Here is a 57671-nt window from a genome sequence, read left to right as displayed (position 1 = left end):
GAGCAGGACGAGGCCGAAGAGCTTCTCCTTGCCGCGGAAGTCGTAGACGTGGAAGGCGTATCCGGCGGCGACGCTGATCAGCGCGCAGGCGGCGGCGCCGACGCCGGCGTAGAGCAGGCTGTTGAGGTACCAGCGGAAGTAGAGGCCGTCGTGGTACTCGGCGAGCCGGGCGAGGTTGCCGCCGAGGTCGAAGCCCTCGAAGGAGAAGGCGTTCCCGGCGAGCAGGCCGCCGGCGTCCTTGGTGGCGGCGGTGACCAGCCAGACCAGCGGGAAGAGCATGTAGCAGGTGGCGAGGAGGAGGACGCCGTTGACGGCGCCCTTCGACAGCCAGCGGGAGCGGGCGGGGCGGGTGTTCACGCGGCCTTCTCCTTCCGGCGCCCGGTGAGGCGGGTGACGGCGAAGGACAGCAGCGCGGCCGTCAGGGCCAGCAGGATCGAGGCGGCCGCGGCCAGTCCGTAGTCGTTGCGGTCGAAGGCGGCGGAGTACGCGTACATGTTCGGCGTCCAGGTGGAGGTGACGGCGGAGCCCGTGCCCCTGCTGAGGATCAGCGGCTCGGTGAAGAGCTGGAGGGAGCCGATGACGGTGAAGAGGCCGACCATCGCCAGGGAGCCGCGCAGCAGCGGGATCTTGACGGAGAAGGCGGTGCGCCAGGCGCCGGCGCCGTCGACGGTGGCGGCTTCGAGGACGGAGCGGTCGATGGCCTGGAGGGCGGCGTAGAAGATGATCAGGTTGTAGCCGAGCCACTCCCACAGGGCGATGTTGACCACGGACGGCAGGGCGCCCTCGGGGGAGAAGAAGTCGAAGCCGATCCCGCCGGCCTCCATCGCCTTCACGACCGGACTGAGCTGGGGCGTGTAGAGGTAGACCCAGATCAGGGCGGCGATGATGCCGGGCACGGCGTGCGGCAGGAAGAGCGCGAGCTGGAAGAAGCGGCGGGCGCGGGCGAGGGCGGAGTCGAGCAGCAGGGCGAGGCCGAGGGCGCCGCCGAGCAGCAGCGGCAGGTAGAGCAGGCAGTAGCCGAGCAGCACGCCGAAGCCCTCGCGGAAGGCCCGGTCACCCAGTGCCGCGGTGTAGTTGCCGAGGCCGGTGAAGACGGTCTCGGAGCCGCCGAAGCCCAGTCCGGACTGCTTCTCGGTGAAAAGGCTCAGCCAGACCGCGTAGCCGATCGGCACCACCAGCACCGCGGTGAAGAGCAGGAAGAACGGGGTCAGCAGGAGTGCCGCGGCACGGGTGCGGGCCTTCACGTGCTCAGCCCTCGACCTTCAGGCCGCGCTTGGTGAGCTCGGCGACGGTGGCGTCGTGACCGGCCTTCACCGCGTCGGCGAGGGTGGGGCCGCCGGGGGCGACGGCGCCGAAGCGGTCCTTGATGGCGGTGTTGGTGGTGCCGGTGGTGGGTCCCCAGGACCACTGCGGGCGGATGGAGGCGCCGGCCGCCTCGAAGAGGGCGTAGATGTCCTGGCCGCCGTAGAAGCCCGCGTCGAAGGCCTTCTTGGCGGCGGGGCGCAGGGCGGCCGCGGCGGGGAAGGCGCTGGAGGTGCCGGAGGCGATGCGGGCCTTCACGCCCTCCTCGGTGGTGGCCATCCACTTCGCGAACTCGACGGCGGCCGCCTTCTTCGTGCTGTTCTTCGGCACGGCGAAGGTGGAGCCGCCGAGCATGCCGGAGGCGGGCTCGCCGTCCCAGCTGGGCATGGGGGCGACGGCCCACTTGCCGGCCTGCTCCGGGAGGGTGCCCTTGAGGACGCCGGCGCCCCAGGAGGCGCCGAGGTAGCCGAGGGTGGTGCCGTTCTTGAGGGAGCCGGTCCACTCGGGGCTGAAGGAGGCGTTCTTGTGGACGAGCCCGTCGTCGAGGAGGCCCTGCCAGTAGGCGGTGACCTTGGTGGTGGCCGCGTCGGTGGTGTCGATCTTCCAGGTGTCGTTCTCGGCCTTGAACCACTGGGCGCCGGCCTGCCAGGCCATGGCCTCGAAGGTGGTGGGATCGTCGGGGAAGAAGGTGGCGATCCGGGCCTCGGGGTCGGCCTTCCTGACCTGTTCGGCGGCCTTCCTGAAGGTGTCCCAGGTGGTGGGGACCTGGATCCTGTGCTTCTCGAAGAGGTCCTTGCGGTAGTAGAAGGCCTGCGGGGCGGCGTCGAAGGGGACGGCCCAGGACCTGCCGCCGAGGGTGGTGAGTTCGACGGCCTGGGGGAGCAGCTTCGCGCGGTCGGCCTCGGTGAAGGCGTCGCCGATGTCCTGGAGGGCGCCGGAGGAGACGAACTCGGGGAGCGAGGGGTATTCGAGGGAGACGAGGTCGGGGGCGTTCCCGGCCTTCACGGCGTTGGAGATCTTGGCGTAGCCGCCGGCGTTGCCGGAGGGGATCTCCTCGAAGGTCACCTTGATGTCGGTGTGGGAGGCGTTGAAGGCGTCGACGACGTCCTTGGTGCCCTTGGCCCAGCCCCAGAAGGTGATCGTGACGGGCTCGCCGCCGGCGGAATCGGTCTCGTCACCGCCCCCGCCGCAGGCCGTGAGGACGGCGAGGGCGGTGGCGGTGCCGGCTATGACGCGGGACGTTCTGCTCCAACTGAGGCTCACGGCACGGCTCCTGATCGGCGGCGCGGACGGGGTTGGCCGTGATCCTGGGACCGTTCGTGAACGAAGTCAAGAGCGAAAGATTGAATGATCGAAAAAAGATCAGATCGATCAGCGATGGCGGTGGCGGTGGCGGCGGTGCCGACAGTGCCGGCGGTGGCGGCAGTGTCAGCGGTGGCGGCCTTCCCGGCGGTGCCGGGCCGCCGTCGGGAAGGCCGGCGGCCCGGGGCGCCCGGCGGCCCGGGCCGCCCGGCGGTCAGGAGGCCCCGCAGGACGCCCGTACCCGCAGCCGCGGCAGCAGGCTCACGTGCCGGCCCGCCGCCTCCTCGTCCGCGCCGCCGGTCAGCCGCTCCACCAGCAGCTCCGTGGCGTGCCGGCCCACCTCCCGCTTCGGCGGGGCCACCGCCGTCAGCGGGGTGTCGGCCAGCGCGGCGACCTCGTCGTCGTACGCGATGAGGGCGAGGTCCTGCGGGACCCGCACGCCGAGCGGGGCGAGCCGCTGCACGATCTCGATCGCGTCCACGTCGTTGTGGACGAGCGCCGCGCTCGCCAGGCCCGAGCGGACCGCGTCGTGCAGCGCCCGCACCGCCCGCTCGAAGCCCTCCGGATCCGCCTCGGCCGGTACGGAGTCGATGACCGGCCGGGGCCGCTCCAGGCCCAGCACGGCCAGCGCCTCCGCGTACCCGGCCCGCACCGCGAGCGCGGTCGGCGAGTCCCCGCGGGCCACGAGCAGCGGGGTCGCGTGGCCGAGCCCGAGCAGGTGGCGCAGGGCGAGCAGCACCCCGTGGGCGTGGTCGGAGGCGACCCGGTCGAGCCCGTCGAGCGGGCTGCCGGGCTCGGCGCGCCGCTCCAGGAGCACGGCCGGCACGGGCAGCCCGGCCAGCCAGTCCCCGTACGCGAGCCGGTCCTCGGGCCCGCGCCAGCCCGGCGCCACCAGCACCCCCTCGGCGCCGGCCGCGAGCAGCCCCTCGACGCGGGCCCGGTCCTCCTCCGGGCGGTAGTCCGAGACCCGCAGCACCAGCCGGGCGCCGGCCCGCGCCGCCGCCTCGTGCGCGCCCCGGATGACCTCGGCGAAGTAGTACGTGGCGGAGGGCGCGAGCAGGCCGAGGACCAGGCCCTCGGCCGCCCCCGGCCCGGCCGGCCCGGCGCCCGGCGCGGCGCGCGGCCAGGAGACCTGGCCGTGCACCCGGTCGAGCAGGCCCCGCGAGGCCAGCGCCTCCGCGTCGCGGCGGGCGGTGACGGGGGAGACCCCCAGCAGACCGGCCAGTTCGGCGACGCGGACCGTGCCGCGCTCGCGCACCAGGTCCAGCAGTCGGGCGTGTCGTTCGGCGGCACTCTCGCGCACGTGCGGTTCCCCCTCGCGGTGGTGGTCGTCTCCCGACCTCGGATACCCGGACCCTAGACGAGATGATCGAACGATGGGAATTTCGATCATTCGCTCCACATCCCTTGACGTGTCGATCGGGACCCGCCGAGGATTCCGGCGACCGACGACCGGAACCCGCCGGGGCTCCGGCGCCGCGGCCGTCACCCCCACGGATCCCAGGGAGCATCATGCCCACGCCACCGGAGGACCGTGAGCTCAGTCCGTACACCGGCTGGACCCGCGCCCACTGGGAGGACGCCGCCGACCGGCTCCTCCTCGCCGTCCGCCCGTACGCCTCCCCGCGCGGCGGCCGGATCGACCTCCCCGGCCCCCGCCCCAGCTGGTCCGGCGCCCGCTCCGACGGCCTGGAGGGCTTCGCCCGGACCTTCCTGCTCGCCGCCCTCCGCGTCGCCGGCGCCCGCGGCGAGGACCCGCACGGCCACCTCGACCGGTACGCCGCCGGGCTCGCCGCCGGCACCGGCGACGCGGACCGGGAGTCCTGGCCCCCGACGACCGGCACCCGCCAGGCGGTCGTCGAGTCCGCCTCGATCGCCCTCGCCCTGCGCCTCACCCGCCCCTGGCTCTGGGACCGCCTCGACGCCCGGACGCGCGAACGCCTCGCGGAGTGGCTGCTGCCCGCCCTCGGCCCGTCCCCCGTCGACAACAACTGGTGGCTCTTCGGCCTCACCGTCGCCGGCTTCCTCCGCGACGCCGGCGTCGAGACCGACCGCGCCGCCGCCACGATCGACCGCTCCCTCGCCCGGATCGAGGACTGGTACCTCGGCGCCGGCTGGTACAGCGACGGCGACAACCGCGCCTTCGACCACTACAACTCCTGGGCCCTGCACCTCTATCCGGTGCTCCACGCCCACCTCGCCGGCGACCGCGAGCTCCTCGGCCGGTACGGCCCCCGGCTCCGCGCCCACCTCGACGACCACGTCCACCTCTTCGACGCGAACGGCGCCCCCGTCCCGTACGGGCGCTCCCTGATCTACCGCTTCGCCGCGGCCGCCGCCCCCTGGCTCGGCACGCTCACCGGCCACACCCCGCTCACCCCCGGCGCCACCCGCCGCCTCGCCTCCGGCACCCTGCGGTACTTCCTCGACCGCGGCGCCACCGACGACCGCGGCCTGCTCACCCTCGGCTGGCACGGCCCCCACCCGCCGCTCGTCCAGCCGTACTCCGGACCGGGCTCCCCCTACTGGGCGGCCAAGGGCTTCCTCGGCCTGCTGCTCCCCCCGGACCACCCCGCCTGGACCGACCCGGAGGAAGCGCTGCCCGCCGAACGCGCCGACACCGCGCGCCCCTTCGGCCCCACCGGCCTCCTCGTCCAGACCACCGCCGCCGACGGACTCGTCCGCCTCCACAACCACGGCAGCAACCACGTCCCGATCGGCGGCCCCGACGGCGACGACCCCGGCTACGCCCGCTTCGCCTACGCCACCCGCACGGGCCCCACCACCGCCCCCGACCCGGCCGACAACCACTTCGCGCTGCTCCGCCCCGACGGCGCCGCCACCCACCGCGGCCCCGCCGAACCGCTCGCCACCGGCCCCGACCGGGCCGTCTCCGCGCACACCCCGCTCCCCGTCGTCCGGGTCGTCTCCACCACCCTCGTCCACGGCCGCGCCGAACTCCGCGTCCACCTCGTCCTGGACGCCCCGGAGGGGACCCCCGTACGGCAGACCGGCTGGGCCACCGGACCCGGCGGGCCCGTCTCCCAGCTCCACCCGGTCCACGGCTACGGCCCCGAGGTCGCCGAACTCCCCGCCGGGCCCACCCTCCAGGGCCCGGACCCGACCCGCGTCCCGGCCGTCCACGGCACCACCCGCGGGCCCGTCGCGCTCTTCGCGGCGCTCGCCTCGCTCACCGGCGAGCCCGACCCGGCCCCGGCCGCCGCCCTCGCGGAGGTCCGGATCACCGGCGGGACGAAGCTGCGCGTCAGGTGGTGGGACGGTGCCTCGGCGTGCGTCGACGCGGCCCCCGGCGGTCCGATCCCGCGGTGACCAGCGCCTGGACGGCCGCGGTCGCGGCGAGGGACCCGGCCCCGACCATGAAGGTGCCGATCAGGTAGAGGCCGCTGCCGTCGTCCGACCAGTCGACGAAGGCGGCGAGGGCGAGTCCGGCGGAGGTGCCGACCGCGCCGGCCGGGCCGTGGCCCCGCAGTGCCGTCCGGACCAACGGCAGGAGCAGGGTCAGCGCGAGCCCCACGACCTGCCACGTCTCGTACGGCCCCGTCTCCGAGCCGTCCGGGTGCACGTCGCGCCGCTGGTCCCAGCCCAGCCAGACGGCCCAGGCCGCGAGCGCGAGCAGGGCCGTCGGCACGCCGGCCGCGGAGGGGGAGAACTTGCGGAGAAGAATGTGGTCCATGCCCCGAGGATCGGGTGGCCGGCCGTGCCCGCACAGGGGCGGAGGTACTCGGTCCTCCCTGAGTACCCGCGCTACTGGGGTCCGTACTTCCGCCCCGCCTTCGACGACACCCCGCCGAGCAGCGCGCGCGGCGCCAGCTTCACCACGCCCATCAGGGCCTTGTAGCGCGGGTCCGGGACCGACAGGGTCTTCCCCCGCGCCAGGTCCGACAGGGCGGCCGCCACCAGCTTGTCCGCGTCCAGCCACATCCAGCCGGGGATGTTGTCCGTGCCCATCCCGGCCCGCTCGTGGAACTCGGTGCGCACGAAGCCGGGGCAGAGCGCCATCAGCCGCACCCCGCTGCCCGCGAGGTCCTTGGCCGCGCCCTGGGTGAACTGCACGACCCACGCCTTGGAGGCGCCGTACGTGCCGCGCGGCACGAAGGCCGCCACCGAGGCCACGTTCACCACCCCGCCCCGGCCGCGCTCCTTCATCGCGGCGGCCGCGGCCGAGGTCAGCCGGAGCACCGCCTCGCAGTGCACCGTCAGCATCCTCAGCTCGTCGGCCATGGAGACGTCGAGGAAGCGGCCCTTGTTGCCGAAGCCCGCGTTGTTCACCAGCAGGTCGACCGGGCGGCGCCGGTCGGAGAGCCGGGCCTCGACCGCGGCGATCCCCTCCTCCTCGGAGAGGTCCGCGGCGAGGACCTCGGCCTCCACGCCGTGCCGGTCGTGCAGCTCGGTGGCCTGCTCCCGAAGGCGCTTCAGGTCCCGTGCCACGAGGACGACGTCGTGCCCGTCGGCCGCCAGCCGGCGCGCGAAGGCGGCGCCGATGCCGGCGGTGGCTCCCGTGATCAGTGCAGTGGTCATACCGGAACCGTAGTGCCCGGTCCGCGCCCGGCCCGCGCGCCCGGGCCCGATGTTCAGCCGCCGTACGCCGGGGCGTACGGCGCCGTGTCAGGTACGGCGCCCCCGGCGCCGGGCGCGGCCTCCTCGGCGTACGGCTCCGGCGCCGGGTGCCGTCGTGTCCGGCGTACGGCTCCGGCCTCAGGCGCCGTGCTTGTCCACGTGGTTGCGGGCGAGGGCGAGCAGGCCGGACTCCATCCACTCCGCGGCCACCAGCGTCTCCGGCAGCAGCGCGCGCTCGGTGGTCGCCGCCCGGTGCAGGAAGGAGACGGTGATGCCGTGGTCGGGCCGGTGCACGACGGTGACCGGGTCGCCGGCCCGCACCTCGCCCGGCGTGATCACCCGCAGCAGCGCGCCCGGCCCGGCCTGCGCCCGGGTGAACCGCTTCACCCACCCCTTGGCGTCGACGCCCCGCTCCTCCAGGTGGCCCTGGAAGGTGCGGCAGGGGATCCGGCCCCCGGTCACCTCCAGGACCACGTCCTCGCCGATCCGCCACCGCTCGCCGATCAGCGCCCCGTTCACGTCCAGGCCGCTCGTCGTCAGGTTCTCCCCGAAGGAGCCGTTCGCCAGCTCCCGGCCCAGCTCCCGCTCCCACCGGTCCAGGTCCTCGCGGGCGAAGGCGTACACCGCCCGGTCGGCGCCGCCGTGGAAGCGCAGGTCGCAGACGTCGTCCCCGGCGACGCCGCTCGCCCCGACGCCGTCGGGGCCGGGGGACTCGATCCGTACGGGCCCGTCGACGGGGCGCTTGTCGATGCCCGTCTTCCCGGAGGCGGCGTCGGTGTAGCCGACGCTCTTCGCCCGGCCCGCGTTCACACTCAGCAAGGTCATGGGGGGAGCGTAAGCGGGCCGAGGAGCCCCCTCAAAGATTTGATCGAAGATTCGCGTCCGAACCCAAGAGTCGCTTATGCTCGAACCATGATCGAGGCACGCCACCTCCGCGTCCTGCGCGCCGTCGCCGCCACCGGCTCCTTCTCCGCCGCCGCGCGCGAACTCGGCTGCACCCAGCCCGCCGTCAGCCAGCAGATGAAGGCCCTGGAGTCCTCGGCCGGCACTCCGCTGCTGATCCGGACCGGCCGCGAGATGCGCCTCACCCAGGCCGGCGAGGCCCTCGTCCGGCACGCCGCCGGCATCCTCGCGGGACTCACCGCCGCCGAGGAGGAGGTCGCCGCCATCGCCGGCCTGCGGGCCGGCCGCGTCCGCCTGGTCTCCTTCCCCAGCGGCAGCTCCACCCTCGTCCCCACCGCGCTCGCCGCCCTGCGCGCCGCCCACCCCGGCACCCGGGTCTCCCTCGTCGAGGCCGAACCGCCGCGCTCCGTCGAGATGCTCCGCGAGGGCGACTGCGACATCGCCCTCGCCTTCCGGTACGGATCGGGCCAGGCCGCCTCCGAGTGGGACGACCTGGTGGTCCGCCCGCTCCTCACCGACCGGCTCGTCGGCCTGGTGCCCGAGGGGCACCCGCTGGCCGGCGCCGGCTCGGTGGGCATCGCCGAACTGGCCGGGGACTCCTGGATCGCGGGCTGCCCGCGCTGCCGCCGCCAGCTCGTCGACGTCTGCGAGAAGGCCGGCTTCGCCCCGCGCATCGACTTCGCCACCGACGACTACCCGGCCGTGGTGGGACTGGTCGGCGCGGGGCTCGGCGTGGCCGTCCTGCCGGAGCTGGCCATCGAGTCCGTACGGCCCAAGGGGGCGCGGACCGTGGCCGTCGAGCCCGCCGTGGAGCGGGAGATCGTGGCGCTGACCCTGCCGGACCTGGCCCACGTGCCGGCCGTCGCGGCCACCCTCGACGAGCTGGCCCGCGCTGCCACGCGCGCGTAGGCCGGGCCCGGCGCCACGCGCGCGCCCGGGAGAAGTGCGGATCGGGTCGCGTCAGGTCATGTCGGGTCGCTTCGGATCGCGTGGGACCGCTTCAGATCGCGCCAGGCTCGGGGAAACGTTCCTTCAGGCGTGCCCCATGACCGACCGGCCGGCCGCCGGGGCCGGCGCCGCCGTGATCAGGCGGTTGCGCGCGCGTCCCATGAGTTCTTCGCGTTCGTCCTCGGTGAGGCCGCCCCAGACGCCGTAGGGCTCCCGCACGGCGAGTGCGTGTGCCGCGCACTCCGCGCGGACCGGGCACCGCATGCAGACCTCTTTCGCCGAGTTCTCACGCGCACTCCGTGCCGCGCCGCGCTCTCCCTCAGGGTGGAAGAACAGGGAGCTGTCCACTCCGCGGCAGGCCGCGAGGAGTTGCCAGTCCCACAGATCGGCGTTGGGTCCGGGAAGGCGGGAGAAATCTGCCATTGCGCTAGTCCCCTTGAAACCGTGTCGAAACGGGTGGGTGGGCGGGTGGTGGCTGTCGCCCCGGGGCTCCTCGTTCCCCGGTGGTCCGGATCTATCCGAACTACTGTCGATGTAGATGTAAATATGACTCATTGCGAATCTAGCCACAGACACTGCGAAAAGGGAAGAAAACCCGCTAAATGGGGCATAGCTTCTGCTGTGTGGACGCAACGACCTGCGACGCTCTTCTCCGTGCACGGCCCCTCACAAGGAGTGCCGAAGGTCTCGTCCGACCCGTAACTCTTTCGAGTGACCATCGTTGAGAGTGCGAGGCGGTTGAATGAACAAGCGATCGGGCAGGTGTCCGGGAGCGTCAACCGCACAGGTGACGATACGTACCAGCCCTGGAGGCTCAAGGTGACGCGCATCAGCTGCGAGAGCCGCGGAGGTCAGTCATGACGTCCGTCCTCGTCTGCGACGACTCCCCGCTTGCCCGAGAGGCGCTTCGCCGCGCGGTCGCGACCGTGCCCGGCGTGGAGCGCGTGACCACCGCGGCCAACGGCGAGGAAGTCCTCCGCCGCTGGGGCGCGGACCGCTCGGACCTCATCCTGATGGACGTGCGCATGCCCGGCCTCGGCGGTGTGGAAACCGTCCGCCGACTGCTCTCCGCCGACCCCGGCGCCCGGATCATCATGCTCACGGTCGCCGAGGACCTCGACGGCGTCGCGCTCGCGGTCGCCGCGGGTGCCCGTGGCTACCTGCACAAGGACGCCTCGCGCGCCGAGCTGCGGGCCACCGTCACCCAGGCGCTCGCCGACCCGACCTGGCGGCTCGCCCCGCGCCGGCTCCGTTCGGCCGAGATGGGCGCCGCCCCCACCCTCACCGCCCGCGAGATCCAGGTCCTCGAAGGCATGAGCCACGGCCGGTCCAACGCGGAGATCGGGCGCGAGCTCTTCCTCTCCGAGGACACGGTCAAGACGCACGCCCGACGCCTCTTCAAGAAGCTCGGCGCCTCGGACCGGGCGCACGCCGTCGCGCTCGGATTCCGCTGGGGCCTGGTCCGCTGAATCGCCGGTCACCGGCCGTCTCCCCGTCCGTACCCCCGTCCGCCGAGGGGCGGACGGGGCGGGCCTGTGTCACTTCCCCGGCCGATGCCGCATCCTTGAGGTGTGGAGTTCCTCGGGGACGAGTCGATCGAGCGGAAGGGGAGGGCGCCAGAGATGAATCCCGGCGCACCTGCTCATAACGCTTCGGTGCACAACTACGGACACGGTGCCACGGACGAGCGGGCCTCAAGGCACCATGGAGCGATGCGCGACGACGAGACCATGGGTTCCCCCATGCCTGCCGGGCAGGGGGAGATCGGTGCGCTCGTCCACCGCGCCGTCGAAGGGGACGCGCAGGCCACCCATGACCTGCTCGCGCGCGTCCACCCCCTCGCGCTGCGCTACTGCCGCACCCGGCTCAGCCGGCTGCCCGGCGACGCCCGCCACTTCGTCGAGGACCTCGCGCAGGAGGTCTGCGTCGCCGTCCTGATGGCCCTGCCCCGCTACAAGGACACCGGCCGCCCCTTCGAGGCGTTCGTCTTCGCCATCGCCGGGCACAAGGTCGCCGACCTCCAGCGGGCCGCCATGCGCCACCCCGGCTCCACCGCCGTGCCCTCCGACGAGATGCCCGAGCGGCCCGACGACTCCCTCGGCCCCGAGGAGCGCGCCCTCCTCAGCGACGACGCCGAATGGGCCAAGAAGCTCCTCGCCAACCTCCCGGAGAACCAGCGCGAGCTCCTCGTGCTCCGGGTCGCCGTCGGGCTGACCGCCGAGGAGACCGGCCAGATGCTCGGCATGTCCCCGGGCGCCGTCCGCGTCGCCCAGCACCGCGCCCTCAGCCGGCTCCGCGCCCTGGCCGAGCAGTAAGCCTCACCGGGCCTCGTCGTCCCTTTCGTCCACGTACGAAGGTCCAAAGCTTCCCGCTGATCTTGCTCGTGGAATGAGACACCGCTCCGGCCCGTTAGCATGGACATCCCGCACCGATCAAGGCCATTTGGGAAGGTGTCATGACTGCCAACGTCGACGGAGTGCCCGAAAAATTCGCGACACTCGGGCTGACCTACGACGACGTGCTGCTGCTGCCGGGAGCCTCCGAGGTACTCCCCAACGCGGTCGACACCTCGTCCCGCATCTCTCGCAACGTCCGGGTCAACATCCCGCTGCTCTCCGCGGCGATGGACAAGGTGACCGAGTCCCGCATGGCGATCGCCATGGCCCGCCTGGGCGGCGTCGGCGTCCTCCACCGGAACCTCTCCGTCGAGGACCAGGTCAACCAGGTGGACCTCGTCAAGCGGTCCGAGTCCGGCATGGTCACCGACCCGATCACGGTCCACCCGGAGGCGACCCTCGCCGAGGCCGACGCCCTCTGCGCCAAGTTCCGCATCAGCGGCGTCCCCGTCACCGCCCCGGACGGCAAGCTCCTCGGCATCGTGACCAACCGCGACATGGCCTTCGAGACCGACCGCAGCCGTCAGGTCCGCGAGGTCATGACGCCGATGCCGCTGGTCACCGGCAAGGTCGGCATCTCCGGCGTCGACGCCATGGAGCTGCTGCGCCGCCACAAGATCGAGAAGCTGCCGCTCGTCGACGACGAGGGCGTCCTTAAGGGCCTCATCACCGTCAAGGACTTCGTCAAGGCGGAGAAGTACCCGAACGCCGCCAAGGACGCCGAGGGCCGGCTGCTCGTCGGCGCGGCCGTCGGCGCCAGCCCCGAGGCCCTGGAGCGCGCCCAGGCGCTCGCCGCCGTCGGCGTCGACTTCCTCATCGTCGACACCTCGCACGGCCACAACAGCAACGCCCTCAGCTGGATGGCGAAGATCAAGTCCAGCGTGAACGTCGACGTGATCGGCGGCAACGTCGCCACCCGCGACGGCGCGCAGGCGATGATCGACGCCGGTGTCGACGGCATCAAGGTCGGCGTCGGCCCCGGCTCCATCTGCACCACCCGCGTGGTCGCCGGCATCGGCGTCCCGCAGGTCACCGCGATCTACGAGGCGTCCCTCGCGGCCCGCGCCGCCGGCGTCCCGCTGATCGGCGACGGCGGCCTGCAGTACTCCGGCGACATCGGCAAGGCGCTCGCCGCCGGCGCCGACACCGTGATGCTCGGCAGCCTCCTCGCCGGCTGCGAGGAGTCGCCCGGCGAGCTGCTCTTCATCAACGGCAAGCAGTTCAAGTCGTACCGCGGCATGGGCTCGCTCGGCGCCATGCAGTCCCGCGGCCAGGGCCGGTCCTACTCGAAGGACCGCTACTTCCAGGCCGACGTCACCTCCGACGACAAGCTCGTGCCCGAGGGCATCGAGGGCCAGGTGCCGTACCGCGGCCCGCTCTCCTCCGTCGTCCACCAGCTCGTCGGCGGCCTGCGCCAGACGATGGGCTACGTGGGCGCCGCCACCATCGAGGAGATGGAGTCGAAGGGCCGCTTCGTCCGGATCACCTCGGCGGGCCTCAAGGAGAGCCACCCGCACGACATCCAGATGACGGTCGAGGCGCCGAACTACAGCAGGAAGTAACAGCGCGCGACGACGGGGGCGGTTCCGGCATGTGGCCGGAGCCGCCCCTCGCGCGTGTGTCGGGGATACTGGTAGGCGCAGACATAGAGGGAAAGGCCACACATCGTGACTGAGATCGAGATCGGGCGCGGCAAGCGCGGCCGCAGGGCGTACGCGTTCGACGACATCGCCGTCGTACCGAGCCGGCGCACCCGGGACCCGAAGGAGGTCTCGATCGCCTGGCAGATCGACGCCTACCGCTTCGAGCTGCCCTTCCTGGCCGCCCCGATGGACTCGGTCGTCTCCCCGCAGACCGCCATCCGCATCGGCGAGCTCGGTGGCCTCGGCGTCCTGAACCTCGAAGGGCTCTGGACCCGGTACGAGGACCCGCAGCCGCTGCTCGACGAGATCGCCGAGCTGGACGAGGCCGCCGCCACCCGCCGTCTGCAGGAGATCTACGCCGCTCCGATCAAGGAGGAGCTGATCGGGCAGCGCATCAAGGAGGTGCGCGACTCCGGCGTCGTCACCGCCGCCGCGCTCTCCCCGCAGCGCACCGCGCAGTTCTCCAAGGCCGTCGTCGACGCGGGCGTGGACATCTTCGTCATCCGCGGCACCACGGTCTCCGCCGAGCACGTCTCCGGCGCCGCCGAGCCGCTCAACCTCAAGCAGTTCATCTACGAGCTGGACGTCCCGGTCATCGTCGGCGGCTGCGCCACGTACACCGCCGCCCTGCACCTGATGCGGACCGGCGCCGCGGGCGTCCTGGTCGGCTTCGGCGGCGGCGCCGCGCACACCACCCGCAACGTGCTGGGCATCCAGGTCCCGATGGCGACCGCCGTCGCCGACGTGGCCGCGGCCCGCCGCGACTACATGGACGAGTCCGGCGGCCGGTACGTGCACGTCATCGCCGACGGCGGCGTGGGCTGGTCCGGCGACCTGCCGAAGGCGATCGCCTGCGGCGCGGACGCCGTGATGATCGGCTCCCCGCTGGCCCGCGCCACGGACGCGCCCGGCAAGGGCCACCACTGGGGCATGGAGGCCGTCCACGAGGACGTGCCGCGCGGCAAGCTGGTCGACCTGGGCATCGTCGGCACCACCGAGGAGATCCTCACCGGCCCGTCGCACACCCCGGACGGCTCGATGAACTTCTTCGGCGCCCTGCGCCGCGCGATGGCCACCACCGGCTACAGCGAGCTCAAGGAGTTCCAGCGCGTCGAGGTCACCGTCGCGGACGCGCAGCACAAGCGCTGACGCTCCTTGTACGTGCGCGAGGGGCCCCGCACCGGCCGGTGCGGGGCCCCTCGCGCACGCGCGCGTGCTCCGGGTCAGTCGGAGGCGCCGGCCTTCCTGGCGCCCGAGAAGGCGGCGACGGGGCCGAGCGCGAGGAAGAGGAAGGTCATCGGCTCCTTGGTCTCGTTCCACGCGTCGGTCAGCATGCCGAAGTGCTGGAAGAAGAGCTCGGTGAAGGAGAAGCCGTACTCCTTGGTGGCGAAGACCGCGATGCCGACGAGCTGGCCGAGGTAGACGGCGCCGAGGGAGAGGATCGCGCTGACGACCGGCAGCACGGGGTTGCCGCCGCCGACCTTGCCGGCGGCGAAGCCGACCGCGAAGCCGACGCCGACGGCGGCCCAGCCGATCTCGACCTCGACGCCGCCCATGATGGCGCCGTAGACGCCGGCGGTGACCAGCGCGGCGACGACGGCGGCGAGGATGCCGAGGCCCACGTTGTTCCGGCGGGGCGCGGGGGCGGGCGCCGGCGGGTAGGCGCCGAACGGGTTCTGCCCGGCGGGGGCCTGGCCGTACGGGTTCTGCCCGGCGGGGTTCTGCGCGTACGGGTTCTCTCCGGCGGGCTGCTGGGGCGCGCCCTGGGAGTACGGGTTGCCGGGCGGCGGAACGGGCTGGCTCAAGGTGGTCCCCCTGGGTGGACGGCGCACGGGTGTGCGATCGAGAGGGCCGGACACTAGCAGCCCGTTCCGACAGTGGCCCACCCGTTACCTCCGGCTCAGAGGCGGTGCGCCGTGCCCGCCGGGGTGGCGCCGCGGGTGTCGAGGAGGAGCTGGGCCTTCACCGCGAGGCCCTGGAGGTCGTAGACGCGGTGGTGCTGGAGCAGGATCGTCAGGTCGGCGTGGGCGGCGGCCTCGTAGAGGGAGTCCGCGCGGGGGACGGGCAGGTCCCGCACCCGCCAGTCGGGGACGTGCGGGTCGTGGAAGCTGACCGCCGCGCCGAGGTCCATGAGGCGGCCGGCGATCTCGTCGGCGGGGGAGCCCGCGCGGTCGGCGAGGTCGGGCTTGTACGTGATGCCGAGGAGCAGGATCCGGGCGCCGCGGGCGGACTTGCCGTGCTCGTTGAGGAGCGCGGCGGCGCGCTGGACGACGTACCGCGGCATCCGCTGGTTGACCTGGCCGGCGAGTTCGACGAGGCGGAGCGGGCGGTGGGCGCCCAGGTGCTCGACGGGGACGCCGTGGCCGCCGACGCCGGGGCCGGGGCGGAAGGCCTGGAAGCCGAAGGGCTTGGTCTCGGCGCAGCGGATGACGTCCCAGAGGTCGACGCCGAGTTCGTGGCAGAGCACCGCCATCTCGTTGACGAGGGCGATGTTGACGTGCCGGAAGTTGGTCTCCAGGAGCTTGACCGTCTCGGCCTCGCGGGGGCCACGCGCGCGTACCACCTTGTCGGTGAAGCGGCCGTAGAAGGCGGCGGCGGACTCGGTGCACGCGGACGTGAGGCCGCCGATGACCTGGGGGGTGCCGGCGAGGCCGGGCAGCCGGTTCCCGGGGTCGAGGCGGCCGGGGGAGTACGCGAGGTGGAAGTCGCGGCCGGCCCGCAGCCCCGAACCGGCCTCCAGGAGCTCCCGGAGCGGGCCCTCGGTGGTGCCCGGCGGGACCGGGGACTCCAGGAGCACCGTGGTGTGCGGGCGCAGCCGGGTGGCCAGCGCGCGGGCGGCGTCGGTGACGGCGGTGAGGTCGAGGGCGCCGTCGGGGCCGAGGGGGGTGGGGGCGCAGAGGACGGCGGTGCGCACCCGGCCGAGCTCGGCCGGGCTGGTGGTGGCGCGGAAGCCGCCGGAGAGCATCCGGCGGATCTCGGAGGCGGTGAGGGAACCGTCGACCGGGGGGCGGCCGGCGGCGAGTTCGGCGACCGGGCGGGGGTCGGTGTCGAAGCCGACGGTGGCGATGCCCGCGGCGGTCGCGGCCTGGGCGAGGGGGAGTCCGTGGTGGCCGAGGCCGATGACGGCGAGATCTGCGGGCATGGGGGTGTGCCGTCCTTCCCGGTAGCCGTGGTGTGTCGCGCACGCAGCACATACGCAATGTCAGACTAGGAGTAAATATGACCGATATGCGGCATTGCGTGATCGAAGGTCGCCGAGTGTTATCCACAGGTCCGCGCGGGGGCGGTGGCCGAAGCCGTCGGACCGGTCCAGAATCGGGACTGTGAGCCGGACCACACCGCGGTCCGGCTCGGCGCGCCCGCACCCGTGAGGGACGGGCGCGTGGGGACGGCCACGGGACGGACGACGGGAGGCGGCAGCCGTGAGGACAGCGACACTGGGACCCGCCGAGCGCGCCGGGGCGCTCGCGGCCATGGCCGGCCGCGAGCTGGACGTGCTCGTCGTCGGCGGCGGGGTGGTCGGCGCCGGCACCGCCCTCGACGCGGTCACGCGCGGGCTCTCCACCGGCATCGTCGAGGCCCGCGACTGGGCCTCCGGCACCTCCAGCCGCTCCAGCAAGCTCATCCACGGCGGACTGCGCTACCTGGAGATGCTCGACTTCGCCCTGGTCCGCGAGGCGCTCAAGGAGCGCGGCCTCCTCCTCGAACGGCTCGCCCCCCACCTGGTGAAACCCGTCCCGTTCCTCTACCCCCTCCAGCACCGGGGCTGGGAGCGGGTCTACGCGGGCTCCGGCGTCGCCCTGTACGACGCCATGTCCGTCTCCTCCGGCCACGGCCGCGGCCTCCCCGTCCACCGCCACCTCAGCCGCAGGGGCGCCCTCCGCGTCGCCCCCTGCCTGCGCAAGGACGCCCTCACCGGCGCCCTCCAGTACTACGACGCCCAGATGGACGACGCCCGCTTCGTCCTCACCCTCGTCCGCACCGCCGCCTCCTACGGCGCCCACACCGCGAGCCGGGCCCGCGTCACCGGCTTCCTCCGCGAGGGCGAGCGGGTCGTCGGCGCCCGCGTCCAGGACGTCGAGACCGGCGGCGAGTACGTCGTCCGGGCCAAGCAGATCGTCAACGCCACCGGGGTGTGGACGGACGACACCCAGGCCCTCATCGGCGAGCGCGGCCAGTTCCACGTCCGCGCCTCCAAGGGCATCCACCTCGTCGTCCCCAAGGACCGGATCCACTCCACCACCGGCCTCATCCTGCGCACCGAGAAGTCCGTCCTCTTCGTCATCCCCTGGGGGCGGCACTGGATCATCGGCACCACCGACACCGACTGGGACCTCGACAAGGCCCACCCCGCCGCCTCCAGCGCCGACATCGACTACCTCCTCGAACACGTCAACACGGTGCTCGCCACCCCGCTCACCCGCGACGACGTCCAGGGGGTCTACGCGGGCCTGCGGCCCCTGCTCGCCGGCGAGTCCGACGCCACCAGCAAGCTCTCCCGCGAGCACACCGTCGCCCACCCGGTGCCCGGTCTGGTCGTCGTCGCCGGCGGCAAGTACACGACCTACCGGGTGATGGCGAAGGACGCCGTCGACGAGGCCGTGCACGGCCTCGACCAGAGGGTCGCCCCCTGCGTCACCGAGGACACCCCGCTGATCGGCGCCGAGGGCTACCGGGCGCTGTGGAACGCGCGGGCCGGGACCGCCGCCCGCACCGGCCTCCACGTCGCCCGGGTGGAGCACCTGCTCGACCGGTACGGCTCCCTGGCGGAGGAAGTCCTCGCGCTCGTCGCCGAGGACCCCTCGCTCGGCGAACCGCTCGCGGCGGCCGACGACCACCTGCGCGCCGAGGTCGTCTACGCCGCCTCCCACGAGGGCGCCCGCCACCTCGACGACGTCCTCACCCGCCGGACCCGGATCTCCATCGAGACCTTCGACCGCGGCACCCGCAGCGCCCGCGAGTGCGCCGAGCTGATGGCCCCGGTCCTCGGCTGGGACGCGCGCCAGATCGAGAAGGAGGTCGCGCACTACGAGAAGCGGGTCGAGGCGGAGCGCGAGTCGCAGCGGCAGCCCGACGACCTGACGGCGGACGCCGCCCGGCTCGGTGCGCCCGACATCGTCCCGATCTGACGGGGGCTCCGCCTGACGGTACGTCCGGGACGGGAGGGAACCCGGGGGCCGCGGTGGCGCGTCGTCCATCCGGAGTACGGACCCGGGGGCGCCGCCCGCCGCGCGGTGAGGGACAATGGCGTCTCTTCCAGGGCGGGTTGCCGCAGCGTGCGGAGTGCGGCGGGCGCGGCGGAGATCAGGGATCGCAGAGGGGACGCATGTCGGAGTCGGAGCAGTCGCGGGACACGGCGAAGGACCCCCGGCGGGACGCCGCCGCGGGGGCCGCGACCGACGGCGGGCGGGGGACGGTTCCGGCCGCGCGCGAGGCGGCACGGGACGGGGCGGCACAGGACGCGGAGACCGCGGACGGGGGGACGGCGGCCGGGAGCGGCGCGCCCGAGCCCACCGGGCCGCAGGACGCGGGCCCTCGGGACGCGAAGCCCGACGCCGGGCCGCAGGACGCGAAGCCGGCGGCCGCTCGGCGGGTGCCGGGGACCGAGCCGTCCACCGGACGGGCCGGTTTCGGTGCCGGGGACGGCGACGGGCAGCGGCCCGCGGCCGACCGGCTCCGCAAGGGCGCCGCCTCCACCACCGCCGAGACCGAGGGCCGGCTGCTCGCCGGCCGCTACCGGCTCGGCGCCCTTCTCGGCCGCGGCGGCATGGGCACCGTCTGGCGCGCCGTCGACGAGACCCTCGGCCGCACCGTCGCCGTCAAGGAACTCCGCTTCCCCAACAGCATCGACGACGACGAGAAGCGCCGCCTCATCACCCGGACCCTGCGCGAGGCCAAGGCCATCGCCCGGATCCGCAACAACGGCGCCGTGACCGTCTACGACGTCGTCGACGAGGACGACCGTCCCTGGATCGTCATGGAGCTCATCGAGGGCAAGTCGCTCGCCGACGCCGTGCGCGAGGACGGCGTCCTCACCCCGCGCCGCGCCGCCGAGGTCGGCCTCGCCATCCTCGACGTGCTGCGCTCCGCGCACCGCGAGGGCATCCTCCACCGCGACGTGAAGCCGTCCAACGTCCTCATCGCCGACGACGGCCGCGTCGTCCTCACCGACTTCGGCATCGCCCAGGTCGAGGGCGACCCCTCCATCACCTCCACCGGCATGCTCGTCGGCGCCCCCTCGTACATCTCGCCCGAGCGCGCCCGCGGCCACAAGCCCGGCCCCGCCGCCGACCTGTGGTCGCTGGGCGGCCTGCTGTACGCGGCGGTCGAGGGCAGCCCGCCGTACGACAAGGGTTCCGCGATCGCGACCCTCACCGCCGTCATGACCGAGCCCGTCGACCCGCCGAAGAACGCGGGCCCGGAGCTGGAGCAGGTCATCTACGGCCTGCTCGCCAAGGACCCGGCGCAGCGGCTCGACGACGCCCGCGCCCGGGTGCTGCTGCGCGCCGTGCTCGACGCCCCCGAGGCCGCCCCGGAGCCGTCGCCCGAGGTGACCAGGATCGTCCCGCTGCCGACCAGCCCCGAGCGGGAACCGGCGGCCGCGACCGTCGCCCGCGAGAAGGCCCCGGAGCCCGCCGCCGACCGGGTGAGGGGCGCCCTCGCCTCCGTACGGAACGCGGCCGCGGCGGCCAAGGCCGAGGCGAAGGCGAAGGACCGCGCCAAGGAGAAGGGCAAGGAGCAGGCCCGTCCCGTGCCGCCGCAGGGCGGCCCCCGGACGGCGCCGGTCCGCGCCCCGCTCACCGACGTCGTCCCCCGGCGCACCCTGGTGATCATCGCCGCGGTCGCCGTCCTCGCCGTCCTCGGCACCATCCTCGCCGTCTCCCTGAGCGGCGACGACAAGGGCGCCGAGGGCAAGGGCGGCGACACCACCGTCTCGGCCGGGACCACCGCCGGCGGCGACGGCGGCTCCGGTGCCGAGGGCAACTCGGGCGGCTCGTCGGGCGACCCCACCGAGCAGGGCGGCGCCCAGCCCGGCGCCGACGGCTCCACGGGCGACAACGGCACCGACGGGGCCGGCGGCGCGGCCGCGAACGGCTCCACGGACGGCTCCACCGGCCAGACCGGCACCACGCCCACCGCCAAGCCCAGCGGCGGCACCGGCCCCGCGCTCCCCGCCGGCTACAAGACGGTCACCAACGACCGCTTCCACTTCTCCATGGCCATGCCCTCCGGCTTCACCATGCGGCCCATAGACGGCTACAGCGGCGGCGCCATATGGAGCGAGAACGGCGGCTTCCCGCGCGTCCAGGTCGACTTCAACGCCAGCCCCAAGGACGACGCCAAGGCCGCCTGGCTCGCCGCCGTGGGCAGCGTCCGCCTGACCAGCACCGCCTACAAGCACATCCGCGTCGACGCCGTCTCGTACAAGGGCTACCCGACCGTCGCGGACTGGGAGTTCGAGCGGACTCAGAAGGGCATGCGGGTCCACGTCCTCAACCGCGGTTTCAAGGTGGACGCGAAGCGCGGCTACTCGATCATGGTCAGCTGCAAGGCCGAGGAGTGGAACGGAGCGGAGTGCAGGACGCTGCGCGAGACGGCGTTCGCCACGTTCAGCCCCAAGGACTGACCGACGCCCGTATCGTGAGGGGCGGGGGACGACCGAAGCGCGGGGGGAGGCGCAATGGACGAGTACGCGGGAAGGGTGCTCGCCGAGCGCTACCGCCTGCCGGTCCCGCCCGGCGGCGCCGACGCCCTCGTCGAACTCGTCGAGACCCGCGCGTTCGACACCTACAGCGGCCAGGAGGTGCGGGTCCGTCAGGTCCCGCTCCCCGAGATCGTCGACGCCGAGGTCCTCGGCGAGGGCCCCGCGCCCGCCGGCCCGTACGCGGGCGGGGGCGGGGCCACCCGCAGACCGGCCGAGCCGGTCGTGCGCCGGGCCGTCGAGGCGGCCCAGGCCGCCGCCCAGATCCCCGACCACCCCTTGCTCGACCAGGTCTTCGACGTCTTCGCGGAGGCCGGCTCGCTGTGGATCGTCAGCGAGCACGTGGCCGCCCGCCCCCTCTCCGCGCTCCTCGCCGAGGGCCCACTCAACCCGTTCCGCGCCGCCGAGATCGCCGCGGACGTCCTCACCGCCCTGCGCGCCCTCCACGCCCACGGCTGGGTCCACCGCAACATCACCGCCCGCACGGTCCTCGTCTGCGACGACGGCCGCGTCCTCCTCACCGGCCTCGCCGCCGGCGCCGCCGAGGAGGCCCTCTGCGGCTACGCCCCCGTCCCGGACCCCGAGGACCCGGCCTTCCGCCCGCCGACGCCGGACCACGAGGCGTACGGGACCTATGAGGCGGACGAGACGTACGAGGAGCCGGAGGGGGACGGGGCGTACGAGGAAGCCGTCGAGGCGTACGAGCCCGAGACGTACGAGCCCGAGACGTACGAGCCCGGGGCGGCCTACGACGCCGGTGAGCTCTACGAGACCGGCGTGTACGCGGCTCCCGAGCCGGAGCCAGAGCCGTCGCCGGAGCCCCTTCCGTACGGCGCCGACCCCTACGGCCGGGCGACGCCGGTCCCGCGCCCCGCGGCCCCGTCCGAGGCCCCGGCGGTGCCGCCCGGCGCCGATCTGCGGGCGGCCCGGGCGGGGGCCATCGCCGCCTACCGCGCGGCCACCCGCGCCGCCGCCGCGCGGCTCGGCGACACCGGCCCGCTGCCGGAGCAGCGCCCGGCCGAGCCCCGGCCCCGGCCCGAACTCACGCACCAGTCCGACCCCGAGCCCGCCCCCGACCCCGCTCCCGAGTCCCCGACCGCGCCGTCCGGGCTCCCGGAGGCCACCCGGCCCGGGCCCGCCCCGCAGTGGTGGGCGCGCGCGGCGGACGACGAGGACGACGACGAGGGCGAGGACGAGGAGGACGAGCGGCCTTACGGCGGTCCGCGTCCGCCCCGGCTGATGCTCAAGGGCACCTGGAGCGACGGCCCGCACGCCTCCCGGGACGGCTCGCCGCCGGTCCCGGCCGGCGGCGGTCCCGTGCTGCCCGGCTCCGGCCGGCCCGCGCTGCCCGCCGGCTACACGGCCGCGACCCCGGAGCCCGCCCGGCCGGGCCCGCCGCCCGCCGGGGCCGCCGTCCCCGCGCAGCCCGGCCCGGCGGGGGAGCGGTACCGGGGCCCGGCCACCCGGCTCGCCGCCGAGCGGGCCCGGCAGACCCGGATCGCGGTCGTCGGCGCCGTCACCGAGCGCTGGGCGCCCGAACAGGCCGGGCCCGTGCACGAGAACTGGCGGCTCGCCCCGCCCATCGGCCCCGCCACCGACCTGTGGGCGCTCGGCGCCCTGCTCTACCGGGCCGTCCAGGGCCACGCCCCCTACCCCGAGGACAACGCGGCCGAACTGGTCCAGCTGGTCTGCGCCGAACCGCCCGCCTTCGCCGAGGAGTGCGGCCCGCTGCGTCCGGTGGTCGAGTCCCTGCTGCGCCAGGACCCCACCGAGCGGCCCGACTTCGAGGAGCTGCGCGGCTGGCTGCGCTCGCTGGTCCGCTCCGCGCCCGAGCCGGAGGCGGACCTCGCGGCCGCGCCCCCGTCGCCGTTCGACGCGAAGCGGCTGCCGATCCTGCGCCGCCGGGGCGAACTGGTCCGCCGCCGGCGCGCGGCCGCCGGTTCCGGGCGCCACCGGCACCGCCGCGCCAAGGACGCCCGGGGGAACCGGCCGCCCGCGCCCGCCCCCGTACCCGAGGAACAGCCGCCCACCGAGCGGTTCCAGGCGCACGAACAGCCGTACGAGCCCCACCGGGCCCACGACGGCCACGACTCCTACGGCCACGACTCCTACGACCACGTCTCCTACGACCACGCCCGCGAGGACGTCGGGCCCGAGCCCCCGCGCGCCCCGCGCTCCCTCGGCCGGCGTCTGCTGCTCCTCGTCCTGCTGCTGCTCGGCGGTGCCCTGACGTACGTCGCCGTCGCCCTGCCCGGCGCGGGGGAGGAGCCCTCCGGCGCCCGCCCGACCGGCACCGGGACCACGGCGCCGGCCACCGCCCCGGCCACCCGGGCACCGGACACCGCCCCGCCCCCCGCCACGACCGCCCCCGCCGCCCCGCCCACCGGGTCGGCCCCGCCGTCCGCCACCCCCTCCGCGCCCGGCTCCTCCGGGCCCGCCCTCGCCGCCGGTTACGCGCTGCGGGAGGACCCGGAGGGCTTCCGGATCGGGGTGCCGCGCGACTGGCGCCGCAGCCCCATCAACGACGCGGGACAAGTCCGCTACACCGGCGGCGACTTCACGATGATCGTCGTCCCGGGCCGGGACAGCGTCCGGGACCACGGCTCCGACCCGCTGGAGTACCAGAACTCCAAGGAGCGCGAGCTGGAGCCCTACCGGCAGTCCAGCTGGTCGCAGTTGGTGAAGGCCCGGCGGGTGGACATCGGCCGCACGCCGACCGCCGAGGGGCACTACACCTGGCTCGACAGCACGGGCCGCGAGGTCTTCGTCCGCAACCTCGCCCTGATCGACGACGGCCGCTACTACGTCGTCCAAGTCATCGGACCGGAGAGCGAGCGGGACAAGGTCTCGGAGGTCTACGACGAGGCCGTGAAGGGCTTCCGCCCGGGCCGCTGACCCCGTACGCGCCCCGCCGCGCCCCCTTCGCGCCCCCGCCACCACCCCTCCGTCACCCCCCGCCGGTCACGGTGGTGTTCCTTTGCGGGCCCCGAGGTTCCGTCCTCCGTCCCCTCCTCCGTAACCTGGCATCCGAAGCTACGGGGCGGGGGCAAGTGGAACACTCTCAGGGCACAGGTGCGGGTCTGCTGCTCGCCGGGCGGTACCGGCTCGGCGAGTCCATCGGGCGCGGCGGCATGGGCAAGGTCTGGCGCGCGCACGACGAGGTGCTGCACCGCGTGGTGGCGGTGAAGGAACTGACGGCGGGTCGGTTCGTCGCCGAGGCCGACCGGCTGGTGCTGCACGCCCGTACCCAGAAGGAGGCGCGGGCCGCCGCCCGGATCTCCCACCCCGGCGTGGTGACCGTCCACGACGTCCTCGAACACGACGACCGGCCCTGGATCGTCATGCAGTACGTCGACGGCCCCTCGCTCGCCGACGCGGTCAAGGAGGCCGGGACGATCGCGCCGCGCGAGGCGGCCCGGGTCGGACTGCACGTCGTCGGCGCGCTGCGCGCCGCGCACGCGGCCGGGGTGCTCCACCGGGACGTGAAGCCCGGCAACGTCCTGCTCGCCCGTGACGGACGGGTCCTCATCACCGACTTCGGCATCGCGGCGATCGAGGGCGACTCGACCATCACCCGGACCGGTGAACTCGTCGGTTCCATCGACTACCTGGCGCCCGAGCGGGTACGGGGCGGCGACCCCGGCCCGGCCTCCGACCTCTGGTCGCTCGGCGCCACCCTGTACACGGCGGTCGAGGGCACCTCGCCGTTCCGCCGCACGTCCCCGATCAGCACCATGCAGGCCGTCGTCGGCGAGGAGCCGCCCCACCCGGCGAACGCGGGGCCGCTCGCCTCCGTCATCGTGGCCCTGCTGCGCAAGGACCCGGACCAGCGGCCGCGCGCGGACGAGGCCGAGCGGATGCTGCTCGACGCCATGGAGGGGCGCAGCCCGGAGACGGCCCAGGCGTACGTGCCGACGCAGCGGATGTCCCGGGAGACGGCCGCCGCCCCGGAGGACGCACCGGCGCCGTCCCCGGCCCCCGCGACGGCCGTGTGGCCGAACCCGGCCCAGGCGTCCGCCGGCCGGCGCCCGCCCCAGGCCCCGCCCGCCTCCCCGCCCACCGCCGTCCCCGCCGCGCCCTTCCCCGCGCCCGGCTCCGGCGGCGGGAAGGGCCGCTGGCGCTCCGCCGTCCTCACCGCGGTGCTCGCCGCCGCCGTCGCGGGCGGCGCCGTCTTCGCCGTGATGCAGTACGGGGGCGGCGGCTCCGGCCCCGGCCCCCGGCCGACCACCGGCGTCAGCACCGGCCCCGCCCCCACCGCCGACCGCAAGGGGATCGCGGCGGACGACGTCCCGGCCGGCTGGCGCAGGGTCGACGACCCGGAGGGCTTCAGCCTGGTCGTCCCGGACGGCTGGAAGCGGCAGAAGGACGGCGCGAACATCGACTACACCCCGGACGGCGGCCGCCACCGCATCCGGATCAGCATCGACGGGAGCCCCGACTTCGAGAACCCGTACCTGCACGTCCTGGACCTGGAGAAGACGCTCCGGAAGCGGATGGACTACCAGCGGGTGTGGCTGAACCAGAACACCTACCGCGATCAGGTCAAGTCCGCGCTGTGGGAGTTCACCTGGACCGAGCGGCAGAACTTCCCCGGTCCCCGGCACGCGATCGACCAGGTGTACTACGCCGACGACGGCACCGAGTACGCGATCTACATGTCCTCGCCGGAGTCGAGCTGGGAGACGACCCGACAGCAGTTCGACGTCGTCCTCCAGCACTGGCGGGCGCCCGGCGAGTGACCGCCGAAAAATCTTCGCGACGGCCTTCCCGGGCCGTAAGCCCCTGATCAGGGCTTATCCGCCAGTGATCACTGGCATGATGTGCGCGGCTGGTGAAAACGCGTTACCGGCGGGTACCCAAAGACCGGAACGCCGCTTACGCTCGGCGTCATGACGGACTCGCAGGCCCCCGCCGCCCTCACGGTTCCCGCCGACGACGACGCCGCGCCGGCGGCCCGCCCCGCCGCCCCGGCGGGCGCGACCAACCCGGTCGCCCCCGCCCCGGCCGGCGCCCGTACCGCCGCCGACGTGGTGACGCCCGACCTGGTCGCCCGGCTCACCCGCGGCGTCATCGGCTCCGGCCGCACCGCCAACCACACCCCGTTCACCGGGAAGAAGCTGGCGGACCTGCCGGAGGCCACCCCCGAGGACGTCGCCGAGGCGTTCGAGCGCGCCCGCGCCGCGCAGGCCGCCTGGGCCGCCACCCCCGTCCGGACCCGCGCCGCCGTGCTGCTCCGCTTCCACGACCTGGTCCTCGCCCGCCAGTCCGAGGTCCTCGACCTCATCCAGCTGGAGACCGGCAAGGCCCGGCTGCACGCCCACGAGGAGGTCCTCGCGGTCGCCGTCGCCGCCCGCCACTACGGCCGCAAGGCGTCCTCGTACCTCCGTCCCAAGCGGCACACCGGCGTCGTCCCGACCCTCACCAAGGTGACCGAACTGCGCCAGCCGCGCGGGGTCGTCGGCCAGATCGCCCCCTGGAACTACCCCCTCGAACTCTCCGTCGGCGACGCCCTGCCCGCCTTCGTGGCCGGCAACGCCCTCGTGATGAAGCCCGACACCGAGACCGCGCTCACCGCGCTCTGGGCCCGCGACCTGCTCGTCGAGGCCGGCCTCCCGGCCGAGGTCTTCCAGGTCGTGCTCGGCGAGGGCCCGGTCGTCGGCCCCGAGGTCGTCCGCCACGCCGACTACGTCTCCTTCACCGGCTCCACCCGCACCGGCCGCGAGGTCGCCCAGGGCGCCGCCGCCCGCCTCGTCGGCGTCTCCCTCGAACTCGGCGGCAAGAACGCCATGCTGGTCCTGGAGGACGCCGACGTCGAGAAGGCCGCCGCCGGCGCCGTCCGCGCCTGCTTCTCCTCCGCCGGCCAGCTCTGCATCTCCATCGAGCGCCTCTACGTCCACGAGTCGATCGCCGACGCCTTCGTCGAGCGCTTCGCCGCCCGCACCCGGGCCATGCGGCTCGGCACCTCCCTCGCGTACGGCGCCGACATGGGCTCCCTCGTCGGCGAGCGGCAGCTGGAGACCGTCAGCCGGCACGTCGAGGAGGCCGTCGCCAAGGGCGCCACGCTGGTCGCCGGCGGCGTCGCCCGCCCCGACATCGGCCCGCTCTTCTACGAGCCGACCATCCTCGACGGCGTCGAGGCCCCGATGTCCGTCTGCGCCGAGGAGACCTTCGGCCCGGTCGTCTCGATCTACCGCTTCCGCGACGAGGACGAGGTGATCGCGCGCGCCAACGCCACCCCGTACGGCCTCAACTCCTCCGTCTGGACCACCGACTCCCGCCGCGGCCACGCCGTCGCCGCCCGCCTGCGCACCGGCACCGTCAACATCAACGAGGGGTACGCGCCCGCGTACGGCAGCGTCCGCGCCCCGATGGGCGGCATGAAGGACTCCGGCCTCGGCCGCCGCCACGGCTCCGAGGGCATCCTCAAGTACACCGAGGCCCAGACCGTCGCCCAGCAGCGCCTGATGCCGCTCGCGCCCTCCTTCGGGATGGACGACGAGAAGTACGCGGCGGTGATGAGCCTCTCCCTGAAGGCGCTGAAGGCCCTCCGGCTGAGCTGACGCCCCTCCCGCACCCCTGCCCGTTCCGCCCTTTTCCTCACGAGGAGAGCCATGTCCGCGGTACCCCCTGCCCGAAATCACGACGAGGACGACGCGTACGACTACGACGTCCTCGTGGTCGGCTCCGGCTTCGGCGGTTCGGTCACCGCCCTGCGGCTCACCGAGAAGGGGTACCGGGTCGGCGTCCTGGAGGCCGGCCGTCGCTTCACCCGGGAGACCCTGCCGAAGAACTCCTGGGACCTGAAGAACTTCCTGTGGGCGCCGGCGCTCGGCCTCTACGGCATCCAGCGCATCCACCTGCTCGGCAACGTGATGGTCCTCGCCGGCGCGGGCGTCGGCGGCGGCTCCCTCAACTACGCGAACACGCTGTACGAGCCGCTCGCGCCGTTCTTCGACGACCCGCAGTGGAAGGACATCACCGACTGGCGGTCCGAACTCGCCCCGTACTACGACCAGGCGAAGCGGATGCTGGGCGTCCGGCTCAACCCGACGATGACCCCCTCCGACGTGCACCTCAAGGCCGCCGCCCAGGCCATGGGGATCGGCGACACCTTCCACATGGCGCCGGTCGGCGTCTTCTTCGGGGACGGGCGGGACGCCGACGGGACGGCGAGGGCGAAGCCGGGCGGCGAGGTCGCCGACCCCTTCTTCGGCGGCGTCGGCCCCTCGCGCAAGGCGTGCACCGAGTGCGGCGAGTGCATGACCGGCTGCCGCCACGGCGCCAAGAACACCCTCAACGAGAACTACCTCCACCTCGCGGAGAAGGCGGGCGCGGTCGTCCACCCGATGACCTCGGTCGTCGCCGTCACCGAGGACTCGCGCGGCGGCTACGCCGTGAAGACCCTCCCCACCGACGACCGGAGGAAGGGCCGGGGCCGCACCTTCACCGCCCGCCGGGTGGTGATCGCCGCCGGCACGTACGGGACCCAGACCCTGCTGCACCGGATGAAGGACACCGGCCTGCTGCCCCGGATCTCCGCCCGGCTCGGCGAGCTGACCCGCACCAACTCCGAGGGCCTGGTCGGCGCCCAGACCACCGACCGCCGCTACCGGCGCAAGCACGGCAAGGCCAAGGTCGACTTCACCCGCGGCGTCGCCATCACCTCGTCCGTCCACCCCGACGAGAACACCCACATCGAGCCGGTCCGCTACGGCAGGGGCTCCAACTCGATGGGCGGCCTCACCGTCCTCCAGGTCCCCTACGGCGCCCACCGGGTGCGCGGCTGGGCCCTCAACATGGCCCGGCACCCCCTCCTCGCGCTCCGCTCGCTCTCCAACCGGCGCTGGTCCGAGAAGACGATCATCGGTCTGGTCATGCAGTCCCTCGACAACTCGCTGACCACCTACCGCAAGCCCGGCGGCATCGGGAAGGGCCTGCTCACCGCCCGCCAGGGGCACGGGGCGCCGAACCCGACGCAGATCGAGGCGGCGACCCGGGCCGCCACCCTGATCTCCGAGGAGATCAACGGCTTCGCCGGGTCGAACATCGGCGAGCTGATGGGCACCCCGCTGACCGCCCACTTCCTCGGCGGCTGCCCGATCGGCGCCGACGCGGAATCCGGCGTCATCGACCCGTACCACCGGCTCTACGGCCACCCCGGCATCTCGGTCGTGGACGGCTCGGCGGTCTCCGCCAACCTCGGCGTGAACCCGTCCCTGACGATCACCGCCCAGGCGGAGCGGGCCATGTCCTTCTGGCCGAACAAGGGCGAGGAGGACCCGCGCCCCCGGCAGGGCGAGGGGTACGTGCGGCTGGCGCCGGTCGAGCCGAAGTCGCCGGCGGTGCCGGCCGAGGCGTTCGGCGCCCTGCGGCTGCCCTTCCTCGGCATCCCGGCGGTCCCGCCGAAGAAGGAGTCCTGACGGCCGGAGCCGGAGAGACGGAAAGGGCGCTGCACCCCCCTCCGAGTGCAGCGCCCTTCCGGCTTTTCGGTGTTGCTGCATAGATGACCTCCGGCCCCCGCCTTTGGTTGTAGGCGTTGCCCAGGATCTTCGTGTGACGCGCGTCACATGATGGGGGAGGGGTGTGAAAAGGGGCCCGCACCGCGATTCCGGTCGCGGTACGGGCCCGGGGCCGGCACCGGTGTCAGGGCAGCGGCGGCGCCGGGCGGAGCGGCGCCGGGGGCGCCGCGTCGGGGGAGGGGGGTCGAGGGGACGGTCGAGGGGGACGGTCGTACGGTTCGGGTACTGGTGCCGGGCCGCGGGGACCGCGACCGGTGAGCCGGGTGCGGCCGGCCCCGGGCGTCCCCGGGACCGACCGCCCTTTCTGGGTGACCGGGCTGCTGTCCCCTGCCGTCCGGTCACGCGCGCTGGAGCGAGGTCCCACGACGTACGAGAAGCACGTCACACGCTCCAGCGAAGCCACGCGTGGTTTCTACGGGCCCGCCCCTGGCTGGCACGGACACCCCGCTCAACGAAGCCCGGCGGGCGCCGGTCACGCGCCGTACGGGTGAGACCGGCCCCGAACGCGGGTGCGGGCACCCACTCAGACGCGTCCCGCCCGCACCCCCGGCCCCGGCCGCGTCCCCCGGCCCCGGCCGCACCCCGGCCGCACCCCCGGCCCCGGCCGCCCCTCAGACGCGGCCGCGGCACAGCTCCAGCATCGTCATCGCCAGCGCCGTGCCCGGCTTGCCCAGCGCGTCCCGGTAGCGGGCCAGGACCTCCATCTCGCGGGCCAGGTTCACCCGCCGGCCGCCGGAGGAGATCCGCGCCTCCTGGATCACCGCCGAGACCGCCATCCGTTCCTGGATGAGGCCGATGATCCGGTCGTCGAGCGCGTCGATCCGCTCGCGGGCGTCGCCGATCAGCGAGGCCGCCTCGTCGGTGCGGGCGCCGGTCTGCTCGGTGAGGGTCTTCGTGGTCATCTGGGGCTCCTGGTGGTGAGGGGGCCCCGGATCGGCACGGCCCGGGAAACGCAGGACGCCCCGGGCCTTGTCGGCCCGGGGCGCCTGGGAAGTCGCTTGTCAGTTGCTCAAACAGCACGACCATGGCAGCCGGTGGGCCGGTTGCCATAGGTAAACAGGAAGGTCGAGTGCTCGCGCATGGCGCCCAGTATGGACCCCGCGCTCCGGGCCGGGGCAAGTCGGGCCCGGATGGTGAGACGAAGGACACCCGCGTTCGGATGGTGAGACGAAATGAGCCATCCGCACGCCGGTAGAATCGACAAATAGCCCCCCTGTCGGGGGAACCGCTCCTACCGCCGGAAGGCCGCCGTAGTGTCCTCAGCGCCCCCCGCTGCCGCGCCCGACGTCTCCAACCCGGACGTAGTCCTCGTTGTCGACTTCGGCGCCCAGTACGCCCAGCTCATCGCCCGTCGCGTCCGTGAGGCGCGGGTCTACAGCGAGATCGTCCCTTCCACCATGCCGGTGGCCGAGATGCTGGCCAAGAACCCCAAGGCGATCATCCTCTCCGGCGGCCCGTCCTCCGTGTACGCGGAGGGCGCCCCGCGCCTCGACCGCGAGATCTTCGAGGCCGGCGTCCCCGTCTTCGGCATGTGCTACGGCTTCCAGCTGATGGCGACGACCCTCGGCGGCACCGTCGACAACACCGGCGCCCGCGAGTACGGCCGGACCCCGCTGCACGTCTCCAAGGCCGGCTCCACCCTCTTCGAGGGCACCCCGGTCGAGCAGTCCGTGTGGATGTCGCACGGCGACGCCTGCTCCGCCGCCCCCGAGGGCTTCACCGTCACCGCCTCCACCGACGTGGTCCCGGTCGCCGCCTTCGAGAACGACGAGAAGAAGCTCTACGGCGTCCAGTACCACCCCGAGGTGCTGCACTCCACGCACGGCCAGCAGATCCTGGAGCACTTCCTCTACCGCGGCGCCGGCATCGAGCCCAGCTGGACCACCGGCAACGTGATCGAGGAGCAGGTCGCCGCGATCCGCGCCCAGGTCGGCACCAAGCGCGCCATCTGCGGCCTCTCCGGCGGCGTCGACTCCGCCGTGGCCGCGGCCCTCGTCCAGAAGGCCATCGGCTCCCAGCTCACCTGCGTCTACGTCGACCACGGCCTGATGCGCAAGGGCGAGACCGAGCAGGTCGAGAAGGACTTCGTGGCCGCCACCGGCGTCCAGCTGAAGGTCGTCGACGCGCAGGAGCGCTTCCTCACCGCCCTCGCCGGCGTCTCCGACCCGGAGACCAAGCGCAAGATCATCGGCCGTGAGTTCATCCGCGTCTTCGAGCAGGCGCAGGCCGAGATCATCGCCGAGGGCGCCGCCGACGGCGAAGAGGTCGCCTTCCTCGTCCAGGGCACCCTCTACCCGGACATCGTCGAGTCCGGCGGCGGCACCGGCACCGCCAACATCAAGTCCCACCACAACGTGGGCGGCCTCCCCGAGGACCTGGAGTTCCAGCTCGTCGAGCCGCTGCGGCAGCTCTTCAAGGACGAGGTCCGCATGGTCGGCCAGGAGCTCGGCCTGCCCGAGGAGATCGTCCAGCGCCAGCCCTTCCCCGGCCCCGGCCTCGGCATCCGCATCGTCGGCGAGGTCACCAAGGAGCGCCTGGACCTGCTCCGCGAGGCCGACGCCATCGCCCGCGAGGAGCTGACCGCCGCCGGTCTCGACCGCGAGATCTGGCAGTGCCCGGTCGTCCTGCTCGCCGACGTCCGCTCCGTGGGCGTCCAGGGCGACGGCCGCACCTACGGCCACCCGATCGTGCTGCGCCCGGTCTCCTCCGAGGACGCCATGACGGCCGACTGGTCGCGCCTGCCGTACGAGGTCCTCGCCAAGATCTCCACCCGCATCACCAACGAGGTCGCCGACGTCAACCGCGTCGTCCTCGACGTCACCAGCAAGCCCCCGGGCACCATCGAGTGGGAGTGACCCCTCCCGCTCCCTGAGCCCGGCCGAAGCCGCCGCCCCCGCGAAGGGCGGCGGCTTCGTCGTGTTCACGTCCGGCCTCTGGTGACTTGACCGGCCGGGCGTTACCTTCCCGCGCATGAGCGAGATACCGGCCCCCGTCCCCGTCGACCGGCTCCACTTCGCCATGCCGCCCGTCCACGCGACGGCCGAGGAGGAACGCGCCCACCGCAAGCAGCGGCTCGCCGGCGCGCTCCGCCTCTTCGGACGGCTCGGGTACGAGGAGGGCGTCTCCGGCCACGTCACCGTCCGCGACCCCGAGTACGACGACTGCTACTGGGTGAACCCCTTCGGCGCCCCCTTCGGCGACCTCACCGCGAGCGACCTCGTCCTCGCCAACGGCGAGGGCCAGGTCGTCCTCGGCGACCAGCACGTCAACCAGGCCGCCTTCACCGTCCACGCCGCCGTCCACCGGGCCCGCCCGGACGCCGTCGCCGTCGCCCACACCCACTCCACCCACGGCCGCGCCCTGGCCGCCCTCGGCGAACTCCTCGACCCCCTCACCCAGGAGGCCTGCGCCTTCTATCAGGACCACGCCCTCTACGACGCCTACACCGGCGTCACCGTCGACGCAGAGGAGGCCCGCCGCATCGCCCTCGCCCTCGGCCCGTTCAAGGGCATCGTGCTGCGCAACCACGGCCTGCTCACCGTCGGCTCCTCCGTCGACGCCGCCGCCTGGTGGTTCATCGCCATGGACCGCTGCGCCCGCATCCAGCTCGCCGCCCGCGCCGCCGGCAAACCCGTCCTCATCGACCACAAGGACGCCGTCGCCACCCGCGAACAGCTCGGCAGCGACCTCGTCGCCTGGATCAACTACCAGCCCCTCTGGCGCAGGATCAGCCGAGCGGAGCCCGAACTCCTGTCGTAACACCATCGCTTCACCCTTCTGTACGTCAATGGGATGGCGCGGCAATCACTCCTGAGCGGGGCGCACGCGGCCCTCCCGAGCCCCCTTGGTGCGGCACAATTCCGAGGAATCAGCGGCACGTTGGGCTCGGGAACTCGGGAAGTGGCGGCACCGTGGCGGTTCAAGAGGCGAGACAGTACGGCGGGCGCCACGGCGCCGCCGACCACCCGACGGCCTGCGCCGGCTGCGCCCACTGCGGCGAGACCGGCCACCGCCGCGCCGTCGCCGCCTTCCTCGCCCGCCGCGAGGAACTCGCCGCCGGCCACGGCGTCCCCGCCGCCGTCGCCCACTCCCCGGTCGCCGCCCGCCAGTGGGTCTCCGACGAGCTCGCCCAGTCGGCCCGCGCCGTCACCGCCCACGGCCGGGAGGCCGGACTCGCCTGGCTCGCCCGCGTCCGCACCGGCAGCATCGCCGCCGTCTGGGCCGCCGTCCTCGCCCTCCTCCTCGGCCAGGCCCTCACCGCCCTCGGCACCGGCTGGACCGCCACCCGCACCGCCGGCCTCTGCGCCGCCCTCCTCCTCGCCGTCCCGCTCACCGCCGCCGCTCGCGCCCACCGCGCCCGCGGCGGCCTCCTCGCCCCGCTCACCGGCGAGGACAACCGGCTCTCCACCACCCGCGCCGTCGCCGCCGCCTGGCTCCTCTTCCTCTGCTACGCCCTCCTCTTCCTCGCCTTCCGGCCGCCCGCCGCCACCCCCTTCGGCCTCTCCGGCGCCGCGCCCTTCCTCACCGTCCTCGCCCTCGTCTCCGCCGTCGCCGTCACCGCCCGGCTCGTCGTCTCCACCCGGATCGCCGCCCTGCGGCTCCAGAAGGTCCGCGCCGACCGGCCCCGCGCCGCCGACCTGCTCTGCGACGACAACGGCCGCGCCGACCTCGCCGACGTCCAGTACGTCCTCGTCTCCGGCGCCGTCCTCGTCCACTCCGCCGTCCGGCTCGCCGCCGACCCCGTCCGCCTCCCCGAACCGCCCTGGTCCCTCGCCCTCCTCGTCGCCGTCTCCGCCGCCTGGCACCTCGCCGCCAAGTGCACCGAGGGCGGCCGGCCCGCCGTCCACGCCGTGGTCCGCGCCCGCGAGGCCGGCGACCTCGACGCCCCCATCCGCACCGGCGACGACATCGAGATCCGCGGCCACGGCTTCGTCCCGCCCGGCGCAGCCGCCCCCGACCCGCTCACCCGGCTCGTCGTCCGCATCGGCCCGGTCCACGCCCACGTCCCCCTGGTCCCGGTCCCCGGCGGCTTCGCCAACCCCACCGACACCGTCCTCACCGTCCCCCTCCCCGCCGACGTCGAGCCCGGCCGCGTCGAGGTCTCCGTCGTCACCGCCGCCGGATTCGAGACCAACCGGGTCACGATCGACGTCGTCGACTGAGCATCCGGCCCCTCCCCGTATCCCCGCACAGGACAACCGGAGACAATCGTTCCGCGAACAGTCGTCCGGGGTGTGGAGAGGTGACCGAAGATGAGCGAGTACACGGACCGCCCCGGCGGAACATCCCGGAGGAACCGCGCGGACGCCTGGAAGGCCACCGCCTCCCGCTACGCCCTCCTCCCGCTCCGGATCTTCCTCGGCGTCACCTTCGTCTACGCCGGCCTCGACAAGCTCACCGACCCGGCCTTCCTCGCCGACACCGGCACCGGCTCCATCGGCGAGACCATGCGCGGCGTCCGCGACTCCGCCGCGATCCCCGCCCTCGTCGACCTCGCCCTCCACAGCCCCACCGGCTTCGGCTACGCCATCGCCCTCGGCGAGATCGCCGTCGGCCTCGGCACCCTCCTCGGCCTCTTCGCCCGGGTCGCCGCCCTCGGCGGCGCCCTGATCTCGCTGAGCCTCTGGCTCACCGTGAGCTGGCAGGTCCAGCCCTACTACCTCGGCAACGACCTCGCCTATCTCATGGCCTGGCTGCCGCTGCTGCTCGCCGGGGCCCCGGTGCTCTCCGCCGACCGGCTCCTCGCCGAACGCCGCCGGACGCCGTAGGCCACCCAGGTCACCAGACCGGCCACCCACAGCGCGCACCACATCACCGGGAGCGCCAGCCACCACGGGGCCGACCAGGCGCCGGCCAGCTCCCCGCCGTACGCCCCGGCCAGGCCGAGCGCGGCCACGCCGACGACCAGCCGGCCCGGACGGAACTCATGAAGCAGCACGGGTGACCTCCACCTGTCCGAGCCCGACCTCCAGCGAGAGGTCCAGCGTCCCCGCCGGGTCCGTCCCGGCGGGCGGGTTCAGCGTCCGCGTCTCGTCGCGGTCGGGGGCGACGTCGATGTCGTTCGGCGCCTGCCCCGGCAATTGCAGGTCACCGAGGCCCACCTGGGCGCGGAGCTCCACCACCACGTCCTGCGCCACGATCACCTCCAGCTTTCCCGCGCCGACGTCCACCGCCGTCGACACCGTCCTGCCCTCGGGCACCGACAGGCGGGACAGGTCCAGCGTCCCCACCCCCGCGCCCAGGTCGTACTGCGGCCGCACGGCGGCCACCGTGGCCGGCGTCCACGTCTCGCGCGTCCAGTCCGTGGTGATCTTGTCCGGCAGGGCGACCGCGCCGGCGAGGAGCGCCGCCGTCACCACCGTCTGGAAGATCGTCCCGAAGCCGGTGCGCCCCAGGAAACTGCTGATGACCAGACCCAGGCCGAGCACCGCGAGCGCGGCCGCGAGTCCCGTCGCCAGGCTGGTGCCCAGCGGCTGCGACTCCCACGTCAGGGCCGTGCCCGTGATCGCGGCGGCGATCGAGAGCAGATCGACGAGACCGGCGATCGAGTACGGGCTGCGCCGCACCGAGGGCTCCGGCCGCCCTCCGGCGGCAGGACCCCACTGGCGGCCGGGCTTCGGCACCTCGCCGCCGACTCGGCCCTCCTCGTCGACGATGCCGTGCGGGCCCCACAGGTAGCCGATGGCCACCTTGCCCGTCGACCCGTCCTTCACGATCGGGTCCCGCCACCACGAGCTCATCTCCCTCTCGAGGAACGTCAGCGGTGGGGCCTTCGCCTCCGGCGGCACCGGGACCCGGCCGTGCGGGGCCGCGGGCTTCGCCGCCGGATCGCCCTCGGCCTCCCCGACGACCCCGCGCCGCTGCGACCAGTACGCGGCACCGGCCGTCACCAGCGTCAGCGTCACCGCGAAGCCCATCAGCGAGCCCGTCCGCAGCATCGACAGGAAGATGCCGCAGCCCACCAGCGCCATGAGTATCGCCGCGAGCGAGGCACCCGACACCCGGCCGGTCAGCAGCCGCCGGCCCTCGCTCTCCTCCTCGCCCGCGAGCGGGATCAGCAGCCACGCGAAGCCGTAGAAGACGAGGCCTATGCCGCCCGTCACCGCCAGCACCGCCAGCACGACCCGGAAGATCACCGGATCCATGTCGAACTGCCGGCCGAGACCGCCGCAGACCCCGCCGACCACTCGGCTCGTGCGCGAGCGGCGCAGGGGAGCGGCCGGCACGGTGCCGGCCGCGGGCGGGGCCTCGTGCTGCGTGTGCTGCGAAGGCGTCGAACTCGTCATGCGTCCATGGTGACCGCCCGTGACCCCGGGACGGCACCGGGAACGACCCTGGCGCGACCCTGATATTCGACGACGGTGCCACCCCGAGACGAACCCGGGGCCGATCTCAGGGCGGACCCTGATGCCCCGGACCGGCCGAGCGTGTGACGATCGGTGCATGTCCGCAACCGCTCGTGTCACCGACACCGACGAACCGCCCGTGCGCAGGCTCTACCGGAGCGCCGACGGGCGGTGGCTCGGCGGTGTCGCGCGGGGACTCGCCGGACACCTCGGTCTGCCCGTCGCGTGGGTGCGCGCCGTCTTCGCGGTGCTCGTCCTCACCGAGGGCCTCGGGCTGCTGCTCTACGCGGTCTTCTGGATCGTCGTCCCGCTCGGCGTCGGCGGCAAGGCCGAGTCCCGTCCCCTCTTCGAGGTCTCCGAGGACGGCAGACGGCGGCTCCGCAAGCCCGACAGCGGCCAGATCCTCGCCCTCGTCGCCCTGGCGATCGGCGCGTCCGTCTTCATCGCGAACCTGCGGATCGACGGCGAGACCGGACGGTACGTGTGGCCGACGCTGCTCATAGGCGTCGGCGTCGTCCTGGTCTGGCGCCAGGCGGACAACGCCCGCGCGGAGGTCTGGACCGGCCGGGGGACCACGCGCGGGCGCGGCTTCCACCTCGTGCGGGGGCTCGTCGGCGTGGCCCTGGTCGGCACCGGCCTCGCCGTCTTCGTGGTCGTGCGCGGCTCCGTCGCCCAGATCGGCACCGCGCTGACCGCCGCCGTCGCCGTCCTCACCGGCATAGCGCTGCTCGCCGGCCCCTGGCTGGTCCGCATGTCGCAGGACCTCAGCGCCGAGCGGACCCTGCGCATCCGGGCCCAGGAGCGGGCCGAGGTCGCCGCCCACGTCCACGACTCCGTGCTGCACACCCTCACCCTGATCCAGCGCAACGCCGACGACGCCGGCGAGGTCCGCCGGCTCGCCCGCGCCCAGGAGCGGGAGCTGCGGAACTGGCTGTACAAGCCGGAGGGCACCGGCAGGGACGAGGAGCCGGAGACCCTCGCGGAGGCGGTGAAGCGGGCCGCCGCCGAGGTCGAGGACAAGCACGGCGTGCCGCTGGAGGTGGTCGTCGTCGGCGACTGCCCGCTCGACGAGAAACTGGCCGCGCAGATGCAGGCCGCGCGCGAGGCGATGGTCAACGCCGCCAAGTACGGTGGCGAGGGCGGGGCGGTACAGGTGTACGCCGAGGTGGAGGGCCGTACGGTGTTCGTCTCGGTCCGCGACCGGGGGCCGGGGTTCGACCTGGACGAGGTCCCCGAGGACAGAATGGGCGTACGGGAATCGATCATCGGCCGGATGCAGCGCAACGGCGGCACGGCCCGGCTGCGGGCCGTGCCGGGCGGGGGCACGGAGGTCGAGCTGGAGATGGAGAGGGCGGACGGATGAGCGACGAGACCGGGGCGACGACCGGGACCGACGGGGAGACGGGACCGGGCACGGGGGGCGGCGCCGGGCGCCGGGTGCGGGTCGTCCTCGTCGACGACCACCGCATGTTCCGCACCGGCGTGCAGGCCGAGATCGGGCGGACCGACGTCACCGGCGTCGAGGTCGTGGGCGAGGCCGCCGACGTCGACCAGGCCGTCACCGTGATCACCGCGACCAGGCCGGAGGTCGTGCTCCTCGACGTCCACCTGCCCGGCGGCGGCGGGGTCGAGGTGCTGCGCCGCTGCGCCGGGCTGATGGCGGCCGCCGAGGACCCGGTGCGCTTCCTCGCGCTCTCCGTCTCGGACGCGGCGGAGGACGTGATCGGCGTGATCCGGGGCGGTGCCCGCGGCTACGTCACCAAGACGATCACCGGCGACGACCTGGTGGACTCGATCTTCCGGGTCCAGGAGGGCGACGCCGTTTTCTCCCCGCGGCTCGCCGGCTTCGTCCTGGACGCCTTCGCCTCCACCGACGCGCCCCCGGTCGACGAGGACCTGGACCGGCTGACCCAGCGGGAGCGGGAGGTGCTGCGGCTGATCGCCCGCGGCTACGCGTACAAGGAGGTCGCCAAGCAGCTCTACATCTCGGTGAAGACCGTCGAGTCGCACGTCTCCGCGGTGCTCCGCAAGCTCCAGCTCTCCAACCGGCACGAGCTGACCCGCTGGGCCACCGCCCGCCGTCTGGTCTGAGCCCGGGCCCGCCGCCGGGCCCTCAGGCGACGCGGGTGGCGCCGGCGAAGGGCATCTCGTCGATCGGCGCGATCCGGATCGGGGCGCCCGGCCGGGGCGCGTGGATCATCTGGCCGCCGCCGATGTAGAGGCCCACGTGGCTGATCCCGGAGTAGAAGAAGACCAGGTCGCCCGGGGCCAGCTCGGAGCGGGAGACCCGGCGGCCGGCGTTGATCTGGGTGTAGGTGGTGCGCGGCAGGGAGACCCCGGCGGCGCGCCAGGCGGCCTGGGTGAGGCCCGAGCAGTCGTACCCCGAGGGGCCGGTGGCGCCCCAGATGTACGGCTTGCCGAGCTGGGCGCGGGCGAAGGAGATGGCGGCGGAGGCGCGGCCGGTGGGGGCGGCCACCGGGGCCCGGTCGCCGGAGGAGCGGTCCGCCCGGGCCGCGGTGCCGTTCGTCGCGGTGCCGCCTGCTGTGGTGTCGCCTGCCGTGGTGCCGTGCGCGGTGGTGCCGGGGCGGGTGGTGGTGCCGGGCGCGGGGGGTGCGACGGAGCGGGCGGCGACGGCGGCCTCGTAGCGGGCCCGCTCCTCGGCGGTGAGCCGGGCGAGGAGCTCGCGCGCGGCGGCGAGCTTGCCGAGGACGGTGGCCTTCTGGCGCCGCAGTTCGGCCTCGTGGCCGCGCAGGGCGGTGAGCCGGCCGGCGGATTCGGCGCGCAGCTGGGCGAGGGCGGCGAGTTCGCGGCGTACGGCGGTGACGGTGGCGGCCTGCCGGGCGCCCGCCTTCTCGGCCAGGGCGGCCCGCTCCAGGTACTGGTCGGGGTCCGAGGTGAGGGCGAGCTGGACCGCCGGGTCGAGTCCGCCGGAGCGGTACTGCGCGGCGGCGACGGCCCCGAGGCTCCGGCGGGCGGTGTTGAGCCGCTCGGTGCGGCGGGCGGCCTCGTCGCGGAGGCGGTCGAAGGAGGTCCGGGCGGCGTCGGCCCGTTCCTTCGCGCCGTTGTACCGCTCGGTGGCGACCTCGGCCTCCTCGTAGAGCTTGTCGACCTCGGCCCTGACCTGGGCGGCGGTGCGGCCGGGGCGGGCCGGGTCGGCGTGGCCGGAGCCTTCGAAGAGGGTCGCGCCGGCGGCGGAGGCCAGGGCGAGCGTGGCGGCCGTGCGGGCCGCGGGGCGGCCGAACGGAGCGGGCCGGGGTTTTCGGTGAGCTGCCACGAGGGCGGGTCACATCCTCTCCCTGTGGGGGACGGTGCCGGCCGGAGCCGGCGGCGGACCGCACAGGGGAGACGGGCCGCCGCCGGGGTTCTCCGGCGGGGATGGCCGGCACCGCCGGTGGTCCGGCGGGGTGGGGAGCCGACCACCTGGGGCAGGACGCTAGACCCGGGGGTCACGCCCCGGCGCCGGGTTGACCGCTATTGACGCCGGATGACCTCCATGGACCGTTCCCGGTCGGCCTCCGGGGCGGTCGGCGAAGGTTTCCGTAGGGCGGGCGACCGAAGCGGGGGAGCGGGTGGACCCGGCCGGAGAGCGGTGCTAGGGGCCCGGTTAGGCTCCGCCCCATGGACGTCCTCATCAATGTCTTCGTCGCGCTGCACATCATCGGCATCGCCTCCCTCCTGGGCGGGTTCCTCACCCAGATGAAGGCGATCGGCGCCGGCACGGCCCGCTTCAACCCGGCCATGCTGCACGGCGCGCTGACCATGCTGGTCACCGGCGTCGCGCTCGTCGGCCTCAACCAGGCCGACGACCAGACGGTCAACAACCTCAAGATCGGCATCAAGCTGGCGATCCTCGTGGTGATCCTCGGCATCGTCTACGTGAAGCGCGACGAGGAGACCGTCGAGAAGGGCCTCTTCGGCGCCGTCGGCGGTCTGACCACGGCGAACATCTTCATCGCCACCCTCTGGGTCTGAGCCCGGCGGGCCGCGCGGAGCCCTCCGGCGTGCTCCCGGTGCGCGCCTTCGCACCGGGAGCACGCCGAAGGCGGACCCGGTTGTCGGCCGGGCGTCCTAGACTCGGGAGGCGATGAGCAGCCTCTTTGACGACAGTTTCCTGGCCGGCCTCCAGTCCCACTCCCCGGAGGACGTCCCGCCCCCGCCCGAGGACGACGAGTACGGCGCCCCGGCCGCGGAGGAGGTCCCGCACGACCTGTTCGGGGGGCACTTCGACGCGCCCCCGCCCCGCGACCCGTACTACCGCGACGGCGCCCCCCGTCCCGTCGTGGACCCGGCCGCCCTGCTGGAGGGGCTGAACGAGCAGCAGCGCGCCGCCGTCGTCCACACCGGCTCCCCGCTGCTCATCGTGGCCGGCGCCGGTTCCGGCAAGACCCGGGTCCTCACCCACCGCATCGCCCACCTCCTGGGCACGCGGCACGTGCACCCCGGTCAGATACTGGCGATCACCTTCACCAACAAGGCCGCCGGCGAGATGAAGGAGCGCGTCGAGCAGCTGGTCGGCCCGCGGGCGAACGCGATGTGGGTGATGACCTTCCACAGCGCCTGCGTCCGCATCCTGCGCCGGGAGAGCAAGCGCCTGGGCTTCACCTCGTCCTTCTCGATCTACGACGCCGCCGACTCCAAGCGCCTGATGGCGCTGGTCTGCCGCGACCTGGACCTCGACCCGAAGAAGTTCCCGCCGAAGTCCTTCAGCGCCAAGATCTCCAACCTCAAGAACGAGCTGATCGACGAGGAGTCCTTCGCCGACCAGGCCGCTGGGGGTACCCCCTCTGGGGGAGGGTTCGAGAAGACGCTGGCCGAGGCGTACCGGATGTACCAGGCGCGCCTGCGCGAGGCGAACGCGCTGGACTTCGACGACATCATCATGACGACGGTCCACCTGCTCCAGGCGTTCCCGGACGTCGCCGAGCACTACCGCCGCCGCTTCCGCCACGTCCTCGTCGACGAGTACCAGGACACCAACCACGCCCAGTACACCCTGGTGCGCGAGCTGGTCGGCACCGGTTACGAGGACCTCGGCCCGGCCGAGCTGTGCGTCGTCGGCGACGCCGACCAGTCGATCTACGCCTTCCGCGGCGCCACCATCCGCAACATCCTCCAGTTCGAGGAGGACTACCCGGACGCGACGACGATCCTGCTGGAGCAGAACTACCGCTCCACCCAGACGATCCTCTCCGCGGCCAACGCGGTCATCGAGCGCAACGAGTCGCGCCGCCCCAAGAACCTGTGGACCAACGCGGGCGCGGGCGCGCAGATCACCGGCTACGTCGCGGACACCGAGCACGACGAGGCGCAGTTCGTCGCCGACGAGATCGACCGGCTCACCGACGCGGGCGAGGCGAAGGCCGGCGACGTGGCGATCTTCTACCGGACCAACGCGCAGTCCCGCGTCTTCGAGGAGATCCTCATCCGCGTCGGCCTGCCCTACAAGGTCGTCGGCGGCGTGCGCTTCTACGAGCGCAAGGAGGTCCGGGACGTCCTCGCCTACCTGCGCGTCCTCGCCAACCCCGAGGACAACGTGCCGCTGCGCCGGATCCTCAACGTGCCCAAGCGCGGCATCGGCGAGCGCGCCGAGGCGATGATCGACGCCCTCGCGCTGCGCGAGAGGATCACCTTCCCGCAGGCCCTGAAGCGGGTCGACGAGGCGTACGGCATGGCGGCCCGCTCGGCCAACGCCGTGAAGCGGTTCAACGCGCTCATGGACGAGCTGCGCACCATCGTCGAGTCCGGCGCGGGCCCGGCCGTCGTCCTGGAGGCCGTCCTGGAGCGGACCGGCTACCTCGCCGAGCTCCAGGCGTCCACCGACCCGCAGGACGAGACCCGGATCGAGAACCTCCAGGAACTCGCCGCCGTGGCCCTGGAGTTCGAGAAGGAGCGCGGCGAGGAGGAGGAAGGGACGGGCACGCTCGCCGAGTTCCTGGAGAAGGTCGCGCTCGTCGCCGACTCCGACCAGATCCCGGACGAGGACGAGGAGGGCTCCGGCGTCGTCACGCTGATGACCCTGCACACCGCGAAGGGCCTGGAGTTCCCGGTGGTCTTCCTCACCGGCATGGAGGACGGCGTCTTCCCGCACATGCGGGCGCTCGGCCAGACCAAGGAGCTGGAGGAGGAGCGGCGCCTGGCGTACGTGGGCATCACCCGCGCCCGCGAGCGGCTGTACCTCACCCGCTCGTCGATGCGCAGCGCCTGGGGCCAGCCCTCGTACAACCCGGCCTCCCGCTTCCTGGAGGAGATCCCGCCCGCGTACCTGGAGTGGAAGCGGACGGGGCCGGTGGCGAAGCCGGCGGGTCCGACCTCGGGGATCGCCTCCTCGCTGTCGTCGTCGCTCTCCTCGTCGCGCGCCCGCTCCGGCCCGTCCGGTTTCGCGACGCGCCGCGCGGGCTCGGACAAGCCGGTCGTCTCGCTGGCGGTCGGCGACCGGGTCACGCACGACCAGTTCGGGCTGGGCACGGTGCTGGCGGTGACGGGCACGGGTTCGGACGCACAGGCGACGATCGACTTCGGCGACGAGAAGCCGAAGCGGCTGCTGCTGCGGTACGCGCCGGTCGAGAAGCTGTAGGCGGTACGACGCGACGGGGGCCCGGTCCGTCGGACCGGGCCCCCGTCGCGTACGGTTCTCAGCTCGTCGGGTCGAGGCCGTGGCTGCGGAGCCAGGCCAGCGGGTCGATCGCGGAGCCGCCGCCGGGCCGGACCTCGAAGTGGAGGTGCGGGCCGGTGGAGTTGCCGGAGTTGCCGGAGTAGGCGATGACGTCGCCGGCCTTGACCTGGCCCCAGCGGATCTTGGTGCTGCTGAGGTGGCAGTACCAGGTCTCGGTGCCGTCGGCGGCGGTCACGATGGCCATGTTGCCGTAGGCCGGGTTCCACTGGGTGCGGACGGTGCCGTCGGTCGCGGCCATGACGGGGGTGCCGTACTGCACGGGGAAGTCGATGCCGGTGTGCACGGACATCCAGTTGACGCCGGACTGGCCGAAGCGGGCGCTGAGCTGGTGCAGCTCCACCGGCAGCATGAACTTGGGGCGCATCGCCTCGCGGCGGGCCGCCTCCTCCGCGCGCTTCTTCTTCTCGGCGGCCTGGCGGGCCTTGAGGTCGATCCGCTCCTGGGTGCGGCTGGCGCGGTCGCCGAAGTCGCGGACGTCGGCGTCGAGGGCGCTGAGCTGGGTGTCGAGCGCGGTGTTGGCGGGGACCTGCTTCACGGCGGCCGGGTCGGCGGCGGCGAGCGCGGTGGTGTTCTTCTGCTTCGGGGCCTCGGTGTCGGCGCCGGTGAGTCCGCTGACGGAGGCTGCCGCGATGCCGGCGACGCCCATGACGCAGGCGGAGGGGACGGCGACGGTCAGCAGGGCGGAGCGCTTGGCGGGGGTACGGCGCCGGGCGCGGCCGCCGCCGGAGGAGCGGCGTACGGGGCGGGCGTCGGTGCGGACCTCGGTGGCGGGCACCGGGTCGGTGGCCCCGGGGCCTTCGCTCTCGGGGAGCTCGTCGGCCGCGCCCCCGTCGGCGCCGTACGCCTCGGCCTCGTACGCCTCGGTTCCGTACGCCTCCGGTTCGTACCCTTCGGCCGCGAACTCGGCGGCCCCGTAGGCCGTTTCCGGCTCCGGGGCCCGCTCCGGCTCGTGGGCGAACGCGAACTCGGCGGTGTGGCCGACGGGTTCGTCCTGCGGGACGTACTGCTGGGGGACGACCGGCGCGGCCGGTTCGGAGACCTGGTTCCAGGCGGTGGCGTCGTAGGCGCCGGTGTCGGTCGCGAAGGCGGGGGCGGCCCACTGGCCGGTCACGTCGTACGCCTCGTGGCGGTACGTGCCCTGCGCCGCGTAGGCGCCGGAGTGCAGGGTCTCGTACTGGCCGGTGTGCTGGGCCTCGATCCAGGCGGAGGCGTCCCACTGGCCGGTGGTGTCGTACTGCTCGGGCTGTCCGTACGGCGCGCCCGCCGCGTAGGGGTCCGTCACGGTGGCGGCCGCGGCGGCCCACTGGCCGGTGGTGTCCCACTGGCCCGTCGTGTCGTGGCTCCCCGCGGTGGTCCAGGCGCCCGTGTCGTACGCGCCGGTCGTGTCGTACGTCCCGGTGGCGGCGTACTGGCCGAGGTCCCACTGGCCGCTGTGGCCGGTCTGCCCGGTGTCGGACCAGGTCCCGAAGAGCGGGTCGGTCGCGAAGCTGCCGGTGGTGTGGGCGCCGTCTCCGGCGTACCCGGCGTGGGGGTGCTGGTCGTTCACCAACGTCTCTCTCGCCTCGGCAGCAGGACCAGTCCGGGGCGGGCCCGACAGGGGGTGTCCCGGGGGGAAGCAGTGGCGCGACTGTACCCGGCGGTACGCGGGGCCGACAATCTTCGGAAGGACCGGCGGGCGCAGGAAACGGGCAATCGACCGTGTTTCGCCAGCTCACGCACCGACCTTTGGCCTTGTGTTCGAGGAACGTTCGAAGAACGGCCCGGGGGTGTCGCCGCGACGCGGCGAGTTCAGGCCACGGAGGCCGCCCCGCCGTCCGCCCCGTCCTCGGCCCCGTCGGCGTCGAGGGCCGCCAGGATCCCGGCCGCCACCGCCGGGTGCACCGGCAGCGCGAGGTGCCCGATGCCGCTGACCCGCACGTTGTGCACCCGCAGGTCGGGGTGGTCGAGGCGGGCCGTCTCCACCGGCACCATGATCTGGTCCAGGTCGCTCCAGAAGCTCACGAACCGCGTCCGGCAGCCCGGCGCCGGACCGGCCAGCTCCCGCAGCACCTCCGACCCCGGCCGCATCTGCCGCACCAGCGGATGCGCGTCGGCGAGCGGCGCGACGGTCGTGCCGGCGTGCGGGGTGCCGAGGGTGACCAGCGTCCGCACCCGCGCGTCACCGCCCAGCCGCTGTACGTAATAACGGGCGACGAGGCCGCCCAGGCTATGGCCCACCAGGTCCACCTCGGCCCGGCCCGTGCGGTCCCGGATCGCGTCGATCCGCCGCCCCAGCGCCTCGGCCGCGGTCCGCAGGTCGCAGGTGAGCGGAGAGTAGTCGAGGCACTCGACGTGCCGGCGGCCGTGCCGGGCGAGGGCGCGGCGCAGCAGGACGAAGACCGAGCGGTTGTCGACGAAGCCGTGCAGCAGGACGACCGGACGCCCGTCCCCGCCGGTGAGGGACGCGGGGGCGTCGGCGGCGGGCCGGGAGGGGGCGAGCCCGGAGGGGTAGAGGGCGAGGTGGCCGGTGAGGATCGCGGCTTCGAGAACGGTGGCCTTCAGCAGGGCGGTGACCTTGGCGAGCTCCATCGCCGACCTCCTCCCCGGCGCACGGGGCCGGGCGGTACGCCGGTGTGCCGGAGCCCCGCGCCGCACGGACGACGGCACGGAGCTCCGGCGACCGGCGTCGCGGCTCCTTTCGCGACCGGCCCCGCGGGCGGCTGGAGGGCCCAGGAGGAGGGCCCGGAGCGGGGCGGGTCACGGAACGAACGTGTCCCACGTGTGATTTCCCCCTCCCCGGCCACCGCGAAACGGTCCGTTGCGGGATGCTGTCGATAACGTTCGTTCACCTCCCCGGCACAGACGCGCGGGGGTCGCATGTGGAGGCAGTGATGGGTGTGACCGGTCCGATCCGCGTGGTGGTCGCCAAGCCGGGTCTCGACGGCCACGATCGTGGGGCCAAGGTGATCGCGCGGGCCCTGCGCGACGCCGGCATGGAGGTGATCTACACCGGGCTGCACCAGACGCCCGAGCAGATCGTCGACACCGCGATCCAGGAGGACGCCGACGCGATCGGCCTGTCGATCCTCTCGGGCGCGCACAACACGCTCTTCGTCAAGGTCATCGAGCTGCTCAAGGAGCGCGACGCGGAGGACATCAAGGTCTTCGGCGGCGGCATCATCCCCGACGCGGACATCCCGCCGCTGAAGGAGAAGGGCGTCGCGGAGATCTTCACGCCGGGCGCCACGACCGCGTCGATCGTCGACTGGGTCAACGCGAACGTCCGCACGACGGCCGTCTGACACTCCCCGGCGCCCCCGACGGCCGGGAGCCCCCTCCGACGGGCTCCCGGCCGGCCGCGCGGGCTCACCCCTCCCGTACGGGCACGCCGTGCGGACGGGACGGGTCGCGCCGGGCGGGCGGGACGGCCGGGGCGCCGTCCAGTTCGGCGTACATCCGGGCGCGCAGGTCCAGCGTGGCCACCAGGCGCCGGAACGCCTCGGACCAGTAGGCGTCCGCCCCCGGCGAGGCGTCCTCCGCCCCCGGGACCGACGCCGGCGACTCCAGCCGCCGGGCGGCCGAGGGGGAGAGGCACCGCTCCGCGAGCCCCATCACCCCGCTGAAGCTCCACGGATAGCTGCCCGCGTCCCGCGCGCTGTCCAGGGCGTCGATCACCGCCTCGCCCAGCGGCTCCGCCCACGGCACCGCGCAGACCCCGAGCAGCTGGAACGCCTCCGACAGGCCGTGCGCCGCCACGAAGGCCGCCACCCACCGGGCCCGCTCCTCCGGCCCGAGCGTCGCCAGCAACTGCGCCCGCTCGGCCAGCGACGCGGTGCCGGGGCCCGTCGCCGGCGGCACCGCGGGCGCGCCGAGCAGCGCCCGCGACCAGGCCGCGTCCCGCTGCCGCACCGCCGCCCGGCACCAGGCCGCGTGCAGCTCCGCCCGCCAGTCGTCGGCGACCGGCAGCGCCACGATCTGCTCCGGCGTCCGCCCGCCGAACCGGGCCGGCCAGCAGGACAGCGGGGCCGCCTCCACCAGCTGTCCGAGCCACCAGGACCGCTCGCCCCGCCCCGACGGGGGCACCGCGACCACGCCGTCCCGCCGCATCTCCTCGTCGCACTCGTGCGGGGCCTCCACGACGACCGTCGGCACGGACGCCGTCCGGTCCAGGCCCACACAGGTGACCGCCCGGGCCGCCATGCGGCCCGCGAACGCCGAGCCGGGCAGTGCGGAGAGCAGCTCGGCGGCGGTCGCGCGGACGTTGCGGCTGCGGTCGGCGAGCGCCGTCTCCAGGAACTCCTCGTCCGCCGCCGACAGTCCGGCCCGCAGCGAGTCCAGGAACATCAGCCGGTCCTCGGCCCGCTCCGCGGACCAGGTGCCCGCGAGCAGGGCCCGCCCGGCCGCCGGATCCTCCGCCCGCACGGCCGCGAGCAGCGCGACCCGCTCCGCGAACAGGCCCTCCTCCCACAGCTCCCGCACCGCCGCCGCGTCCCCGGGGTCCGGCAGCGTCCCGCCGGCCCCGGCGCCCCGCAGGGCGAACCGCCACTCCGGGTTGAGCCGGGCCAGCCACAGCCCGCGCGGCCCGGCCAGCGCCAGCGCCCGCGGCCGCAGGTCGGTACGGGCCCTGGCGGCGTCGAGCAGCGCGGGCAGCGCGGCGGGCGGCGCCTTGTAGCCGCGCTCGACGGCCAGCGCCAGCCACTGCGGCAGCAGTTCGGCCAGGTCCGGTGCGGCGCCCCGGCGGCCGCCCGCCGGGGCGGGCGCGGCCCGTCCGGCCAGGAGCCCGTCGAGCCGGCGCCGGGCCGCCTCGGGCAGCGCCGGCCGCGGATCGTCCGGCGCCGGCTCGGGCGGTACGGCGGCGGGGCCGGGCCGCAGCCCCGCGCGCCGCCGCAGCGTCCGCCGCGCGGCGGCGTCGAGGAGGGCCCCGGCGGCCCCGGCGCCCCGGGTCCCCGAGGGCGGCCGCCGGTCGGTCCCGAGCAGCGCCGACGTCATCAGCTCCTCCCACCCCCCGTCACCGGGGGCCGGGGACGGCCGGAGGGCCTGGGGCTGGAGCGGGGGTTTGGGCGTCGGCACGGGCACTCCTCGGGCGCGGTCTCGGCCGCTGTCGCGGACGTCGGACGGGAAAGGGCTGCGGCGGACGGCGGTCACAGCAGCGGGACCGTCTCCGCCGGCCTGTCCGGGGACCAGGCGGCGAGCGGGGTGAAGCCGCGGTGGCCGCACTCGCCGAAGACCGTGACGGGGCCGCCGCCCGACAGGGCGAGCAGCCGCCACAGGCCGGCCCGGGACCGGTCGGCGCCGGTCAGCGGCAGCGCCTCCCGCCCGTCCGCGTCGGCGAGCTGCCAGCCGTACTCCGCCCGCGCGGGCACCACGCGGGCGAGCGTCACCGGCCAGGAGTCCAGCCAGGGATCCTCCCGCAGCGCCCGCCCGTACGCGTCCAGCGCCGCCCCCACCGGGCCGCCCGGCGGCGGCGCGGCCGGCCCGGCGACCGGCACCAGCGGCTCGCCGGGCTCCGCGCGGAGCTGCCCGGAGCCCGCGTGCGGGGTCAGCTCGCCGTCCACGACCGCGCCGACCGGCAGCGCGAGACCGGGGGCGCGGCCCGCCGCGCCGAACGAGAGCAGCAGCGCCGTACGCCCGCTGTCCGTCCCGTGCAGCCAGATCCGACGGGTCGTCAGCCGGCCGTCCCCCGTGTCGTACTGGGCGAGGACCAGCCACCGGTCCCGCACCGCGGGGCCGTCCGGCGCGGACGGCAGGCCGACCCGGGTCCGTACCGTCGCCGCGAACGGGGCCGGCAGCCGGTCGGCGGCCAGCCACGCCCGGTCGAGGAGATGGGTGAGCGCGCACTCCTCCAGGAGCCGCACCGGCCAGCCCGGCCCCGAGCCCGGTATCGCGCCCAGCTCGCGGACCCGGCCCGCGAGCCCCGGCGCCTGCGCGTCGACCATGCGGGCCGCGGCCTCCTCCCACAGGCCGTACCCCTGCTGCCCGGCCGTGGCGAGCCCACCGCGCACCAGGTCCGCGAGCCGCCGCTCCAGCTCCTCGGCGCCCGCCGTCACCCGGGCCGCCCGGCGCTCCGCCCGCCGCCGGGCCGCCGCCGGGTCCGCCGGGGCCGCCCCCTCCGCCTTCCGTACGGCCCCGGCGGCTCCCGCCCGCCGCGCCGCGAGCCGGCGCGCGGCCCACTCGGGCGGCTCGGCGCCCTCCGGCACGGCCGTCCCGCCCGCCGCCCACAGGAGCAGCAGCCCGAGCACGTGCTCGCACGGGGACCTGCGGCTCGGGCAGGTGCACGCGTACACGGGCCCGGCCGTGTCCACGACCGTCCGGTACGGCGTGCGGCCGCTGCCCTCGCACCGTCCCCAGACGACCCCCGCGGAGGCGCCCGCGCCGCTCCACGGCCCGGCCGCGCCGAGCCCGCTCCCCGCTCTGCGCGAGGCCTCGTCAGGAGCCAGTGCCAGCACCTGCTCGGCCGTCCAGCGCACCCCCATGGCATTCATGCACCTGACGGTATTCTCCGCCACTGACAACGCAGTTGACCTGCGGCTTCGCCCTCATGGAGGGCCCTGACGGCACGACAGGTCCGACCACCCCTTACGGTGCTGTGCGGGCTCGCGCGAACCAGCGCGCGACCTCGCGTCCGCACCACCGTGCAGGGGGAGTACCACCATGAACCGCACCGTCCGCTCCGCCGTCTCGGCCCTCGCCGCCACCGGCCTCGCGTTCGGTCTCGGCGCCTGCTCCGAGGCGGCCGACAAGGCCGTCGACCAGGTCGACAAGGCCGTCGTCGAGAGCTACGAGGTGACCTACGAGGTCACCGGCACGAACATCCGGTCGATCGACTACCACGCCGGCGACGGCACCGCGATGCAGCCGCGGGTCGAGACCGACAAGAAGCCCACCGCCCCGTGGAGCAAGACCGTGCGGCTGCACGGCATCATGCCGCCCGCCGTCATGCCGGTCACGACCGAGCCCGAGGGCCTCACCTGCAAGGTCGTCTACCAGGGCAAGGTCATCAAGGAAGCCGAGGGCGAGCAGGCCATGGCCGGCGGCTGCGTCGCCGTCTCCCCGGTCTTCAACTGACCTGCCACACCCCCCGATCGGCCACCTGACCTGCGGTCACGGCCGATTGTCAGTGGCGTGGTGCACCGTGGATCGCACAGCAGGTCGAACGAGCTGGAGGGGGATCCATGACCGTGCCCGAGACCATCGCCCAGCCCGGCGCCGGTGCCGTGACGGACACCGGCCCGGGCCGGCCCCGGCCCGCCGCCGAGGTCCTGCGGCCCCACGCCGAACAGGCCTTCGCCCACGAACTCGCGGCGCTCGCCGCCGCCGACGACCGCCCCCGCCCCGCCCGCTGGCGCCTCTCGCCGTGGGCCGTCGCCACCTACCTCCTCGGCGGCACCCTCCCCGACGGCACCGTGGTCACGCCCAAGTACGTCGGGCCCCGCCGCATCGTCGAGGTCGCCGTCACCACCCTCGCCACCGACCGGGCCCTGCTCCTCCTCGGCGTCCCCGGCACCGCCAAGACCTGGGTCTCCGAGCACCTGGCGGCCGCCGTCAGCGGCGACTCCACCCTCCTCGTCCAGGGCACCGCCGGCACCCCCGAGGAAGCCGTCCGGTACGGGTGGAACTACGCGCGGCTGCTCGCCGAGGGCCCCAGCCGGGCCGCCCTCGTGCCCGGCCCCGTCATGCGGGCCATGGAGCGGGGCGCGACCGCCCGCGTCGAGGAGCTCACCCGCATCCCCGCCGACGTGCAGGACACGCTCATCACGATCCTGTCCGAGAAGACCCTGCCCGTCCCCGAACTCGGCGAGGAGGTCCAGGCCGTCCCCGGCTTCAACCTGATCGCCACCGCCAACGACCGCGACCGGGGGGTCAACGACCTCTCCAGCGCGCTCCGCCGCCGCTTCAACACCGTCGTCCTGCCGCTGCCCGCCACCGCCGAGGACGAGGTGGACATCGTCGCCCGCCGCGTCGAGCAGCTGGGCCGCTCCCTCGAACTGCCCGCCCCGCCCGAGGGCGTCGAGGAGATCCGACGGGTCGTCACCGTCTTCCGCGAACTCCGCGACGGCGTCACCTCCGACGGCCGCACCCGGCTCAAGTCCCCCTCGGGGACGCTCTCCACCGCCGAGGCCATCTCCGTCGTCACCGGCGGCCTCGCGCTCGCCGCCCACTTCGGCGACGGCGTGCTGCGCCCCTCGGACGTCGCCGCCGGGATCCTCGGCGCCGTCGTCCGCGACCCGGCCGCCGACCGGGTCGTCTGGCAGGAGTACCTGGAGACCGTGGTCAGAGAGCGCGACGGCTGGAAGGACTTCTACCGCGCCTGCCGCGAGGTGAGCGCGTGACGGCCCCCGCGCCCGCCCCGGCCGCGACGGACCTCCGCGACCGGCCCCCCGGCCCCCTGCTGCTCGGCGTCCGGCACCACGGGCCCGGCTCCGCGCGCGGGGTGCGCGCCGCCCTGGAGGCCGCCCTGCCCGCGGCGGTGCTGATCGAGGGCCCCGCCGAGGCCGACGCGCTCGTCGCCCTCGCCGCCGACCCGGAGATGCGGCCGCCCGTCGCCCTCCTCGCCCACGCCGTCGGCGACCCCGGCCGGGCCGCCTTCTGGCCCTTCGCCGCCTTCTCGCCCGAGTGGACCGCGATCCGCTGGGCCCTCGGCCGGGGCGTCCCGGTCCGCTTCGTCGACCTGCCCGCCGCCCACACCCTCGCCGCCACCGATCCCACCTGGGGCGACGGCGAGGACGAGGCGGACGGCGGCGCCCGGATCGACCCGCTGGCCGAACTCGCCCGGGCCGCCGGGCACGAGGACCCCGAGCAGTGGTGGGAGGACGCCGTCGAGCTCCGCGACGGCACCGACCCCCTCGCCCCCTTCGACGCCCTCGCCGACGCCATGACCGCCCTGCGCGAGCGGTACGGGCACGGCGGCCACCCGCGCGACCTCGTCCGCGAGGCGTACATGCGGCTCCGGCTGCGGGAGGCCCGCAAGGAGTTCGGGGACGCCGTCGCCGTCGTCTGCGGAGCCTGGCACGTGCCCGCCCTCGCCCGGCGGACCACCGTCACCGCCGACCGCGCCCTCCTCAAGGGCCTGCCCAAGGTGAGGGCCGAGCTGACCTGGGTCCCCTGGACCCACCGGCGGCTCGCCCGCCGCTCCGGATACGGCGCCGGGATCGAGTCCCCCGGCTGGTACGGGCACCTCTTCTCCGCCCCCGACCGGCCCGTCGAGCGGTGGATGACCCGCGCGGCCGCGCTGCTCCGCGAGGCCGACCACCCCGTCTCCTCCGCCCACGTCATCGAGGCCGTCCGGCTCGCCGACACCCTCGCCGCCCTGCGCGGACGCCCGCGCCCGGGCCTCGACGAGACCACCGACGCCGTCCGCGCCGTCCTCTGCGAGGGCTCCGACGTGCCGCTCGCCCTCGTCCGGGACCGGCTCGTCGTCGGCGACGTCCTCGGCGAGGTCCCGGCCGCCGCCCCCGCCGTCCCGCTCCAGCGCGACCTGAACCGCCTCCAGCGGAGCCTCCGGCTCACCCCCGAGGCCGAGGAGCGCGACCTCGGCCTCGACCTGCGCGGCGAGACCGACGCCGCCCGCAGCCGGCTGCTCCACCGGCTCCGGCTCCTGGGCGTCGACTGGGGCACGCCCGCCGCCGGCCGCACCGGCACCGGCACCTTCCGGGAGTCCTGGCGGCTGCGCTGGCGGCCCGAACTGCACGTCCGGGTCGCCGAGGCCGGCGTCTGGGGCACCACCGTCGAGGCCGCCGCCACCGCCCGCGCCGAGGCCCGGGCCCGCGCCGCCGGCACCCTCGGCGAGATCACCGCCCTCGCCGAGCGGTGCCTGCTCGCCGGGCTCGGCGCCGCCCTGCCCGCCGTCCTGGGCGCCCTCGCCGACCGGGCCGCGCTCGACACCGACGTCGCCCACCTCGCCGACGCGCTCCCCGCCCTGGCCCGCGCGCTGCGGTACGGGGACGTGCGGGGCACCGACACGGCGGCCCTCGCGGACGTCGCCGCCGGTCTCGCCGAGCGGATCTGCGTCGGCCTCCCGCCCGCCTGCACCGGCCTCGACGCGGACGCCGCCGCGCGGATGCGCGACCGGCTCGACGCCGTCCACACCGCGATCGGTCTCCTCCCGGAGCGGTCCGGCCCCGGCGCCGAGACCCTCCCCGACCGGTGGGCCGGGGTCCTGCGCCGGCTCGCGCACCGGGAGCGGGTGGCCGGGGCCGTCCGGGGACGGGCGGCCCGGACGCTGCTCGACGGGGGCCGGCTCTCCGACGACGGGACCGCGCGGCTCATGGGGCTCGCCCTCTCGCCCGGCACCCCGCCCGCCGACGCCGCCGCCTGGATCGACGGCTTCGTCGGCGGCCCCGGCGGAGGACTGCTCCTCGTCCACGACGAGCGGCTCCTCGCCCTCCTCGACGCCTGGCTCGCCGCCGTACCGGCCGGGGCGTTCACCGACGTCCTGCCCCTGCTGCGGCGCACCTTCGGCGGGTACGAGCCCGGGGTGCGCCGCGCCCTGGGCGAGCGCGTCGCCCGCGGACCCGGGCCCGCCGCCGGACCCGGCGCCCCCGTCCCCGGCTTCGCCGCCGGCCTCGACGAGGAGCGGGCCGACGGCGTCCTGCCCCTGCTCCGCCTCGTCCTCGGACCGGAGGTCCCCGCATGAGCGCCCCCACCACCGCCGACGAGCGGCTGCGCCGCTGGCGCCTCGTCCTCGGCGGCGCCGCGGCCGAGGGCACCGGCCGCGCCCTGTCCGGCGCCGACGCCGCCATGGACGCCGCCCTCGCCGCCCTCTACGACAGCCAGGACGGCCGGGACGGCCGGAGCGGCGGCGAGCGCACGGGCGGGCTCGGCGGCTCCGCGCCCTCCGTCGCCCGCTGGCTCGGCGACATCCGCGCCTACTTCCCCGCCTCCGTCGTCCAGGTCATGCAGCGCGACGCCATCGACCGGCTCGGGCTCGCCGAGCTCCTCCTGGAGCCGGAGACGCTGGAGGCCGTCGAACCCGACGTGCACCTCGTCGGCACCCTGCTGTCGCTGAACAAGGCGCTGCCGGAGACCACCCGGGAGACCGCGCGGGCCGTCGTCCGCAAGGTCGTCACCGACCTGGAGGCCCGGCTCGCCACCGGCACCAGGGCCACCCTCACCGGCGCCCTGGACCGCTCCGCGCGGATCGGCCGCCCCCGCCACCGGGACATCGACTGGGACCGCACCCTGCGGGCCAACCTCAAGCACTACCTCCCCGCCCACCGCACGGTCGTCCCCGAGCGGCTGATCGGCCACGGGCGCGCCTCCCGGGCGGTCCGCAAGGAGATCGTGCTCTGCGTCGACCAGTCCGGCTCGATGGCCGCCTCCGTGGTGTACGCCTCCGTCTTCGGCGCCGTCCTCGCCTCCCTGAAGGCGGTCGCCACCCGGCTCGTCGTCTTCGACACCTCCGTCGTCGACCTCACCGACGCGCTCGACGACCCCGTCGACGTCCTCTTCGGCACCCGGCTCGGCGGCGGCACCGACATCAACCGGGCGCTCGCCTACTGCCAGTCGAGGATCACCCGCCCCGCCGACACCGTCGTCGTCCTCGTCAGCGACCTGTACGAGGGCGGCGTCCGCGGCGAGCTGCCGAAGCGGGTCGCCGCGATGAAGGCGGCCGGCACGCAGGTCGTCGCCCTGCTCGCCCTCTCCGACGAGGGCGCCCCCGCCCACGACCGCGAGCACGCCGCCGCGCTCGCCGCCCTCGGCGTCCCCGCCTTCGCCTGCACCCCCGACCTCTTCCCGGAGGTCATGGCGGCGGCCCTGGAGAAGCGGCCCCTGCCGATACCCGACGCCGCCTGAGGCGCGCCCGGCCCGCCGTGCGGAATCCGTCGCCGCCCGGCCACCCGGACGGAGCCCCGCGGGCCGACTGAGGCCCATATCACACTCCCGGCGGCACCCCCCTCACCCCGCGCACCGGCGTGGCGTGAGGGGGGCAAACCCCGGTCCCCGCCTGCCCGGTGGGGTCCGGGAGGGGGCGGCCCCGTGCCCACGGACAGCCCCTTCGCCCCTACGTTCTGTGACCCGTATCACCGCTCGGTTGTGATCTGCGATTTAGGGACCCAGGTCCCACGGGGATAACCTGCGAGACGGACATGCCGCGTCCACGGACACCGTGTACGCCTCCCCAGTGACAGCGCAGTCACGTTGCCCTCCGCGGCACGCCCACGCAGACAACGAACCGCGATCATCTAGAAAAGGGACGCGCGTGGACCTGTTCGAGTACCAGGCGAGGGACCTCTTCGCCAAGCACGGTGTACCGGTGCTGGCCGGTGAAGTCATCGACACGCCTGAGGCGGCGCGCGCTGCGACGGAGCGCCTGGGCGGCAAGTCGGTCGTCAAGGCGCAGGTCAAGGTCGGCGGCCGCGGCAAGGCCGGCGGCGTCAAGCTGGCCGCCACCCCGGACGAGGCCGTCGCCCGCGCGACAGACATCCTGGGCATGGACATCAAGGGCCACACGGTCCACAAGGTGATGATCGCGGAGACCGCTCCGGAGATCGTCGAGGAGTACTACGTCTCGTACCTCCTCGACCGCACCAACCGCACCTTCCTCGCCATCGCCTCCGTCGCCGGCGGCATGGACATCGAGCAGGTCGCCGAGGAGACCCCCGAGAAGGTCGCCAAGGTGCCGGTCGACGCCAACAAGGGCGTCGACATCGAGAAGGCCCGCGAGATCGTCGCCGCCGCCCAGTTCCCGGCCGAGGTCGCGGAGAAGGTCGCCGACGTCCTCGTGACCCTGTGGAAGACCTTCGTCGCCGAGGACGCCCTCCTCGTCGAGGTCAACCCGCTCGCGAAGGTCGCCTCCGGCGAGGTCATCGCCCTCGACGGCAAGGTCTCCCTGGACGCCAACGCCGACTTCCGCCAGCCGGAGCACGAGGCGCTGGAGGACAAGGACGCGGCCGACCCGCTCGAGGCCGCGGCCAAGGCCAAGGGCCTCAACTACGTGAAGCTCGACGGCTCCGTCGGCATCATCGGCAACGGCGCCGGCCTGGTCATGTCGACCCTGGACGTCGTCGCGTACGCCGGTGAGAACCACGGCGGCGTGAAGCCGGCCAACTTCCTCGACATCGGCGGCGGCGCCTCCGCCGAGGTCATGGCGAACGGCCTGGAGATCATCCTCGGCGACAAGGACGTCAAGTCCGTGTTCGTCAACGTCTTCGGCGGCATCACCGCCTGTGACGAGGTCGCCAACGGCATCGTCCAGGCCCTGGAGCTCCTCGCCTCGAAGGGCGAGGAGGTCACCAAGCCGCTGGTCGTCCGCCTCGACGGCAACAACGCGGAGCTGGGTCGCAAGATCCTGTCGGACGCCAACCACCCGCTGGTCCAGCGCGTGGACACCATGGACGGCGCGGCCGACAAGGCCGCCGAGCTCGCGGCTGCGAAGTAAGGGAAGAGGGACAGAACAGCCATGGCTATCTTCCTCAACAAGGACAGCAAGGTCATCGTCCAGGGCATGACCGGTGCCACGGGCATGAAGCACACCAAGCTCATGCTGGGTGACGGCACCAACATCGTCGGCGGCGTGAACCCGCGCAAGGCCGGCACCAAGGTCGACTTCGACGGCACCGAGGTCCCGGTCTTCGGCACCGTCGCCGAGGCCATGAAGGAGACCGGCGCCAACGTCTCGGTCCTCTTCGTGCCGCCGGCCTTCGCCAAGGCCGCCGTCGTCGAGGCGATCGACGCCGAGATCCCGCTCGCCGTCGTCATCACCGAGGGCATCGCCGTCCACGACTCCGCCGCGTTCTACGCGTACGCCGTGGAGAAGGGCAACAAGACCCGCCTCATCGGCCCGAACTGCCCCGGCCTCATCACCCCGGGCCAGTCGAACGCCGGCATCATCCCGGGCGACATCACCAAGCCGGGCCGCATCGGCCTGGTCTCGAAGTCCGGCACGCTGACGTACCAGATGATGTACGAGCTCCGTGACCTCGGCTTCTCCTCCGCCGTCGGCATCGGTGGCGACCCGGTCATCGGCACCACGCACATCGACGCCCTCGCGGCCTTCGAGGCGGACCCCGACACCGACCTGATCGTCATGATCGGCGAGATCGGCGGCGACGCCGAGGAGCGCGCGGCCGACTTCATCAAGGCCAACGTCACCAAGCCGGTCGTCGGCTACGTCGCGGGCTTCACCGCGCCCGAGGGCAAGACCATGGGCCACGCCGGCGCCATCGTCTCCGGCTCCTCCGGCACCGCCCAGGCGAAGAAGGAGGCCCTGGAGGCCGCCGGTGTGAAGGTCGGCAAGACCCCCACCGAGACCGCCAAGCTGGCGCGCGCCATCCTCGCGGGCTGACGCACAGCAGCCCGACAGGCCGTAGACGAGTGGGCCCCGCCCTCCCGGGAGACCGCGACGGCCAACCAAGCCTTCGGCCACCCCCTCGCCCCCCAC

General features: G+C 74.5%; 44 protein-coding genes (1 of these 44 running past the window's edge). 27 read left to right on the top strand and 17 right to left on the bottom strand.

Features of this window, described 5'->3' with window-relative positions; translation table 11 throughout:
• From AB0E83_RS07360 to AB0E83_RS07345, 4 genes are all read right to left on the bottom strand, one after another.
• Positions 1-357, bottom strand: partial view of a carbohydrate ABC transporter permease gene (locus tag AB0E83_RS07360; protein WP_362107303.1) — the beginning only. 498 nt of this gene lie to the left of the window's left edge; 357 of the gene's 855 nt are visible here — the first part of the coding sequence; the start codon lies at positions 355-357; its stop codon lies beyond the left edge, outside the window.
• Positions 354-1244: a sugar ABC transporter permease gene (locus tag AB0E83_RS07355; RefSeq protein WP_362107300.1), complete on the bottom strand. Its 891-nt coding sequence runs from the start codon at positions 1242-1244 to the stop codon at positions 354-356. The genes AB0E83_RS07360 and AB0E83_RS07355 overlap by 4 nt, the downstream gene beginning before the upstream one ends.
• A gap of 4 nt (positions 1245-1248) precedes the next feature.
• Positions 1249-2565 (bottom strand): sugar ABC transporter substrate-binding protein, encoded by a 1317-nt coding sequence (locus AB0E83_RS07350; RefSeq protein WP_362107297.1) that lies wholly within the window; start codon positions 2563-2565, stop codon positions 1249-1251.
• Between the two features lie 253 nt (positions 2566-2818).
• A complete protein-coding gene (locus AB0E83_RS07345) occupies positions 2819-3907 on the bottom strand; it encodes a substrate-binding domain-containing protein (protein ID WP_362107294.1) in 1089 nt (362 codons plus the stop codon).
• Between the two features lie 209 nt (positions 3908-4116).
• Between AB0E83_RS07345 and AB0E83_RS07340 the strand changes: the two genes are divergently transcribed.
• A complete protein-coding gene (locus tag AB0E83_RS07340; protein ID WP_362107291.1) occupies positions 4117-5934 on the top strand; it encodes a DUF2264 domain-containing protein in 1818 nt (605 codons plus the stop codon).
• Here AB0E83_RS07340 and AB0E83_RS07335 read toward each other — a convergent pair.
• The 3 genes from AB0E83_RS07335 to AB0E83_RS07325 all read right to left on the bottom strand — a co-directional run bounded on the left by AB0E83_RS07335 (position 5870) and on the right by AB0E83_RS07325 (position 8007).
• Complete coding sequence (locus AB0E83_RS07335; protein WP_362107288.1) at positions 5870-6298, bottom strand: hypothetical protein; 429 nt, start codon at positions 6296-6298, stop codon at positions 5870-5872. The genes AB0E83_RS07340 and AB0E83_RS07335 overlap by 65 nt on opposite strands.
• 71 nt (positions 6299-6369) lie before the next feature.
• Complete coding sequence (locus AB0E83_RS07330) at positions 6370-7143, bottom strand: SDR family oxidoreductase (RefSeq protein WP_362107285.1); 774 nt, start codon at positions 7141-7143, stop codon at positions 6370-6372.
• 177 nt (positions 7144-7320) lie between these two features.
• A complete protein-coding gene (locus tag AB0E83_RS07325) occupies positions 7321-8007 on the bottom strand; it encodes an MOSC domain-containing protein (RefSeq protein ID WP_362107282.1) in 687 nt (228 codons plus the stop codon).
• An 87-nt stretch (positions 8008-8094) separates the two neighbouring features.
• Between AB0E83_RS07325 and AB0E83_RS07320 the strand changes: the two genes are divergently transcribed.
• Complete coding sequence (locus AB0E83_RS07320; protein ID WP_362107279.1) at positions 8095-8994, top strand: LysR family transcriptional regulator; 900 nt, start codon at positions 8095-8097, stop codon at positions 8992-8994.
• A 123-nt stretch (positions 8995-9117) separates the two neighbouring features.
• On the opposite strand, the gene AB0E83_RS07315 is transcribed toward AB0E83_RS07320, so the two are convergent.
• Positions 9118-9456 carry a WhiB family transcriptional regulator gene (locus tag AB0E83_RS07315; protein WP_362107276.1) on the bottom strand — a complete coding sequence of 113 codons (339 nt, stop codon included), beginning with the start codon at positions 9454-9456 and terminating at the stop codon, positions 9118-9120.
• Between the two features lie 434 nt (positions 9457-9890).
• On the opposite strand from AB0E83_RS07315, the gene AB0E83_RS07310 reads away from it, so the two are divergent.
• From AB0E83_RS07310 to AB0E83_RS07295, 4 genes are all read left to right on the top strand, one after another.
• On the top strand, positions 9891-10502 hold the full coding sequence (locus AB0E83_RS07310; RefSeq protein WP_003948568.1) for a response regulator transcription factor: 612 nt from the start codon (positions 9891-9893) through the stop codon (positions 10500-10502).
• A gap of 243 nt (positions 10503-10745) precedes the next feature.
• Positions 10746-11348, top strand: coding sequence for a sigma-70 family RNA polymerase sigma factor (locus tag AB0E83_RS07305; RefSeq protein WP_362107274.1), 603 nt, complete (start codon positions 10746-10748; stop codon positions 11346-11348).
• A gap of 140 nt (positions 11349-11488) precedes the next feature.
• The gene (gene guaB / locus AB0E83_RS07300; protein ID WP_362107271.1) at positions 11489-12991 is read left to right on the top strand and encodes an IMP dehydrogenase; all 1503 of its coding nucleotides are present in this window, start codon (positions 11489-11491) and stop codon (positions 12989-12991) included.
• Positions 12992-13096: 105 nt separating this feature from the next.
• A complete protein-coding gene (locus AB0E83_RS07295) occupies positions 13097-14221 on the top strand; it encodes a GuaB3 family IMP dehydrogenase-related protein (protein WP_362107268.1) in 1125 nt (374 codons plus the stop codon).
• Between the two features lie 74 nt (positions 14222-14295).
• Here AB0E83_RS07295 and AB0E83_RS07290 read toward each other — a convergent pair whose 3' ends face one another.
• Positions 14296-14877 (bottom strand): hypothetical protein, encoded by a 582-nt coding sequence (locus tag AB0E83_RS07290; protein WP_362107265.1) that lies wholly within the window; start codon positions 14875-14877, stop codon positions 14296-14298.
• Positions 14878-14972: 95 nt separating this feature from the next.
• Positions 14973-16214, bottom strand: coding sequence for a nucleotide sugar dehydrogenase (locus AB0E83_RS07285; RefSeq protein WP_362107262.1), 1242 nt, complete (start codon positions 16212-16214; stop codon positions 14973-14975).
• Positions 16215-16494: 280 nt separating this feature from the next.
• Here AB0E83_RS07285 and AB0E83_RS07280 point away from each other — a divergent pair, with 280 nt between their 5' ends.
• From AB0E83_RS07280 to AB0E83_RS07255, 6 genes are all read left to right on the top strand, one after another.
• Complete coding sequence (locus tag AB0E83_RS07280) at positions 16495-18201, top strand: glycerol-3-phosphate dehydrogenase/oxidase (protein WP_362107259.1); 1707 nt, start codon at positions 16495-16497, stop codon at positions 18199-18201.
• 197 nt (positions 18202-18398) lie between these two features.
• Positions 18399-20699: a protein kinase gene (locus AB0E83_RS07275; protein ID WP_362107256.1), complete on the top strand. Its 2301-nt coding sequence runs from the start codon at positions 18399-18401 to the stop codon at positions 20697-20699.
• 54 nt (positions 20700-20753) lie between these two features.
• A complete protein-coding gene (locus tag AB0E83_RS07270) occupies positions 20754-23669 on the top strand; it encodes a protein kinase (RefSeq protein ID WP_362107253.1) in 2916 nt (971 codons plus the stop codon).
• A 155-nt stretch (positions 23670-23824) separates the two neighbouring features.
• A complete protein-coding gene (locus tag AB0E83_RS07265) occupies positions 23825-25513 on the top strand; it encodes a serine/threonine-protein kinase (protein ID WP_362107250.1) in 1689 nt (562 codons plus the stop codon).
• Positions 25514-25663: 150 nt separating this feature from the next.
• A complete protein-coding gene (locus AB0E83_RS07260; RefSeq protein WP_362107247.1) occupies positions 25664-27334 on the top strand; it encodes a succinic semialdehyde dehydrogenase in 1671 nt (556 codons plus the stop codon).
• A gap of 51 nt (positions 27335-27385) precedes the next feature.
• Positions 27386-29194 carry a GMC family oxidoreductase gene (locus AB0E83_RS07255; protein WP_362107244.1) on the top strand — a complete coding sequence of 603 codons (1809 nt, stop codon included), beginning with the start codon at positions 27386-27388 and terminating at the stop codon, positions 29192-29194.
• 710 nt (positions 29195-29904) lie between these two features.
• Here the strand turns inward: AB0E83_RS07255 and AB0E83_RS07250 are convergent.
• Positions 29905-30195 (bottom strand): chorismate mutase, encoded by a 291-nt coding sequence (locus tag AB0E83_RS07250; protein ID WP_362107241.1) that lies wholly within the window; start codon positions 30193-30195, stop codon positions 29905-29907.
• Between the two features lie 351 nt (positions 30196-30546).
• Between AB0E83_RS07250 and guaA the strand changes: the two genes are divergently transcribed.
• The 4 genes from guaA (at position 30547) to AB0E83_RS07230 (ending at position 35061) form a co-directional block, all read left to right on the top strand.
• Positions 30547-32148: a glutamine-hydrolyzing GMP synthase gene (gene guaA, locus AB0E83_RS07245; protein ID WP_362107238.1), complete on the top strand. Its 1602-nt coding sequence runs from the start codon at positions 30547-30549 to the stop codon at positions 32146-32148.
• 115 nt (positions 32149-32263) lie between these two features.
• Positions 32264-33052, top strand: coding sequence for a class II aldolase/adducin family protein (locus AB0E83_RS07240; RefSeq protein WP_362107236.1), 789 nt, complete (start codon positions 32264-32266; stop codon positions 33050-33052).
• A gap of 152 nt (positions 33053-33204) precedes the next feature.
• Positions 33205-34455 carry a hypothetical protein gene (locus tag AB0E83_RS07235; RefSeq protein ID WP_362107234.1) on the top strand — a complete coding sequence of 417 codons (1251 nt, stop codon included), beginning with the start codon at positions 33205-33207 and terminating at the stop codon, positions 34453-34455.
• 90 nt (positions 34456-34545) lie between these two features.
• Positions 34546-35061, top strand: a complete 516-nt coding sequence (locus AB0E83_RS07230) for a DoxX family protein (protein WP_362107231.1) — start codon at positions 34546-34548, stop codon at positions 35059-35061.
• 156 nt (positions 35062-35217) lie between these two features.
• On the opposite strand, the gene AB0E83_RS07225 is transcribed toward AB0E83_RS07230, so the two are convergent.
• Entirely contained in the window at positions 35218-36579 is a 1362-nt protein-coding gene (locus AB0E83_RS07225; protein WP_362107228.1) for a PspC domain-containing protein, read from the bottom strand.
• Between the two features lie 157 nt (positions 36580-36736).
• Here AB0E83_RS07225 and AB0E83_RS07220 point away from each other — a divergent pair, with 157 nt between their 5' ends.
• Both AB0E83_RS07220 and AB0E83_RS07215 read left to right on the top strand, forming a co-directional pair.
• Positions 36737-38002 (top strand): PspC domain-containing protein, encoded by a 1266-nt coding sequence (locus AB0E83_RS07220; protein WP_362107225.1) that lies wholly within the window; start codon positions 36737-36739, stop codon positions 38000-38002.
• On the top strand, positions 37999-38730 hold the full coding sequence (locus AB0E83_RS07215) for a response regulator transcription factor (RefSeq protein WP_362107222.1): 732 nt from the start codon (positions 37999-38001) through the stop codon (positions 38728-38730). Before AB0E83_RS07220 ends, AB0E83_RS07215 begins: the two co-directional genes overlap by 4 nt.
• 22 nt (positions 38731-38752) lie before the next feature.
• Here AB0E83_RS07215 and AB0E83_RS07210 read toward each other — a convergent pair whose 3' ends face one another.
• Entirely contained in the window at positions 38753-39913 is a 1161-nt protein-coding gene (locus AB0E83_RS07210) for an NlpC/P60 family protein (RefSeq protein ID WP_362107219.1), read from the bottom strand.
• Positions 39914-40257: 344 nt separating this feature from the next.
• Here AB0E83_RS07210 and AB0E83_RS07205 point away from each other — a divergent pair, with 344 nt between their 5' ends.
• Together AB0E83_RS07205 and pcrA are read left to right on the top strand one after the other, a co-directional pair.
• Entirely contained in the window at positions 40258-40611 is a 354-nt protein-coding gene (locus AB0E83_RS07205) for a hypothetical protein (RefSeq protein WP_362107217.1), read from the top strand.
• Positions 40612-40723: 112 nt separating this feature from the next.
• Positions 40724-43213 carry a DNA helicase PcrA gene (gene pcrA / locus AB0E83_RS07200; RefSeq protein WP_362107214.1) on the top strand — a complete coding sequence of 830 codons (2490 nt, stop codon included), beginning with the start codon at positions 40724-40726 and terminating at the stop codon, positions 43211-43213.
• 58 nt (positions 43214-43271) lie between these two features.
• Here the strand turns inward: pcrA and AB0E83_RS07195 are convergent, their stop codons facing one another.
• Together AB0E83_RS07195 and AB0E83_RS07190 are read right to left on the bottom strand one after the other, a co-directional pair.
• Positions 43272-44858, bottom strand: coding sequence for a M23 family metallopeptidase (locus AB0E83_RS07195; protein ID WP_362107211.1), 1587 nt, complete (start codon positions 44856-44858; stop codon positions 43272-43274).
• Between the two features lie 242 nt (positions 44859-45100).
• Positions 45101-45880 (bottom strand): alpha/beta fold hydrolase, encoded by a 780-nt coding sequence (locus AB0E83_RS07190; RefSeq protein WP_362107208.1) that lies wholly within the window; start codon positions 45878-45880, stop codon positions 45101-45103.
• 302 nt (positions 45881-46182) lie between these two features.
• On the opposite strand from AB0E83_RS07190, the gene AB0E83_RS07185 reads away from it, so the two are divergent.
• Positions 46183-46593 (top strand): cobalamin B12-binding domain-containing protein, encoded by a 411-nt coding sequence (locus tag AB0E83_RS07185; protein WP_282694426.1) that lies wholly within the window; start codon positions 46183-46185, stop codon positions 46591-46593.
• A 64-nt stretch (positions 46594-46657) separates the two neighbouring features.
• Here AB0E83_RS07185 and AB0E83_RS07180 read toward each other — a convergent pair whose 3' ends face one another.
• Positions 46658-48280, bottom strand: coding sequence for a DUF5691 domain-containing protein (locus tag AB0E83_RS07180; protein WP_362107418.1), 1623 nt, complete (start codon positions 48278-48280; stop codon positions 46658-46660).
• A 152-nt stretch (positions 48281-48432) separates the two neighbouring features.
• Positions 48433-49773: an SWIM zinc finger family protein gene (locus AB0E83_RS07175; protein ID WP_362107204.1), complete on the bottom strand. Its 1341-nt coding sequence runs from the start codon at positions 49771-49773 to the stop codon at positions 48433-48435.
• 169 nt (positions 49774-49942) lie between these two features.
• On the opposite strand from AB0E83_RS07175, the gene AB0E83_RS07170 reads away from it, so the two are divergent.
• The 6 genes from AB0E83_RS07170 to sucD all read left to right on the top strand — a co-directional run bounded on the left by AB0E83_RS07170 (position 49943) and on the right by sucD (position 57575).
• Positions 49943-50356, top strand: a complete 414-nt coding sequence (locus tag AB0E83_RS07170; protein WP_362107201.1) for a hypothetical protein — start codon at positions 49943-49945, stop codon at positions 50354-50356.
• A 107-nt stretch (positions 50357-50463) separates the two neighbouring features.
• Positions 50464-51621: an AAA family ATPase gene (locus tag AB0E83_RS07165; protein WP_362107198.1), complete on the top strand. Its 1158-nt coding sequence runs from the start codon at positions 50464-50466 to the stop codon at positions 51619-51621.
• Entirely contained in the window at positions 51618-53924 is a 2307-nt protein-coding gene (locus AB0E83_RS07160; protein WP_362107195.1) for a DUF5682 family protein, read from the top strand. The genes AB0E83_RS07165 and AB0E83_RS07160 overlap by 4 nt, the downstream gene beginning before the upstream one ends.
• A complete protein-coding gene (locus AB0E83_RS07155) occupies positions 53921-55084 on the top strand; it encodes a VWA domain-containing protein (RefSeq protein ID WP_362107192.1) in 1164 nt (387 codons plus the stop codon). The genes AB0E83_RS07160 and AB0E83_RS07155 overlap by 4 nt, the downstream gene beginning before the upstream one ends.
• Before the next feature lie 406 nt (positions 55085-55490).
• Complete coding sequence (gene sucC, locus AB0E83_RS07150) at positions 55491-56669, top strand: ADP-forming succinate--CoA ligase subunit beta (RefSeq protein WP_362107189.1); 1179 nt, start codon at positions 55491-55493, stop codon at positions 56667-56669.
• A gap of 21 nt (positions 56670-56690) precedes the next feature.
• Complete coding sequence (gene sucD / locus AB0E83_RS07145; protein ID WP_086823933.1) at positions 56691-57575, top strand: succinate--CoA ligase subunit alpha; 885 nt, start codon at positions 56691-56693, stop codon at positions 57573-57575.
• Positions 57576-57671: the final 96 nt, after the last annotated feature.

This window comes from Streptomyces sp. NPDC035033 (assembly GCF_040636735.1).
GTDB lineage: Bacteria > Actinomycetota > Actinomycetes > Streptomycetales > Streptomycetaceae > Streptomyces.
Note: the sequence above shows the minus strand (reverse complement) of the source record. Positions and strands in the feature narration are given on the sequence as shown.

Excerpts from the sequence above, each read along its gene's own strand:
- AB0E83_RS07215 (WP_362107222.1), top strand. The coding sequence starts at position 37,999 with ATGAGCGACGAGACCGGGGCGACGACCGGGACCGACGGGGAGACGGGA.
- AB0E83_RS07270 (WP_362107253.1), top strand. The coding sequence starts at position 20,754 with ATGGACGAGTACGCGGGAAGGGTGCTCGCCGAGCGCTACCGCCTGCCG.
- AB0E83_RS07285 (WP_362107262.1), bottom strand. The coding sequence starts at position 16,214 with ATGCCCGCAGATCTCGCCGTCATCGGCCTCGGCCACCACGGACTCCCC.
- guaB (WP_362107271.1), top strand. The coding sequence starts at position 11,489 with ATGACTGCCAACGTCGACGGAGTGCCCGAAAAATTCGCGACACTCGGG.
- AB0E83_RS07305 (WP_362107274.1), top strand. The coding sequence starts at position 10,746 with ATGCGCGACGACGAGACCATGGGTTCCCCCATGCCTGCCGGGCAGGGG.
- sucD (WP_086823933.1), top strand. The coding sequence starts at position 56,691 with ATGGCTATCTTCCTCAACAAGGACAGCAAGGTCATCGTCCAGGGCATG.
- AB0E83_RS07170 (WP_362107201.1), top strand. The coding sequence starts at position 49,943 with ATGAACCGCACCGTCCGCTCCGCCGTCTCGGCCCTCGCCGCCACCGGC.
- AB0E83_RS07335 (WP_362107288.1), bottom strand. The coding sequence starts at position 6,298 with ATGGACCACATTCTTCTCCGCAAGTTCTCCCCCTCCGCGGCCGGCGTG.
- pcrA (WP_362107214.1), top strand. The coding sequence starts at position 40,724 with ATGAGCAGCCTCTTTGACGACAGTTTCCTGGCCGGCCTCCAGTCCCAC.
- AB0E83_RS07180 (WP_362107418.1), bottom strand. The coding sequence starts at position 48,280 with ATGACGTCGGCGCTGCTCGGGACCGACCGGCGGCCGCCCTCGGGGACC.
- AB0E83_RS07255 (WP_362107244.1), top strand. The coding sequence starts at position 27,386 with ATGTCCGCGGTACCCCCTGCCCGAAATCACGACGAGGACGACGCGTAC.
- AB0E83_RS07325 (WP_362107282.1), bottom strand. The coding sequence starts at position 8,007 with ATGACCTTGCTGAGTGTGAACGCGGGCCGGGCGAAGAGCGTCGGCTAC.
- AB0E83_RS07205 (WP_362107217.1), top strand. The coding sequence starts at position 40,258 with ATGGACGTCCTCATCAATGTCTTCGTCGCGCTGCACATCATCGGCATC.
- AB0E83_RS07220 (WP_362107225.1), top strand. The coding sequence starts at position 36,737 with ATGTCCGCAACCGCTCGTGTCACCGACACCGACGAACCGCCCGTGCGC.
- AB0E83_RS07175 (WP_362107204.1), bottom strand. The coding sequence starts at position 49,773 with ATGAATGCCATGGGGGTGCGCTGGACGGCCGAGCAGGTGCTGGCACTG.
- AB0E83_RS07240 (WP_362107236.1), top strand. The coding sequence starts at position 32,264 with ATGAGCGAGATACCGGCCCCCGTCCCCGTCGACCGGCTCCACTTCGCC.
- AB0E83_RS07225 (WP_362107228.1), bottom strand. The coding sequence starts at position 36,579 with ATGACGAGTTCGACGCCTTCGCAGCACACGCAGCACGAGGCCCCGCCC.
- AB0E83_RS07185 (WP_282694426.1), top strand. The coding sequence starts at position 46,183 with ATGGGTGTGACCGGTCCGATCCGCGTGGTGGTCGCCAAGCCGGGTCTC.
- AB0E83_RS07275 (WP_362107256.1), top strand. The coding sequence starts at position 18,399 with ATGTCGGAGTCGGAGCAGTCGCGGGACACGGCGAAGGACCCCCGGCGG.
- AB0E83_RS07310 (WP_003948568.1), top strand. The coding sequence starts at position 9,891 with ATGACGTCCGTCCTCGTCTGCGACGACTCCCCGCTTGCCCGAGAGGCG.
- AB0E83_RS07230 (WP_362107231.1), top strand. The coding sequence starts at position 34,546 with ATGAGCGAGTACACGGACCGCCCCGGCGGAACATCCCGGAGGAACCGC.
- AB0E83_RS07155 (WP_362107192.1), top strand. The coding sequence starts at position 53,921 with ATGAGCGCCCCCACCACCGCCGACGAGCGGCTGCGCCGCTGGCGCCTC.
- AB0E83_RS07315 (WP_362107276.1), bottom strand. The coding sequence starts at position 9,456 with ATGGCAGATTTCTCCCGCCTTCCCGGACCCAACGCCGATCTGTGGGAC.
- AB0E83_RS07165 (WP_362107198.1), top strand. The coding sequence starts at position 50,464 with ATGACCGTGCCCGAGACCATCGCCCAGCCCGGCGCCGGTGCCGTGACG.
- AB0E83_RS07340 (WP_362107291.1), top strand. The coding sequence starts at position 4,117 with ATGCCCACGCCACCGGAGGACCGTGAGCTCAGTCCGTACACCGGCTGG.
- AB0E83_RS07260 (WP_362107247.1), top strand. The coding sequence starts at position 25,664 with ATGACGGACTCGCAGGCCCCCGCCGCCCTCACGGTTCCCGCCGACGAC.
- AB0E83_RS07330 (WP_362107285.1), bottom strand. The coding sequence starts at position 7,143 with ATGACCACTGCACTGATCACGGGAGCCACCGCCGGCATCGGCGCCGCC.
- AB0E83_RS07190 (WP_362107208.1), bottom strand. The coding sequence starts at position 45,880 with ATGGAGCTCGCCAAGGTCACCGCCCTGCTGAAGGCCACCGTTCTCGAA.
- AB0E83_RS07250 (WP_362107241.1), bottom strand. The coding sequence starts at position 30,195 with ATGACCACGAAGACCCTCACCGAGCAGACCGGCGCCCGCACCGACGAG.
- AB0E83_RS07320 (WP_362107279.1), top strand. The coding sequence starts at position 8,095 with ATGATCGAGGCACGCCACCTCCGCGTCCTGCGCGCCGTCGCCGCCACC.